The sequence below is a fragment of the Janthinobacterium silvisoli genome, from assembly GCF_014200725.1.
In the GTDB taxonomy this organism is placed as follows: domain Bacteria; phylum Pseudomonadota; class Gammaproteobacteria; order Burkholderiales; family Burkholderiaceae_D; genus Janthinobacterium.
Window position 1 is genome coordinate 1,144,336 of sequence record NZ_JACHCL010000001.1, and the last position, 57,671, is coordinate 1,202,006.

Sequence of the window (57,671 nt, forward strand, 5' to 3'; positions counted from 1 at the left end):
CCCCAAGGCCAACACGCATGTGCCAGCCGAACCGGACCTGGGAGCCGCATGAAAACCGTACTCTTTTTCTGCAGCTTGCTGATAGCGGGCGCCGCGTCTGCAGCATCGCAAGACCAGCCGCAAGACTACGGCTGGAGCATCGTGCTCACGCCGCAAGCTGGCGCCGGCTTGAGCCGCATGAGCTTGCCCACCGATGTGTATCTGCACGCGCGCTCAGCCAGCCTGGACGACGTGCGCCTGTTCGATAACAACGGCAAGCCCCTGGCTTTTGCCATTACCGCGCCGCCCGTGCAATCGCGCACGCAGCGCGACAGCATTCCGGTCAACATTTTTCCGGTGGTCGGGACGCAAGTCTCTCACAGCAATCTCGATGGCTTCGATATCCATACCGGCAATGATGGCCGATTGCTATCGGTCAGCTCGCGCGAAGGCACGGCGCCTGGCATGGCATCGCGCTTGCAGGCGCTGGTGCTCGATGCCGGCAAGCAAAGCAAAGATGGCCGCATCAACGCCCTGCGCTTTACCTTGCCGCATGACACCGACAACTACAACGCACAAGTACTGCTGGAAGTGAGCGATGACTTGAAACAGTGGGACGCGATTGCCACCACCACCCTGAACTGGCTGCGCAACAGCGACGCGCAAACCCTGGCGAACGACCGCATCGACTTTGCGCCGCGCAGCTTCCGCTATGCCCGCCTGAGCTGGCAGTATGGTGAGCCCATCGCCTTCGCCGCCATCGACGCACAGCAGCTGAGCCAGACGGCGATCGCCGCGCCGCGCGCCTCGATTGCGCTGCAGGGCACGGCCGGCAAGAGCGGCGGCGAACGCCTGTATGCCACACCGATTGCCATACCGGCCGATAGCATCAGCTTGCAGCTAGACGACAGCAACACCGTCATGCCCGTGACCCTGGGCGTCTATCACGCGGTAAATGCAGAGCCACGGCACAGGCTGCGGCTGAGGTCACGGACAACAACAGGCAGCTACTTCGAGCCACTGCTGAACACCACCTTTTATCGCATCAATGTCGATGGCAAGGAGAAAATCTCGGGTGAACTATCCATGCCGGTGGTGCAGACGGCGCAATGGGTATTGCGTCCGCAAATAGAAAGCGCCACGGTCATGAACCGCAAATCGATGTTGCATCTGGGCTGGACACCTGCCCAGCTGGTCTTCCTGGCCAGCGGCAAGCCGCCGTATCAGCTGGTCTTCGGCAAACAGGGCGCCAGTGCGGCGGCGCTGCCGCTGTCGCAGGTGGCGCCCGGTTTCAAGCCGGAAGAGTTGCTGGCCTTGCCGACGGTTACCCCAGGCCAGCTGGTAGCGCTGAACGGTACTGCGCCCGTGCAAAAAACGCCGGACGGCGCAGGCCTGCGCCTGGCCGCCCTGTGGGCCGCCTTGCTGCTGGGCGTGGCCGTGCTGGGATTTTTTGCCTGGCGTTTGCTGACGCAAATCCGGCAAGAGCCCAGGGTGTAAGGCCGCAAATTCAATGCCGCAAGAGCGCCTTGAAGGTTTGCGGCATCCACGGCCGCGCCGCCAGCATGAAGCTGATGGCCAGCCGTTCATTGCCGGGCAGGCGCGCGTCTTCCTGGTGCTGCTGGGAAAACTCTACCGCCACCTGCTTGAGCCTTTCCAGCAGGGCCGCCGTGGATTTCTTTGACAGCATCACATTGACCAGACGCAGCAACTCTGTCTCGCCATCGAATTGCGAATTGAGGTAGTCGTCATACGCTTCTTCTTTGAAATAGGTATGGATGGGGCCATTCGGTATCCACGCGAACGTGCGCGCCACCAGCAGTTTGACGCGGTTGTTTGGCAGCAGTTCCAGGAAGCCGATCTTGTCCAGGCGCAGCAAGTACTTGATGGCTTGCGCTTCGCTGATGTCATAGATGGCGACGATCTGTTCCAGCGGCAGCAGGTTGAGGGCGGAGACGGCCACCACGAACAGGCGTGGGTCATCGATGATTTCTTTCTCCTGATCATAAGTCAGCCCCGTGATCAGGGTCGGCACGGCCTGCGCCGCCTGCATCGCTTGCGTCAATTGCTGGAAGTCGCTGTCGATGGCCACCAGCATCTGCTCCAGGCGCTGCAAGGTAAATTGCTTGAGCGAAAACATGCGCTTGACGCTGGCTTCCGAGACATCGATGCGCCTGGCCAGTTCGGCATACGTCACGGAACGTGCTTTTAACAAACGCTTCAAGGCTTCGATCAAGGCATGGGTTTGCTGCATCTCATTCTTTCACGATAAACAAGTCAGTATGGTATCAAAAAATAATACCTTCAGTATGAGCACTCACTACGAGTAGCGCCACCATTGACCCGAAACAGGCGTTCGATAATCATGGCGCTGCCGATCTGGCACATATGAAGGAGATACCCATGAAACGCTTGCTGCCCCTCTGCCTGTCCTTGTCCATCGTGCTCGCCATGTCCGGCAACGCCCAGGCTGCGGCATCGGAAAACATGTCGAAAGGATCGCAAAATCTGAGCCAGGGTTCAGCCGTAGTGGTTGGCGGTTCGCTGTCGATGCTGGTGGCGTCTGGCCAGGTCGTCATCGCCAGCGTGGAAACCGTGGGCGAAGGCATCGTGATCGTACTGAAGGGCGCGTCCGATGCCGGCGGCGCCTCCATACAGATGAGCGCACAGGCAGCCAAGGGTCTGTCGCTGGCCGCCGGTACCGTGGTCAATGTTGTGGCGCTGTCCACCGGCCATATGCTGGTGATGTCGGGCAAGGCCATCGCCTTCATCCCGAACGAACTGGGCAAGGCCTTGCTGCACCACTCCAAAGTATAATGACAATATGAAAATAACCATGAAACATCTAGTCGCCAGCATCTTGCTAGGCGCCATCACCGTGGCGCCACTTTCCCAGGCAGCCAATTCCGACACCCACGCTTCCGACAATGCCAGCATGGCTTCGGCCATCGTACTGGTGGGCTCGATGTCCGTCCTGGCCGCTGCCGGCAACATCGTCATCGATCGTGTGGAAGAAGTCGCCGACGGCAGCATCCTGGTGCTGAAAAATGCGTCTGGCGCGACCACGGCCTCGATTAAATTAAGCAAGCAAGCCGTGCAGGGATTATCGCTGGCTGCCGGTACGGCGGTCGATGTGATGACCGTCTCGACTGGCCACACACTGGTGCTCTCCGGTAAGGTCATCGCCTATATACCAAACGCGGCCGGCAATGCCATGCTTCACCATTCGAAAGCCTGATGCCATGAAACGTCTGACTGTCATCGTCATCTGCCTGGCGCTGTCCGGCGCCGCCCATGCAGGCCGCTCGTGCGAAGAAAAGCCGACCGACGCCAATACGCTGGTCAAATCCATGGATCTGGCACAAAAGACCTTGCAGGCGCTCGATACCTCTGGCGCCCAGGTGGCGCTGGTGGCGCGGGCAGGGCAAGACCTGTCGAAATACAATGTGCGCTACTCGCACATGGCGCTGGCGTGGCGCGACCATCCGCAGGGGCGCTGGCTGGTGGTGCATGAATTGAATGAATGCGGCACGGCGCAATCGTCGCTGTACAACGAAGGACTGGGCAATTTCTTCATGGACGACGTGTTCATGTACGAAACCCTGATCATGATACCGAACCAGGAAACGCAGCAGCAACTGGCGCGCTTGCTGGCCAGCAACACACCCAAGCGCCTGCATGAAGCGCACTACAATATGCTGGCCTACCCGTATTCCACCAAGTACCAGAATTCGAATCAATGGGTACTGGAAACCTTCGCTGCCGCCAGCAATGCACCGGGCAAGATCGAGACGCGCGCCGAAGCGCAAAGCTGGCTGCGCAGCGTCGACTACACGCCGCAAACGCTGAACATTCCCGCCACGACGCGCCTGGGTGCGCGCATGTTCCGCGCCAATATCGCTTTCGACGACCACCCGTTCGACCGCCGCATGGCGGGCAAGATCGACGCCGTCACCGTCGACTCGGTGGCCCGCTTCGTACGCCAGCGCGAACCGGATGTACAGGAAATCGTCGTCAAATAAAGCACTGTAAAACTAGCTTCGACGCTGCAGAAAGCTGAACAGCGGCCCTATCGTCAACACCAGCACCACCATGCGCGCCACGTGAAAAGCAGTGACGATGGGTACGCCCAGGTGCAGGGTCTTGGCCGTGAGCGACATCTCGGCGATGCCGCCCGGCGAGGTGGCCAGGATGGCCGTACCGGCATGAATGTCCATGACCTGCGACAGGCCCAGGCCGAAAGCAGCCGCCGCCAGCAGCATCGCCACGGTACACACTGCCACGCTGATCAGGAAGCGCGGCGCGGCATATAAAAAGTCGGGAGTAAAACGCGTGCCCAGCGCGATGCCGATAAACAGCTGGCCCGCACGTATCATCCATTCGGGCAGGCGTGACAAATGGATGCCGAAGGCCGTCAGCAACAAGGCTGCCAGCAACGGCCCGATGACCCAGGCGTTGGGCAGCTTACCCCGCTTGAAAACGAGGGCAGTGGCCACGGTGATCAGCACCAGCAGTGCCAGACCGCCAGCATCGACCATGGCCGCGCCGGGCACGAAATTCTCATGCCCTTCTTTCAGGCCATGGCTGCCCCAGTAGCGCACGCCGAATGGGATGGTCGCCACCACCAGCATCATGCGCAGGCTGTGCGCAGCAGCGACCCGGCCCACATTGGCGCCATGGCGCTCGCTCTGCACCGCCATTTCGGAAGCACCGCCGACCGCCATCGCAAAGAAGGCGGTGGCGCGGTCCACACCCGCCAGTCGCTGCAGCGCCAGGCCACCGAGCCAGCCCAGGGCCAGCGCCACGACTACGCCAAAGATGATCCACGGCGTGTACGAGGCCAGCACGGCCAGCACCGGCGCCGTAAAATACAGGCCCAGCGCCGTGCCGATGGCCCACTGTCCTGCTTCGCGCACGCGCACCGGGCAAGCCAGTTCGCGCCCCGCCAGGCGCAGCGCAGCGGTGGCGAACAGGGGGCCTATCATCCACGGCAGCGGCGTATGCAGCCACAGGCACAGGGCCGCGCCCAGCAGGCCCGCCGCCAGCGCCGCACCAAAGGCGCGCCAGCGCGGCCACCACACCACGCTTAAAATACCCAGAGTTTATCGGCCGGCATATGCAGCCAGTATTTACCCGCGTCGAGCTTGTGGCGCGAGTACGCGCGCAGGCTGATATTGTCGCCGCCCTCGTGCTGGAACAGGCATTCCCAGCGGTCGCCCAGGTACATGCACGTCAACAGCGGCAGTTGCACGGCATTGTCCACCTGGGTGGCGCTGATCTTCACCTCTTCCACGCGTATCATGGTGGTCGCTTCCGTGCCCGTGTTGGCGCCGCGCGCCACGCCGTGCATGGTGGCGCCGTCGACCAGCAGGCGCACCTGCTGGCCGTCGCGCTGCAGCACCTTGCCGGGCAGGCGGTTGTTACTGCCCATGAATTCGGCCGTGAACAGGGTGTCGGGCGTTTCATACATGCTTTGCGGCGTGCCTTGCTGCTCGATCTTGCCGTTATTGAGCAGCAAAATACGGTCGGAAATGGCCATCGCTTCGGCCTGGTCATGCGTCACCATCAGGGCCGACAGGCCCAGGCGCACAATCAGTTCGCGCAAAAAGGCGCGCGCCTCTTCGCGCAGCTTGGCGTCCAGGTTCGACAGCGGTTCGTCGAGCAGGATCACGGGCGGGTTGTACACCAGTGCGCGGGCAATCGCCACGCGCTGCTGCTGGCCACCGGACAATTGATGCGGATAGCGCTCGCCCAGATGTCCCAGGCCCAGCTGCGTCAGCACTTCCTTGACCCGTGCGGCGGTTTCCGTGCCGCCCATCTTGCGCAGCTTGAGGCCGTAGGCGACGTTGTCGAATACGGTCTTGTGCGGCCATAGCGCGTAGGACTGGAACACCAGGCCCAGGTTGCGCTGCTCGGCCGGCATCTCGAAGTTTTTCGCGCCGTCGAACACATTGCGCTCGCCGATTTCTATCGTGCCGCCCTTCGGGCTTTCCAGCCCGGCGACGGCGCGCAGCAAGGTGGTCTTGCCACTGCCCGAAGGCCCCAGCAAGGCAACCACTTCGCCTTTCTTCAGGTGCATCGAGACCCCCTTCAGGATCTGGTTGGCGGAGGCGCCGGTGCCGTAATCGAGGTACAGCTCATTGACGGTCAATTCATTCATGGTCTTGTCTCTATCTTTAATTTGTTATGCAGCTCAGTTGTGTAACTTAGTTATGCAACTTCACGCCAAAGCGCAGCGCGATCCCCAGGCCGATGGCCACCAGGGTGATGTTGATGAAGGACAGCGCCGCCACCAGGTCGGTGGAGCCGCCCGCCCACAGCGATACCAGCATCGCACCGATCACTTCCGTGCCTGGCGACAGCAGGTAGACGCCGGTCGAATATTCGCGTTCGAAGATCAGGAACACCATCAGCCATGCGCCCAGCAAGCCATATTTGATCAATGGCAGGGTCACATCGCGCGTCACCTGGCCACGGCTGGCGCCAACGGCGCGCGCTGCTTCTTCCAGTTCCGGGCCCACTTGCAGCAGCGCGGTGGAAATCAGACGCATGCCATAAGCCATCCACACCACCGAATACGCCAGCCACAGGGCGAAAATGGTGGAACGCACTTCGCGCAGCGCCGGGATCAGATGGGCGCTCAGCCACATCGCCACGCCGTTGTCCATGCCCTTCAACATGCCGTCCAGCCAGGCCGGCACGAACAGGAACACCCACAGGAACGACAGGCCGGCCAGCAGGCCAGGCACGGCGCGCGGCACCAGCACGCTGTAGTCGAGCAGGCGCGTGATGCCATCCTGCTTGCGGTGCATGGCCAATGCGATAAAGCTGTAGCAAGCCACGGCCAGTGCACCGCCGACCACGCCGATCAAAATCGTGTTGACGATGCCGCGCACCAGCGAAGGCTGTTCGAAAATATCGCGGAAATGCTGCAGGGTCAGTACGTCGGCCAGGTGCACGCCCTCGCCCCAGTACTGCACGAAGGAGCGCAGCACGATGCCCGTCAGTGGCAAGATAATCGTAAACAGCAGCCAGCCGGCCAGCAAGGCAAACGCCAGCCACTTCCAGCGGCCCAGCGGCATGGCCTTGCTGCGCGCGCCCTTGCCCTTGATCGAGACATATTTATTGGCCGATTTCAGCAGCCAGCGCTGTATCATCACCAGCGGCATGGTGACCATCACCAGGCAGACGGCCACGGCGGCCATCAGGTGGTACGACGGCGTGCCCAGTTTATTGGTCAGCTTGTACAGATAGGTCGGCAGCACCAGATGGCCTTCCGGGTCGCCCAGCACCAGCACCAGGCCGAACACTTCAAAACCGAGGAAGAACACCAGCACGCCCGCATACGCCAGCGCCGGCATGATCATCGGCAGCGACACATTGAGCATCACCTGGATCGGCGAGGCGCCAGCCACGCGGGCCGCTTCTTCCACGTCCGAACCCAGGCTTTTCAGGGCCGACGAGGCGTACAGGTAGACGTGCGGCACGTGCGTCAGGCCGGCGATGATGACGATGCTGGTAAACGAATAGATATTCCAGGGCACAAAGCCGAGCAGCTCCTTGGCCCAGATCGAGTAAAAGCCCACGGGCCCCATCGAGACCACATAGCCAAAGCCCATCACCATCGGCGAGACGAAGATCGGCACCAGCAGCATCGGTGCGACCCAGCTGCGGCCCGGCAAATCGGTGCGCACCATGAGGAAGGCGAGCATGCCGCCCAGCGGCACGGCGATCACAGTCAGGCCGAAGGCCAGCATCAGGCCATTCTTGAAGGCCATCGAAAAATCGGGATCATCGAAGATGAAACGGTAGGAATCAAAGCCGAATTCGCGCACCGGCATGAAGAAGGGCGCAGACAAAAAGCTTTGATAAAAAATCAGGAACAGCGGCAGGAAAATGGCGATGCAGGTGATCGTCACGACCAGGCCGCGCGACCAGTTCAGGCGCGACAAGGGAGAGCGTGACCGTACAGGTAACGGCAAGATGGCAGTTTGCATGATGAATCCAATGAATGAAGGGTGCGGCATCCGCGCGCAGGTGGCAGGTCTCAGGTACTAGCTGCTGCCCGCGCTCGGCTAAGACGGCTTTACTTCTTACCAGCCGTTTCCTTCCACTGCTTCAGGAAAGCCATGCGCTTGGCTGGCCCCAGGAATTGCAGGATGATCGGGTGCACGGGCACCGGCTTGATATTGTCGGCACCAATGATCTTGATCAGGTCGGCCGAGGTGGTTTCACCCTTGACGTCGGCGCGAATGGCGAACAGTTTCGAATCGTTGGCGATCACGGTCTGGCCACGCTGCGACAGGATGTAGTCGAGCCACAGCTTGCCGGCGTTGACGTTTTTGGCGTTCTTGTTGATGAACTGCACGCGCGACAGGATCAGGGTGTAGTCCTTCGGCAGCACCACGCCGATCGACGGGTCGGTCTTGGCGCGCACCAGCGCGTAAGAACCCAGCACGTTGTAGCCAACCAGGTTTTCACCCGAGGAAATGCGCTCCATCATGGTGCCAGTCGACGATTGCACGCGCACCTTGGCCGTGCCGAAGGCATTGAGCAATCCCATGAATTGCGGGTTTTCCTTGGCGTCCTGCGCCATGAACATGAAACCCACACCCGACTTCTCAATGTCGTAGGTTGTAACCTTGTCCTTGAACTTCGGCGTGGTGATCAGCTTGGCGAAGTCGGCATGCGTCTGCGGCACTTCCTTGGCGTCGAGCAGGCGCTTGTTGTAGACGATGGCGGCCGGCTCGAAGGTGGTGCCGTAAGCCATGTCATCCCACAGCGCCCAGCCCGGAATCTTGGCCGCTTCCACCGATTTGTATTTCAGTGCATAGCCGTCCGAGGCCAGGCGCATCTGCAGGTCCATCGCCGACGACCACATCACGTCGGCCGTATTGCCGCCGGCCGCCACTTCGGAAATGAAGCGGTTATACACTTCGGTCGAATTCATGTCGTTGTATTCGACCGTGATGCCTGGGTAGAGGGCGTTGAAGTCCTTGATCAGCGGCGCCGTAGCCTTGCTGTCGGTGGCGCCATAGATGACGACCTTGCCTTCCTTCTTCGCCGCATCGATGATCTTCTGGTAGTCGGCTGGATAACCGGGAGGCACTTGCGCAAAAGCGGCGCCGGCCAGGCTGGCAAAGGCGGCGGCAAGCGCTGCCTGGAGAATGGTTTTGGTTTGCATGGTGAGGTCTCCGTCTGTAAAAGTTTTTATGACTGCTTGTTGCGATGCGCGTTCAGCGCACCAGGCCTAGTTCGCTGGCGCGTTTGGTGTAATCGTCGACCGCTTTTTTAACGTAGCTGGTCAGCTGCGGCCCTGTCAGGGCGAAGGGATACAAGCCTGCCTTGGCCCGCAGGCTGGCAAATTCCGGCGTGGCCATCATGCGGTCAAACGTGGCGACCCAGCGCTGGTAGTCGGCGTCAGGCACTTGCGGCCCCATCCACAGGCCACGGATGATGGGCCAGACCACGTCGACGCCCTGCTCGCGCGCCGTCGGCACGCCGGCCAGCACGCCAGGCAGGCGCTGGTCGGACAGCACGGCCAGCACGCGCGCATGGTTGGCGTCCGCGTTCAGAGTCGCTTCGGACGTATCGCCCGACACCACCTGCACGTGATTGGCCTGCATCGCCGTAAACACTTCGCCGCCGCCTTCGAGTGCGACGAAGCGCAGCACCTTGGGATCAATGCCGGCCTGGCGCGCCACCAGCGCCATCTTCAGCCAGTCCTGGCTGCCGATGGTGCCGGAGACGCCGATCAGCACCTTGTCAGGATGCTGGCGCAAGGCGTCGATCAGGTCCGCCAATGTCTTGTAGGGCGAATCGCTGCGCACGGCGATCATGCCGTAGTCCGCGCCCAGCGCCGCCACCCAGCGCACATCGCCAGCCCTGGCGTTGCCGAACTTGCCCTGTGCCAGATTGAGCAGCGAGCCGCCCGAAAATGCCACCAGGGTGTCCGCCTCGGCGCGGCGGCGCTGCGACGCCATCGAATGCCAGGCAACGGCGCCGATGCCACCGGGCAGATAGCTGAGGTGCATGGGCCGTGACTGGCCCTCCTGCAACGCCAGCCCTTTCTTGGCCAGCTTGCAGGTCAGGTCCATCGCGCCGCCCGGTTTGGACGGCACCACGCATTCGACTGGCGCCAAGGCAGCCGCGCTGTCCGCCGCCATGGCAAGCGGCGGCAAGAGCAACAGGACCAGGAAAAGAGTGCGCAACATGGCCATGGATCAGAAGCGGTGCTGGATGCCAGCCATCACACCACGCTGGGTGTTGCCGAAACCTGGATCGTCGCGCGACAGGCCGACCAGCTGGTTGTTCTTGGCCTTGGCGTAGGCGCCCACCACATACAGGTCGGTACGCTTGGACAGGGCATAACGCGCGCGCGCCACATACATGATCGGATCAGCGTCCGTGCCAGCCGGCACATTCTTCACGTCCTGGTAGTAGATCGCGCCGGTCAGGGTGAGTTCCGGCGTGGTCAGGTAGCTGACGCCGCCCCAGTAGATCGTGCCGCGCACGTCCGGCTTGCCGGTGGCCGCCGGATCAAGCTTGTAGTCACGCGCCACGGCTTGCACCTTCCACGCACCTTCGCTGTACATCGCACCAAGGTGATAGGCGGTGGTCTTGTCGCGCCCGCCGTTGGCGATCGTATTGCCGTTGACTTTTTCATAGGTCGCCAGCAGGCTGACCGGGCCAGCCTTGTAGGTCACGCCACCAGAAAACTTGGCGCTATCCTGTGCACCCGTCGACTGCTCGCCGAAACCATACGAGGCGCCGTACTTGAAGTCGCCGGCGCTGCCCGAGTACTTGACCATATTGTCAAAGGCCGTGGTCATGCCGTATTTGCTGGGACCGGTGGCGTTGCCCGAGGTCGCCCATGAGTAGTTGGGCGCATACGCCAGCGGGTCGAACGGCAGCACGAAGTCATACACGGTGGTAAACGAGCGGCCCAGCACCAGGCGGCCGTAGCTGCCTTCCAGTCCCACATAAGCCTGGCGCTTGAACAGCGCGCCGTCGGAAGCGCCCGTATCCATCAGGATGCCGCCTTCCAGGTTGAACACAGCTTTCAGGCCACCGCCCAGGTCTTCGCTGCCTCGAAAACCCCAGCGCGAGGTATTCATGCCACCCGAGGTGACGCGGCTCATCGAGCTTTTCGATGGCGAGGCATTGCTGATGTTATCGATGCCGACGTCGAGCAAACCATAGAAGCTGACGTTGGACTGGGCTTGCGCACCACCGGCAGCGGCAGCGAATACGGCCATGGCGGCCAGTGAGCATGCATTTTTTTTCATTGAGGGTCCCCTGTTTTTAGATATAGTTATGAGTGATATGCCTGATCACTTTTGTGAATCAGGAGCACACTATAAAAGAGACTTCCTTTCAATTGGCTTTCAGAGTGATAGCTGTCGTCAAGCAACCACAAGCAGCCCAGACTTATTCGGCAGTGGCGCTATCGGCAATCGCATCTGCAGGCTTACACTGCACCCTTTCAAACGAATGGCGGAGACCATGCGCATATTATTAGTGGAAGACCATCTGGAACTGTCGCACTGGCTGGCAAAGGCCTTGCGCGACGCACACCTGACGGTGGAGACAGCCCACACCGGCGCCGATGCCGACGCCCTGCTGCACACGCAGGAATACTCGCTGGTGCTGCTCGACCTGACCTTGCCCAAGATGGATGGCCTGGACGTGCTGCGCCGCCTGCGCGCACGCGGCGGCACGCGTGGCAAGACGCCTGTCATGATACTGACGGCGCGCGGCGGCCTCGATGAAAAAGTCCAGGGCCTGAACCTGGGCGCCGACGATTACATGGCCAAGCCGTTCGAACTGGCCGAACTGGAAGCGCGCGTAAAAGCGCTGCTGCGCCGCAGCCAGGGCAACGAGGCACTGGTACACCATTGCGGCGCACTCAGTTTCGACACCGTCACGCGCATGTTCAGCTATGCCGGCACGGCGCTGGCGCTGACGCCGCGCGAACACGCGGTGCTCGAAGCGCTGATCACGCGCTCGGGCCGCGCCGTGTCGAAAGAAAAACTGTTCGATGAAGTATTCGCGCTGGCCGACGACGCCAACCTGGACGCCATCGAACTGTATATCCACCGCGTGCGCAAGAAGCTGGAAAATGGCGTCGACAGCGGCGACGGCGCGGTGATCACCACCCTGCGCGGCATCGGCTACCTGCTGCAGCCACGCAGCGCCATGGCGGCCACGGCGTCGAAATGACCGCCCGCCGGCCCATGCTGGAACGCCTGCGGCTGCGCCTTGCCCAGGGCAGGCCGCTGGGCAGCCTGCGCAGCCAGCTGCTGCGCTGGCTGCTGATCCCGCTGGTGATGCTGGTGCTGCTCGACGCCGTCTTCGTCTACCGCAATGCGCTCGACGCGGCCGACATGGCCTACGACCGCTCGCTGCTCGCTTCCACGCGGGCGCTGGCCGAGCGCGTCTCCATCGTCGGCGGCAAGGTGGTTGCCGAAGTGCCGTACGTGGCGCTCGACAGCTTTGAAACCGATACCCTGGGCCGCATCTATTACAAGGTGACTGGCTTGAGTGGCGAACTGGTGTCCGGTTACGACGACTTGCCGCCGGTGCCGAAAAACGTGCCGCGCTCGGAGAATTATCCTGCCCTGGTGCGCTTTTACCACGCCGACTACCATGGAAAACCGATACGCATCGCCGCCCTGCTGCAGCCGGTCTACGACGACTCGATGCGCGGCATCGCCCTGATACAGGTGGCTGAAACGCTGGACGCCCGGCGCGGCCTGTCGAACCAGATCCTGCTCGACACATTGCTGTGGCAGGCGGCCATGGTGTTGCTGATGGGCGCCCTGGTGTGGTTTGCCGTGCGCCTGGTGCTGCAGCCGCTGATGCGATTGAAAACAGAAGTGGAAACACGCACCCTGTCGGACCTGTCCGACGTCGACCCCACCTTGGTGCACCGCGAAATGCGGCCGCTGGTCAGCGCCATGAACGGCGCCATGGGCCGCTTGCAGCAGTTGATCGCCAGCCAGCGCCGCTTCATCGCGGACGCCTCGCACCAGCTGCGCACGCCGCTGACGGTGCTGAAAACCCAGGCTGAACTGGCCTTGCGCGAATGCGACCGCCACCCGGACAATGCGCACAATATGGCGGCCCTGCGCGACATCGTGAAGTCCATCGCCAGCACCACCGATTCCACCGTGCTGCTGGCCAACCGCCTGCTGACCCTGGCCCGCATCGAACATGGCGGCGAAAACCTGCCGATGGAAACGGTGTCGCTACGCGCACTGGCGCAGCAGGTAGGCCTGGAAATGGCCATGAGCGCTGTCAGCCGCGATATCGACCTGTCGCTGGAAGCACTGGATGACGCGCCGGTGCAGGGGCAAGCCCTGCTGCTGCATGAATTGATCGCCAACCTGGTCGACAACGCGCTGCGCTACACGCCGCAAGGCGGCAACGTGGTCTTGCGCGTGCGGGCTGCGACGCCGGACGCCCTGCATGGCGCCGTGCTGGAAGTGGAAGACAGCGGCGCCGGCATTGCACCAGCCGAACGCGAGCGCGTTTTCACGCCGTTCTACCGGGTCGCCTCGGCGCTTGAGCGCAACCCCGGCGGCGCTGGCCTGGGCCTGGCTATCGTGCGCGACATCGCCGCCCTGCACGGCGCGAGGCTGGAACTGGCAACGGCAAGCAATGGCCATGGCTTGAAAGTCAGTGTGCATTTCAATGCGCCACCGACGTTGCTCAAAAACAACATATAGTTTATTGGCTATACTTATTTTCAATGATTATTAAATAATTGCCTTACGTAAATATATTTATCCCTATAGAATTCGGCCTCCATTAAGCGGCAAGATAATCTTTCCGCATTAATTACTTAGGAATAAAAATGAAAAAGCAATTGTTTGCAGTAGTTGTCGGCGCCGCTCTGGCATTCCCATTGTTCGCGCAAGCTGAAGGTGCGTATGTTGGCGGCAATATCGGCCGTTCGGAATTGAAGCTGAGTGGCGACGGTTCGGGCAAAGAAAACAAAACCAGTTTTAAAGCCTACGCTGGCTACGATTTCACCGCCAATTTCGGCGTAGAAGGTGGTTATGTTGATTTCGGCACACTGAAAGACAACGATAGCGGCGTATCTACCAACTGGGAAACCAACGCACTGTACGTAGCTGCTACCGGCACCCTGCCGCTGAACGAAGAATTCTCGCTGCTGGCTAAAATTGGTGTTACGCGTAACCACACCAAAGTCAGCGCAAGCGCTGGCGCCTTGAGCATTTCCGGCTCGCAAAACAAAACTGCCGCCCTGATCGGCGTAGGTGCTGCTTACAATATCAATAAAAACCTGTCGGCTATCGCTGAATACGAACACTTCGGCAAAACGCTGGACGACAGCGGCTTTAACGTCAAAGCATCGCAATTTTCGGTAGGCCTGCGCTACAAATTCTAATTCGCGATTTTTCGTGAATTAGAATCCAGCGATTAAGCTGGCTTTGAAGGCCCGGTCGAATTTTCGACCGGGCCTTTCTGTATTCAGGACATCGACCAGTCGCTTGCGCAAGCGCTGGCGTGGCAGTGACTCGAGGAGCGCAGCTTGCGCCATACATCGTTTTGTGAAGACGCCAGGCCCGAGTGAAGTTGCGCTGCAATGCGGACTACTCTCCGCCACTATCCACATAAAACGTTGCCATAAAACAACATGTGATTTATTTTTAATTGTTTTTGAATAATTTCTTTTCGGAAATAAAAGACAGAATATAAACTCTGTCCTCGATTAAGTAGCCCGCGTTCTCGCCATCTTAATTACTTACAGGAGAAGAAATGAAAAAACAATTATTTGCAGCCATCACTGTCACCGCACTGGCATTGCCTATGCTGGCCCAGGCACAAGCAGAAAACATTTATATCGGCGGCAACTTAGGCCGCAGCGAATTATCAGTGAGCGCCCCTGAATTCAAGAATGAACAAAACAAAACCAGCTACAAGATTTATGCCGGTTACGATTTCAACACCAACTTTGGCATGGAAGCCGGCTATGCCGATTTCGGTTCCATGCAAGTGAATGACTATAGCGAGAAGGCAAAAGTCGACAGCACCGCATTTTATGCAGCTGCAACCGCCAGCCTGCCGCTCAATACGCAGTTTTCCCTGTTCGGCAAGCTCGGTGCAAGCCGCAACCAGACTAAAATCAAAAGCAGTGATGTAGGCGGCTTTTCCGAAAAGCAGAACAAAACATCCGTGCTGATCGGTTTTGGCCTGAACTACGCCATCAACAAGAATCTGGCTGCCGTTGCTGAATATGAAAATTTTGGTAAAACATTCAAGATCGATGATGGCCCTGCAATCAAGGCTCACACGATGTCGGCGGGCCTGCGCTACAAATTCTAATTCCTGCATGGCAGGAATTGATTATTAAGTCATTTATCTGGCTTTGAAAAACCTGCTTACAAGCAGGTTTTTTTATGATGAGGACACGGCGGCGTGCCTGCTGATGCTGACGTGCTTTTGAAACTCGCCAGTCGATAATGCTACTATCCCGCCCTGAGATTTAAATGAGGGCGCAAGCCATGATGAGCAAAGAAGAAGTCGCTGAACTGTTTGACAATATCAAAGAAAATGCGCCCTGGGATTTGACCCAGCCGCTGCTGTGGGGCTATTACTTCACCAACCCTACGCCGGAATCGCTGGAACAGGCGGCCGCCTTGCTGGCCATGCAGGGCTACCGTCCGGTAGAGTTGTATCAGCCCGAGCTGGAAGATGCTGCCGCGCCGCCGGTGTGGGTGCTGCATGTGGAAAAAGAAGAAGTGCATGGCGTCGACAGCCTGCACGCGCGCAATGGCGAACTGATGCAATTTGCGCTGGAAAACCAGTTGGCCAGCTACGACGGCATGGATGTGGGCCCGGCAGGCCAGGAGCAGGACGTGCCGGAGTTCAAGTAACACCCCATTATTGCGGTGGATATCAAAACGGCGCCTGTGGCGCCGTTTTGCATGGGATAAAACAAAAATCAGCTGAGGTTTTCCAGGCGGATCTTGGTCACCGTGCCCACCACGCTGTTCAACGCTTCCATCTTGGCGATGGCCGCCGTAACGTGCTTTTCCTGCGTCTGGTGCGTCAGCATGATGATGTCCGTTTGCGTCTCATCCTCGGCCGGCTCTTTTTGCAGCATGGCGTCGATCGAGATGCCGCCATCGGCCAGGATGCGCGTCAGGTCGGCCAGCACGCCCGGCTGGTCGGCCACGTGCATGCGCAGGTAGTAGCTGGTGGTGATTTCAGACATCGGCAGAATCGCAATGTCGGTCATGGCGTTCGGCTGGAAGGCCAGGTGCGGCACGCGGTGTTCAGGGTCGGCGGTGGCCAGGCGGGTGATGTCGACCAGGTCGGCAATCACCGACGAGGCCGTCGGCTCGGCGCCCGCGCCACGGCCCGAATACAGGCTGGCGCCGACGGCGTCGCCATGCACCAGTACCGCATTCATGGCGCCTTCCACGTTGGCGATCAGGCGCTTGGCCGGGATCAGGGTCGGGTGCACACGCAGCTCAATGCCTTCCACGCCATTGACAGTGGCGCGCTTGGTAATGCCCAGCAGCTTGATGCGGTAGCCCAGCTGTTCGGCATAGCGGATATCGACTGCATTGAGGTTGCTGATGCCTTCCACATAGGCTTTGTCGAACTGCACCGGAATGCCGAAGGCGATGGCCGACATGATGGTGGCCTTGTGCGCGGCGTCCACGCCTTCAATGTCGAAAGTCGGATCGGCTTCCGCGTAGCCCAGCGCCTGCGCCTGTTTCAGCACGGTGGCGAAATCGAGGCCCTTGTCGCGCATCTCGGACAGGATGAAATTGGTGGTGCCGTTGATGATGCCGGCGATCCATTCGATGCGGTTGGCCGTCAAGCCTTCGCGCAGCGCCTTGATGATGGGGATGCCGCCTGCCACCGCCGCTTCGAACGCCACCATCACGCCCTTGTCCTGGGCGGCAGCGAAGATTTCGTTGCCATGCACGGCCAGCAAGGCCTTGTTGGCCGTGACCACGTGCTTGCCGTTGGCGATCGCCTGCAGCACCAGGGTGCGCGACAGGTCGTAGCCGCCGATCAGTTCAACCACGATATCGATTTCGGGATCATTGACGATCAGGGCTGGATCATTGACGACCTTGCAGGCGCCGGCGACCAGCGCCTCGGCTTTCGCCACGTCGCGCACGGCGACGGCGACCACTTCGATGCCGCGGCCGGCGCGGCGTTTGATTTCTTCCTGATTGCGGCGCAGGACGCTGAACGTGCCGTAACCGACATTCCCCAGGCCCAGCAGGCCGATTTTGATGGATTTCATAGTCTACTAAAAGCTCATAAGTGGCGCGTACCATCGGCACGCGCCAGGTTGATCGAGTGTGCTGCTGCCGGCTCAGCCCCGGCTGTGACGCTTGCGGTAGCCTTCGAGGAAGCGCGCGATGCGTCCCATGGCCTCGGTCAAGTCATCGGAATTGGGCAGGAAGACGATACGGAAATGGTCTTGCGCGATCCAGTTAAAACCCGTGCCTTGCACGATCAGCACCTTGGCCTCGGCCAGCAATTCATAGGCAAACTGCTGGTCATCGGCGATCGGATAGATCAGCGGATCCAGGCGCGGGAACATATACAGCGCCGCTTTCGGCTTGACGCAGGTCACGCCGGGAATCTCGGTCAGCAGCTTGTGGGCCAGGTCGCGCTGTTTCAGCAAGCGTCCGCCCGGCCCCACCAGGTCATTGATGCTCTGGTAGCCGCCCAGCGCGGTCTGGATCGCGAACTGGCCCGGCGCATTGGCGCACAGGCGCATCGAGGCCAGCATGTTCAAGCCTTCGATGTAATCCTTCGCGTGGCGCTTCTCGCCCGACACCACCATCCAGCCGGCACGGTAGCCACAGGAACGGTAATTCTTCGACAGGCCATTCAAGGTAATGAACAGCACATCGTCGGCCAGCGAGGCGATCGACACGTGCTCGGCTTCATCGTACAGCACCTTGTCGTAGATCTCGTCGGCGAAAATGATCAGCTGGTGCTGGCGCGCCAGTTCGACGATCTGCAGCAGCAGTTCCACCGGGTATAGCGCGCCGGTCGGATTGTTCGGGTTAATGACGACGATGGCGCGCGTCTGCGGCGTGATCTTGCGGCGCATATCGTCGATATCGGGATACCACTCGTTTTGCTCATCGCACACATAATGCACGGGATTGCCGCCGGACAGGCTGACGGCGGCCGTCCACAGCGGATAGTCGGGCGCAGGCACCAGTACTTCGTCGCCGCTATTGAGCAGCGCATTCATCGACATCACGATCAATTCCGAGGCGCCATTGCCCAGGTAAATATCGTCGATGGTGACGCCGGCGATATTCTTGCTCTGCGTGTAGTGCATGACGGCCTTGCGCGGCGCGAACATGCCCTTGGAATCGGTATAGCCTGCCGCGTTCTGCAGGTTCAGCATCATGTCGCGCACGATCTCGTCGGGCGGATCGAAGCCGAACACGGCCAGGTTGCCGATATTGAGCTTGGTGATCTTGTGGCCTTCTTCTTCCATTTGCCTGGATTTTTCCAGGACCGGGCCGCGGATGTCGTAGCAGACATCCGCCAATTTATTCGATTTCTGAATCGGTCGCAAAATAAATCCCTGTCGTGATACGGCGCGGCCCGCCTGCACTTGCGGCATGGCATCTGCACCAAAACTATGAAACCATGAGACTGCAATGGCAAAAACTACAACGCAAACAAGTATTCTCGCCGAAAGCAGGCCATTTTATCAAATTAAACATGGTGAACAGCGGCATTTGGCGCAAAATCTGCCAAAGCTGCCTGCCACACAGGCACTGCATGGCCAGCACCGTCTTCACCGTTTCTTCACTTTGTCCACATCTGTCCGCGCTACCATGGCGCTGCACGCGCTTGCATCTGCCCGATTTAGTTGCATTTAGAAAAGATTCCCCCTGCCATTCGCTCTTTTCAAGCATTTATGGCATGCTTACGCCCCTTCGCCGCAGTAGGGCAAGCGCCCCCGATTAACCGTCCAGAGCAGCCAAAACGCCATGAAACTTCATGCCAGCACCACCCAACAATACCAGACCGTCACCGGCTACGATGAAAACGGCGTCGAGATCAATGCCCAGCCCTATGACTATAGCCTGATCGTGATGCCGGAAACGCCGCCACGGGCGTGGGACGTAGGCAGTTTTGAAGCATTGACGGAAGCCCATTTTGCGCAAATCCTGGCCGACGAGCCCGACGTGGTGATTCTGGGCACCGGCGAGCGCCAGCGCTTTGTCCACCCGAAGCTGACGGCCGCGCTGACCATGCGCCGCATCGGCGTCGAATGCATGGATAGCCAGGCTGCCTGCCGCACCTATAATATCCTGATGGGCGAAGGCCGCAAGGTCACGCTGGCCCTGATCCTGTCGACTGGCAAGGCTGGCGCAGCATGAAGAAATTCAATATCAACGAATTGCACACCTCGCGCGTGCTGATGTGGTCCCTGCTGGGCATTTTCATCGTCGTCACCCTGTATGCGCTGGGCATCCGCACGCTGGTGCCGCCCGATGAAGGCCGCTACGCTGAAATGGCGCGTGAAATGCTGGCCAGCGGCGACTGGATCACCACCCGCCTGAACGGTATCAAGTACTTTGAAAAACCACCGCTGCAAACGTGGATGAATGCACTGACCTTCGCCACCTTCGGCCTGGGCGAGTGGCAAGCCCGTTTGTGGACGGGCTTGTGCGGCATCATCGGTGTCTGCATGACGGCGCTGGCTGGCAAAAAAGTGTTCGGTCCGCGCGTGGGCCTGTATGCCGGCCTGGTGCTGGCGTCGAGCCTGTTCTGGCTGGCGTCGGGCCAGATCAATTCGCTGGACATGAGCTTATCTGGCATGATGACCATCGTGCTGGCCAGCCTGCTGATCGCCCAGCGCGATGGCGCTACGGCAGCCGAGCAGCGCAACTGGATGCTGGTCTGCTGGGCCGGCATGGCCTTGGCCGTGCTGGCCAAGGGCTTGATCGGCATCGTGCTGCCCGGCGCCGTGCTGGTGCTGTACACCGCATTCTCGCGCGACTGGCGCATCTGGACCCGCTTGCACCTGGTCAAAGGCTTCATCGTGTTTTTCGCCATTGCCACGCCATGGTTCGTGCTGGTCGGCCTGCGCAATCCCGAACAACCGCATTTTTTCTTCATCCACGAGCACCTTGAACGCTTCCTGAAAAAAGGCCACCAGCGCGAAGGCGCCTGGTATTACTTCCTGGTGCTGCTGATACCTGGCATCCTGCCGTGGATAGGCGTGCTGCCGCAAAGTATCGCCGCCGCCTTCAAGCGCCAGGACGGCGCCTTCCAGCCCCGTTTGATGGTGCTGATCTGGGCCGTCTTCATTTTCTTCTTCTTCAGCTATTCGACCTCCAAGCTGCCAGGCTACATCGTCCCCGTCTTCCCTGCGCTGGCCCTGCTGATCGCGCTGTACCTGGAATCGGCCTCGCGCCGCCAGCGCATGCTGGCCGCCGGCCTGCTGACAGCGCTGGGCCTGGCCGTGCTGGTGATCGTGCCGTTCACCTTCCAGCACGCCAGCGCACGCGATCCGCTAGAACTGGCTGCGCTGAAGGGCTATCAACCGTGGGTGATGGCGGCTGGCTTCTTCGCCTTGGCCGGCGGCGCCCTGGCCCTGCTGCATGCGCGCCAGTTGCGCCGCGACATGACGGTGCTGACGATTGCCGGCGCAGGCTTCCTGGCCACCCATTGCATCCTGGCCGGTTCCGAGCTATATGGCCAGAACCGTGCCGGCACCGATTTGCTGCCGCAGATCCAGGCGGAACTGAGCGCCGACACCAAGATCTATTCCGTGGGCATCTATGAGCAGTCGCTGACGTATTACTTGCAGCGTCCCGTGATCCTGGTCGACTATTGGGATGAGTTCACCTTCGGCCTGGAACAGCAGCCCGAGCTGTCATTGCCGAAAGTCGAGCAATTTGTCGAGCAATGGACGCGCGATGCCGCCAATGGCGTGCGCGACGTGGCCATCATCAGCCATGAGCAATACAAGCATCTGCAACAGCAAGGCGTAGCGATGCGCGTGGTGGCGCAAGATGCGCGCCGCATGGTGATTGCCAACAATATCGTTGTTAGCAAATAGAAAAGCCTTCTGTCCGCGCAGACCGATCCGGGACGAACTCGTCCCGGATGTCTGGCTTTCACGCCCGGGCGCTGCCGAAACTGCCGCGCCACCACCCTGAATAAAGCTATAAAATAGCGTTGCCAGCCAGCGGACACGGATCGCGCCGGCAGCCACAACAATCAATACAATAATAATACGGCCCACACCATCAAACCCAAGAACAAGACGAGTGCCCCATGACCTCTGCCCTGCCCTTTTTGCCATTTTCCAAACCCACCATTGATGAAGCCACCATTGCCGCCGTCGGCGAGGTGCTGCGTTCCGGCTGGATCACCAGCGGGCCAAAAGTGCAAGCCTTCGAAGCGCAACTGTCCGAGTATTTTGGCGGCCGCCCCGTGCGCACCTTCAATTCCGGCACCTGCACGATGGAAATCGCGCTGCGCATCGCCGGCATAGGCCCTGGCGATGAAGTCATCACCACGCCGATTTCGTGGGTCGCCACCGCCAACGTCATCATCGAAGTGGGCGCCACGCCCGTATTTGCCGACATCGACCCGGTCACGCGCAATATCGACCTCGACAAGCTGGAAGCGGCCATTACACCACGCACAAAAGCCATCATTCCGGTCTACCTGTCCGGCTTGCCGGTCGACATGGACCGCCTGTACGCGATCGCTGAAAAATACAAGCTGCGCGTGGTGGAAGACGCCGCGCAAGCGTTTGGCTCCGAGTGGAAAGGCAAGCGCATCGGTTCGTTTGGCGACTTCGTGTCCTTCAGCTTCCAGGCCAATAAAAACATCACCACGGGCGAAGGCGGCGCGCTGGTGCTGAATAGCCTGGAAGAAGCCCGCCTGGCTGAAAAATACCGGCTGCAGGGCGTCACGCGCAGCGGCGTCGACGGCATCGATGTCGATGTGCTGGGCGGCAAATACAATATGAGCGACATCATGGCCGCCATCGGCCTGGGCCAGTTCGCCAATATCGAAGCGATCACCGCGCACCGCCGCAGCCTGGCGCGCCATTACTTTGAACAGTTCGGCAGCGATTTCGAGGCACAGAGCGGTGCGCAATTGCCGGTGGCCGACTTCGAAAACAGCAACTGGCATTTGTTCCAGATCATCCTGCCTGACAACGGCCCCGGCACGCGCGCCACCTTCATGCAGAAAATGGCGGAACAGAATGTGGGCACGGGCTACCATTATTCGCCTATCCATCTGTTTACCATGTACCGCGAGCGCGGCTTTACGGAAGGCATGTTCCCCGTCTCCGAAAAACTCGGCTACCTGACCGTGACCTTGCCGATGTTCTACGCCATGACGAAGCAGGACGTGGAACGCGCCGTCGCCACCGTCAAATCCATCCTCATCAAGTGAGCAGCGTGCCGATGAAACCAGAACTGTCTATTATCATTCCAATCTACAACGAACAGGATGGCCTGGCCGCCCTGTTCGCGCGCCTGTATCCGGCCCTCGACGCCCTGCAAACCAGCTACGAAATCATCTTCGTCAATGACGGCAGCCGCGACAATTCGGTTTCCATCCTGGCCGAACAGTTCCGCCAGCGCCCCGATGTGACGCGCGTGGTGCTGTTCAACGGCAATTACGGCCAGCACATGGCCATCCTGGCCGGCTTTGAAGCCTCGCGCGGCCAGATCATGATCACGCTCGACGCCGACCTGCAAAACCCGCCCGAGGAAATTGGCAACCTGGTGGCGAAGATGCGCGAAGGCTACGATTATGTCGGCTCGATCCGCCGCAAGCGCCAGGATTCGGCCTGGCGCACGCTGGCCTCGAAAATGATGAACCGCCTGCGCGAAAAGATCACCAACATCAAGATCACCGACCAGGGCAATATGCTGCGCGCGTATGGCCGCAATGTGATCGACCTGGTCAACCAGTGCGCCGAAGTCAATACCTTCGTGCCCGCGCTGGCTTACACCTTTGCCCGCAAGCCGACCGAGATCACGGTCGAACACGAGGAACGTTCGGCCGGCGAATCGAAATATTCGCTGTATAGCCTGATCCGCCTCAATTTCGACCTGGTGACGGGCTTTTCGCTGGTGCCGCTGCAAATCTTTTCCATGCTGGGCATGGCGCTGTCGCTGGGCTCGGCCATGCTGGTGGTATTCCTGCTGATACGCCGCTTCTTGCTGGGTGCGGAAGCCGAAGGCGTGTTCACCCTGTTTGCCATCGCCTTCTTCTTCATGGGCGTGATTCTGTTCGGCATCGGCCTGGTGGGCGAATACGTGGGCCGCATCTTCCAGCAAGTGCGCGCGCGCCCCCGCTACGTGGTGCAAACCATCTTGCAGGACGGCATGGTCCAGGCAGAATCCGAAGCGCAATCGTATGTGCGCCTGGAAAAACGCCAGGTGAGCCGCTGATGCGCGCCGTCGTTTTTGGCTACCACAACGTGGGCGTGCGCTGCATCAAGGTGCTGCTGGCTGGCGGCGTCGATATCGCCCTGGTCGTCACGCATGAAGACAGCCCCACGGAAAACCTGTGGTTCGAATCGGTCGTCAGCCTGTGCCAGGCCGAAGGCATCCCTTACATCACGCCGGCCGACGCCCGCTCGCCGGAATTGCTGGCGCAGGTACAGCAAGCGCAGCCAGACCTGATGTTCAGTTTTTACTACCGCAACATGTTGCCGGCTAGCATACTGGAAGTCGCTCCCGCCTATAATATGCACGGTTCGCTGCTGCCGCAATTCCGTGGCCGCGCGCCCGTCAACTGGGCGGTACTGCATGGCGCCACGGAAACCGGCGCCACCTTGCATGAAATGACGGTCAAGCCGGACGCGGGCGCCATCGTGGCGCAAACGGCGGTGCCGATCTTGCCCGACGACACGGCGTTTGAAGTGTTTGGCAAGGTCACCGTGGCCGCCGAGCAAACCCTGTGGGGCGTGTTGCCCGCCTTGCTGGACGGCACGGCGCCGCGACAATTGAACGATTTGCGCCAGGGCGGCTACTTCGGCGGACGCAAGCCGGAAGATGGTCGCATCGACTGGAACTTGCCTGCTCAACAAGTGTATAACCTGCATCGCGCCGTGGCGCCCCCCTATCCGGGTGCCTTTACTGAAGTAAATCATGTCGTTTACATCATCGAAAAGGCCCGTTTAAGCAAGCGTCCTGCTGGAAGTTTGCCACCGGGCTTGGCAGTAGTGGATAATTGCATCTTTGGCGTTTGCGGAGACGGCCACATGCTTGCCATTTCCGCATTGACGGCTGGCGACGCACCGATTACCGCTGCACAGCTGCAAAGCCGCCTGGCCGCTCCCGTCAGCGCACACTGAACATTACCGAGAGAATCTCATATGAAAAAAGTCCTCATCTTAGGCGTCAACGGCTTTATCGGCCACCACCTGTCGAAACGCATCCTGGAAACCACGGACTGGCATGTCTATGGCATGGACATGAGCACCGACCGCATCACCGAATTGCTGGAAAACGAAGCATACAAATCGCGCATGCACTTCTTTGAAGGCGACATCACGATCAACAAGGAATGGGTCGAGTACCACGTCAAGAAGTGCGACGTGATCCTGCCACTGGTGGCCATCGCTACCCCATCGACCTACGTCAAGCAACCGCTGCGCGTATTCGAACTGGACTTCGAAGCGAACCTGCCTATCGTGCGTTCGGCTGCCAAGTACGGCAAGCACCTGGTATTCCCATCGACCTCGGAAGTGTATGGCATGTGCCACGACGAAGAATTCGATCCGGAAAACTCGGAACTGATCTGCGGCCCGATCAACAAACCGCGCTGGATCTACTCGAACGCCAAGCAGCTGATGGACCGCGTGATCTGGGGCTACGGCATGGAAGGCTTGAACTTCACCCTGTTCCGTCCATTCAACTGGATCGGCGCTGGCCTGGACTCGATCCACACGCCGAAAGAAGGTTCGTCGCGCGTCGTGACGCAATTCTTTGGCCATATCGTGCGCGGTGAAAACATCTCGCTGGTCGACGGCGGCGCGCAAAAACGTGCGTTCACCTATATCGACGACGGTATCGATGCGCTGATCCGCATTATCGCCAACAAAAATGGCGTAGCGAGCGGCAAGATCTACAACATCGGCAACCCGACCAATAACTACTCGATCCGCGACCTGGCCGGCATGATGCTGACCCTGGCGGCCGAATATCCGGAATACGCCGAAGGCGCGAAACACGTGAAAATCGTGGAAACGACCTCGGGCGCCTACTATGGCGCCGGCTACCAGGACGTGCAAAACCGCGTGCCGAAAATCACCAATACCTGCGAAGAACTGGGCTGGGCGCCAACCACGACCATGGCCGATTCGCTGCGTAACATTTTCGACGCCTACCGCAGCCAGGTAGCCCAAGCCAAAGCCCTGATGGATTAATGTTGAGCAAGCCGTTACTGACCCTGAAAATCGACGTCGATACCTACCGCGGCACGCGTGAAGGTATGGGCAACCTGGTGCGCATGCTGGCCGCACACCAGGCCCGCGCCACCTTTTTGTTTTCGCTGGGCCCCGACCATACGGGGTGGGCCTTGCGGCGTGCGCTGAAACCTGGCTTTTTCAGCAAGGTGTCGCGCACTTCGGTGGTCGAACACTATGGCTTGAAAACATTGATGTACGGCACATTGCTTCCCGGCCCCGATATCGGCAAGCAATGTGTGCAAGAACTGCGCGCCGTGCGCGATGCCGGCTTCGAATGCGGCATCCACACCTGGGATCACACCTTGTGGCAAGACAACGTTGCCAAGCGTAACGCTGCCTGGACCGTGGGCATGATGCGCAAGGCCGCCAACCGCTACGAACAAGTATTTAGCACCAAGCCGCATACGCATGGCGCCGCCGGCTGGCAAATGAATGTCAGCGCCTTTGTCGAACACGACGCGGCAGGCTACCACTATGCCTCCGATGGCCGCGCCATCCTCGATGAGCGCGGCGCGATGGTGTATCCGGGCAATGGCCCGCACCGCCTGCGCAACGGCAATACCTTGCTCAAATGCGTGCAATTGCCGACCACCCTGCCCACTCTGGATGAGCTGCTGGGCTGTGAAATCGATGGCAAGCTGCTCACCACCGGCAATATCGCCGAACATATCCTGTCGCTGACGGCGGAAAATCGCCGCGACCATGTCTATACCTTGCATGCGGAACTTGAAGGACAGAAACTCGCCCCCATTTTCGATCAATTGCTGACGGGCTGGAAAGCCCAGGGCTATGAACTGGCATCCATGGGCGACTATTATGAAAAAGTAAAAGACACGGACTTACCCGTTTGCCCAGTCACCTGGGGTGAACTGCCAGGCCGCTCGGGACGCCTGATTGTGCAAGGCAAAGCGGCCTGAATGTTGTATTGTTCCACCTGGATGCGTTGCCAGGATAAAAACAGCGCTGATGATCACCGTTCAGGAGAGAACCTGTGGCTGATAGCCAATCCCTCGTAAGCCTACCCGACTTTAGCGCCGCCATGACCAGCGGCAAAACCTTTCAGTTGCTGGGCCGTCCAGCCAAGACCACGGTGCTGTTTTTCTATCCAAAAGACAACACTCCAGGTTGCACGACTGAAAACATGGCATTCCGCGACGCCTATCCGCAATTTCTCGCCGCCGGTGCCGAAATCTACGGCATCAGCCGCGATTCCCTGCGCTCGCACGAGAATTTCAAGGCCAAGCTGGAACTGCCGTTCGAACTGATTTCCGATCCGGACGAAGCCGTCTGCCTGCTGTTCAACGTCATGAAGATGAAACAGATGTATGGCAAGACAGTACGCGGTGTCGAGCGCAGTACGTTTATTATTGACGCTGAGGGCCGATTGGTGAAAGAATGGAGAGGCGTGAAGGTTGCCACTCACGTAGAAGAAGTGCTGGAATTCGTAGCGCATCTGAACTGATCAAGAATGAGCAATACTGATCGTATGCGTTGCAGGCTCTCAGCAAAAACGTAGCTCAACCCGTCGTCCAGTTCACTGTACAGATCGCAATCTTGAGTCAGCGCAACGCCTCTTCCCACTCCGCCAGACGGGCTTCCAGCCCGCCACTGGCACTCCTTCCCGGCCACCTGGCCGGCCTGTCGGCAGTCATATCGTCCCGTAACATTCGTCCAGTATCCATTGTTGTTCCCCGCATCGACCCCATGAGAATCGCCGCCAGAAGCTGGCTGCCCATGGGCGATTCATTCCAGAAATTTTTTGATTGAGATCCTGATGCCACTGCCAAAAATACCTAGCAAGCCAGCCACCATCCTGGCAACCCAAGATTACCCAACCGCAGGCGCTACGCGCCCGGCCGGCAAGAGCCCGGCTGCCAAAAAAGTTGCAGCACCCGTCATAGAAGCGGCGCTGGCCGAAGTGGCCAAACCGGTACGCAATGCCGCCACCAAGATCAAGCAAGTAGCGGCCCTGATGGTCGCCAAGCCGGCGCCCGTCGCAGAAGCAGCACCAGCACCAGCACCAGCTGTCATTGCACCTGCAACTGTGCAAAAAAACAAGGCCAAGGCGCCTACCGCCAAGGTCACGCCGATCAAGTCCGCGAAGCAGGCAGAGCAGCCGCATCCGGCCAAGCACAAGGCGGTCGAAGTGCAGCTGAAATCGTCGGCCAGCCGCGCCGCCGACCAGCGCGGCGTCAGCAAGCTGTTCGTGCTCGACACCAACGTGCTGATGCACGATCCATCGTCGCTGTTCCGCTTCGAAGAGCACGATGTCTACCTGCCGATGATGACGCTGGAAGAGCTGGACAACCACAAGAAGGGCATGACGGAAGTCGCGCGCAACGCCCGCCAGGTGTCGCGCACGCTGGACGCACTGGTCAGCAATACGGACGATGACGCCATCGAGCAAGGCATCTTGCTGTCCAAGCTGGGCAACAAGGACGCCAAGGGCCGCTTGTTCTTCCAGACGCGCCTGCAAAGCGCCGACCTGCCTGTGGGTTTGCCAGTAGGCAAAGCCGACAACCAGATTCTGGCCGTCGTGCGGTCGCTGGAAGCGGAACAGGAAGGCCGTCCGGTGGTGCTGGTGTCGAAAGACATCAATATGCGCATCAAGGCGCGCGCGCTGGGCTTGCCGGCCGAAGATTACTTCAACGACCATGTGCTGGAAGACACGGACTTGCTGTATTCGGGCATCGTGCAATTGCCGGACGACTTCTGGAACAAGCACGGCAAGGACATGGAATCCTGGCAAGAAAGCAAGAACGGCTACAGCTCCACGTTCTACCGCGTGACGGGCCCGTTCGTGCCTTCGATGCTGGTCAACCAGTTTATTTACCTGGAACCGAAAAACGGCGAAGCGCCGTTCTATGGCCAGGTGAAGCAGATCAACGGCAAGACGGCCGTACTGCAAACCCTGCGCGACTTCAGCCACACGAAAAACAATGTGTGGGGCGTGACGGCGCGCAACCGCGAGCAGAACTTCGCCCTGAACCTGCTGATGAATCCGGAATGCGACTTCGTCACTTTGCTGGGCCAGGCCGGTACCGGCAAGACCCTGCTGGCCCTGGCCGCCGGCCTGGCGCAAGTGCTGGAAACCAAGCTCTACAACGAAATCATCGTCACCCGCGTGACGGTGCCCGTCGGCGAAGACATCGGTTTCCTGCCAGGCACGGAAGAAGAAAAGATGTCGCCATGGATGGGCGCGTTCGACGACAACCTGGAAGTGCTGAACAAGTCAGACTCCGATGGCGGCGAATGGGGCCGGGCGGCAACGCAAGACCTGATCCGCTCGCGCATCAAGATCAAATCGCTCAACTTCATGCGCGGCCGCACGTTTGTGAACAAGTTCCTGATCATTGATGAAGCGCAAAACCTGACGCCGAAACAGGTCAAGACACTGGTCACACGCGCCGGTCCCGGCACGAAGATCCTGTGCCTGGGCAACATCGCCCAGATCGACACGCCGTACCTGACGGAAGGTTCGAGCGGCCTGACCTATGTGGTCGACCGCTTCAAGGGCTGGTCGCACAGCGGTCACGTGACCCTGGCACGCGGCGAGCGTTCGCGCCTGGCCGATCACGCCAGCGAAGTGCTGTAAGCATTTCACGGCGGCGCAAGCCGCAGCTGGAAAACAAAAGCCCCGCTGGCAGCGATGTCAGCGGGGCTTTTTTTATCGTCACCGAGGAATCAATGCTACATTTAATACTCATATCAATGAATTAGAGTAGTATCATGATCAATCTTATCCATCCATTGAGCGCAACGCGCCAGGCTATCGGACTGAGCCAGGAAGCACTGGCGACGCATGCTGGACTGAGCCGCATGACGGTGCAGCGCACCGAATCGGGCAATATTGATCCGCGGCTTTCTTCTCTCATCGTGATGGCCCGCGCCATGGACATGGAACTGATGCTGGTGCCGTCCGCCATCCTGCCCGACCTGGCAGAATTCGTTCGCTCTGGCGGCAAGTTTCTGGGCCAGCCGGAAGGCGTGGGGGCCCCGCCATCAATCGTCGATACCCTGCTGGCAGCGCCACGCAGCAGCAAGGCCAGTAAAGCTGAATCATGAGCATCGCCATCCGCTACCTGCGCTGTATCTGCACACGCCCACCCAAGGCCGACGGCCGATAGGCTATCTGTCGCAATACGGCGATATCTTGCGGCTTTCGTTCGATGCGGCATACATAGCGGATACGAACCGGCCTACCTTGTCGCTGGGCTACCAGGGCGGCAATGACGCAACCTGCCGTTTGACCATATTCTGGCGGTGGAACGCTTCGACCGCAGCCTGGACGGTGACCGTATCCATACGGAAGAGTTTGCACAGGTATTGCGCTACGAGCCCAGGCACAAATATGGCAAGGGCATCGCGCAAGATTATGCGGCCATGCTGCGCATCCTCGATCAACTATCAAACAAGCCAGCACAGGACGCGCAGGAATTCGTCCAGAGTTTTGTGGCCTTCATTCTGATGGGCAATACCGACGCCCACCTGAAAAACTGGGCTTTGCGCTACCCCGACGGGCGCCGTCCCGAACTGGCGCCGCTATACGATCCAGTGTGTATCACGGCCCTGTTCGACGACGTGCCGCTGGCCGACTACGGCATCAACCGCGCCATCGATGGTCAATTGCGCGCATTCAATTGGCATGATCTTGATACACTATTGCAACAAGCCCAACTTCCGCGCCGCGCCCGCTTGCTGCAACTGGCCAAACAAGTGGTCAAACAAGCACAGGCGGACTGGCCAGCCTTGCTCAAGGAGGCTCCCGATAATGTACGGTCCTCGATTAGCGCCAGGCTGAATGGCGGGCTCAGTCTCACGCAATAGCCACCCACATTCTCTTTTCTCCAGCCCCCAACCATGCATCCGGCCTTACAAATACTCGTTTTCACCGCACTCTTTGCCATCCTTCATCTTGCCATCATGGTGTTCTGCGCCCGCTGCCTGGGCCTCGTCATCCGCAGTATCACCTTCGGCATCGGCCCTACCCTCTATGCGCAAGGCAAGCTGAGTATCAAGGCGTTGCCCTTTTCGGGCAGCCTGACATTGAAAGACTCGCGGGAGGAAACGCTGGAAACGAATGAGTGCCTGGATGCATTTAATTTCCAGCCATTATGGAAGCAAGTACTGCTGCCATTGAGCGCACCCCTCTGTTTGCTGCTGCTGTCCTTCGGTTTGCTGGGCATGCAGGGATGGACCAGTTTTCTATCGGCATTTGTCCAGATCATCGATGGCGCGCTGGCGCCTTTGTCCACGGCGCAGGATTATTTGCATGCCTGGGATACTTACGCCACCACGCACACCCTGCCTCTGGCGTTTGCACTGCTCACCACCAAGCTGTGTGCGTTTAATTTGTTACCCTTCGCTGGCTTGAACGGTGGACAAGCCTTGCTCAATCTTTTGCGCTGGGGCAAGCCTGATGCACCATGGCAAGCATCTGCCATGATCTGGATGCTCATTCCCGGCCTTGCTATCCTGGCCTCCTGGGTTGCGGCACTCGCTTATCACTTCTTGCAAACAATCATATAGCGAGTGGCCGCAACGTCTGGATAAACTACCCGACCAATACCAGTTTCCGGTTCACGAATTCCATGATGCCCAGGTCGGACAATTCACGGCCGTAACCGGAATTCTTGACGCCACCAAACGGCAATTCCGGCGCCGTCACGGCTGGCGAATTGATGAATACCATGCCTGTATCGATCTGGCTGGCGATGCGTTTTCCGCGCGCAATGTCTTTCGTGATGACCGTGCCGCCCAAGCCGAAGGGCGAATCATTGGCCAGGGTGATCGCCTCTTGCTCATTCTTGACGCGGAAAACCATCGCCACCGGCGCAAAGAATTCCTGGTAATACACAGGGTTTGATGGCGCCACATCGGTCAGGATGGTCGGCTCCATGAAGTAGCCGTTACGGGCGATGCGCTTGCCACCCAGAACCACCTTGGCGCCGCCCTCGAGCGCCTGGCCTACTTGTTTCAAGGCCAGTTCCAGCGCCGCCTGGCTCGACATGGGCGCCAGGGTGGTCGAGGCTTCCATCGGGTCGCCGGGCAACAGTTTTTCCAGTTCGGCCTGGAAACGTTCCAGGAATTGGCCGGCAATCTTTTCGTCGAGGATGAAACGCTTGGAGCCGGTGCACACCTGGCCGGAGTTTTGCATACGGCCGATCACGGCCAGCTTGACGGCCGTATCGAGGTCGGCGTCGTCGAGCACGATAAAGACATCGCTGCCGCCCAGTTCCATGGTGCTTTTCTTTAATGCTTTGCCGGCCGTGGCCGCCACGGAGGCGCCAGCCCGTTCGCTGCCGGTCAGCGCTACGCCCTTCACGCGCGGGTCTGCAATCGCAGTCGCCACCTGTTCGCTGCTGATGAATACATTCGTGTAGGCGCCGACCGGCGCGCCAGCATCGATGAACAATTGTTCAAACGCCAGTGCGCATTGCGGCACATTGGACGCGTGTTTGACCAGCAAGGTGTTGCCAGCCATCAGGTTCGGAGCGGCCACGCGCGCCAGCTGATAATACGGAAAATTCCAGGGTTCGACGCAAAAGATGACGCCCAGCGGGCTGATTTCAACGTGGGCTTCACCGCGTTTGACGGCTATCGATTTTGGCGCCAGGAAGGTTTCCGCATTATCCGCATAATAGTCGAGGATCTTGACGCACAGCGACACTTCCTGCTGCGCTTCCTTGAACAGCTTGCCCATTTCCAGGGTAATCAATTTGGCGAATTCATCGCGCCGTTCCTTCAGCAAGGCGGCAGCCTGCTTGACGATGGTCTTGCGCTCGGCATAGCTGCGCTGGCGCCAGTCCGTTTCATACAGATCCGCTGCCACGGCCAGCATATTGTCCAGCTGTGCATCGCTGTGGCTGGTGAAAGTTTCAACGACTTGTTCGGTGTAGGGATTGGTAGTCTGATAAGTCATGGTCTATCCTGTGGTGTGCAGTGCGAAGACAATCAGTATCCCGCCCACCAGGGATCAGGACGGTGCGCAGACGTACATAGCGCACACATCCTTGATGCTCTGCCCTACCAGCCGCCACCCAGCGCGCGGAACACCGCCACCGCCGCGCGTGCCTGGTCGGCATTGATGCGCACCAGCTGATCGCGGGCAGCCAGCAATTGCCGGTCTTCCTGGAGCACTTCATACAAGCTGCTGGCGCCGCCCAGGTAGCTTGCCTGCGCGGCGTCGCGGGCGCGCTGTTCGGCCGCCACTTGCCGCGCCACTTCCAGCTGTTCCACTTCCAGCCCGCTCAAGCTGACGATGGCGTTTTCCACGTCTTCGGTGGCGCGCAACATGGCCTTGCGATACACGGCCAGCGCTTCGGCGTGCGCGCCCTGGGCCCGCGCCACTTCAGCGTCGACCTTGCCAAAGTCAAACAAGCGCCAGCGCAAGCCCGCTACCGCTTGCGGTTGAAATGAGGCCGCCGATACCAGCCCGCTGCTGCCCAGGCTGGACAATCCCAGCAAGGCCGACAGCGACAGCGATGGGTAATACTCCGCGTTGGCCACGCCGATCAGCGCATTGGAGGCAGCCAGGCGGCGCTCGGCGGCGATCACGTCGGGGCGGCGGCGCAACAAATCGGCCGGACCTTGCGAACTGGCAATGGCTGGCGTGGCAATGTCCGGCGCGGCGCCGCTTAGTTCCCCGGCATAGGTGCCGGGCTGGGCGCCCATCAGCACGTCCAGCCGGTTCAGCTGGATATCGCGTTCCGTCATCAACGATGGAATGATCGCCTTTGCCTGCGCCAGCACGGCTTCGGCCTGGGCTGTTTCGCGCTCGGCCGACAAGCCATCGGCCTGGCGCAAGCGCACCAGTTCCAGTAATTGTTGATTGGCATCGACTTGCTGCTGCGCCGTGACGATACGGCGTTGCGCACCGCGCACGCGGAAATAGGCGTCAGCCGCTTCGGCGGCCACGGAAATACGCACGCCCAGTTGATCGGCTTCGGCCGCCTGCGCTTCAGCCATGGCGTTTTCCGTGCCGCGTTTCAAGCCGCCGGCCAGGTCCAGTTCCCAGCTGGCGCCTACACCGGCGTCGTAGATCGATTGATAACGGGCATAGCCTGGCAAATTGCTGGCGATCAGCCCCAGCGGACTTTGCAAGGACTGGTGCTGGCGGACCACGCTGGTATTCAAGTCGCCCGATGGCAATTGCCGGGCGCCCACCTGCTTCGCCACCGCACGCGCCTGGGCTACCCGCGCCATGGCCGCATCCAGATCCAGATTCTGCGCCAGCACGCGGTTGATGATGCGTGTCAATGCGGGATCATTAAAACCATTCCACCAGGTATCAAGCGCGGGCGCCGGCAAGCTTGCGCTGCGTGCATTGTGTCCATCCAGTTTCGCCTGTGCATGATAACTGGCCGGCATCGCTGTCTCCGGCGCACGGTAATCCGGTCCCGCCACGCAGCCGGCCAGCAACAGCGCCAGCAGGCTTGCCCCCATGCGCAAGCTGAACGGTTGCGCGCCATCGATACGATTATTCATTTGTCCACTCCCTGTGATGCGGCTTGTTGCCGCAAAGATTCAGTCAGCTAGGTATTTCAATATACTTGCAAACTGCAATTGACAAGTATATAGTTACTTGCAGATTGAAAGCAATATCAAATAAAGGAAACCCTGATATGAGCAGTAATACCGAGGCTGCAGCCACCAACGTCCCTCCTCCCAGCAACAAGAAACGCCACGTAATGCTGCCGCTGGCCATCGTTATCGCCATCGGCGCCATCTGGTATGGCGCACACTGGTGGCAGGAAGGGCGTTTCCTGGAAGAAACCGATGACGCCTATGTAGGCGGCGATATCACCGTCATCACGGCCAAGGTGCCTGGCTATATCGAGCAAGTGCTGGTCAGCGATAACCAGGTGGTGCACGCCGGCGATGTGCTCGCCAGGCTGGACGACCGCGATTACCGCGCAGCACTAGCTAATGCCGAAGGCGCGGTGGCCGCGGCGCAAGCGGCGCTGGCCAACCTGGAAGCAACGCGTGCGCTGCAGCAAGCGGTGATTGCCCAGGCGCACGCCGGGCTGTCCGCCAGCAGCGCCGAAACCACGCGCGCGCGTGAAGATCAATTGCGCTACCAAAACCTGGCCGCCAAGGCGGCTGTCTCCCAGCAGAGCGCGCAAAAAGCCAATGCCGACTATCAGCAGGCATTGGCGAGCGACAAGAAAAACCAGGCGCAAGTATTGGCGGCAGAGCGCGAGCTGGACGTGATCGGCACCCGCAAGCAGCAAGCCGAAGCAGCGCTGGCGCAAGCCCAGGCCGTGCGCGAAACGGCCCGTTTGAATCTCGGCTACACGGTATTGCGCGCGCCGATCGATGGCAGCATCGGCAACCGCCGCGCGCGCAATGGCGCTTACGCGGCGGCCGGCAGCCAGTTGCTGTCCCTGGTGCCGGCCCACGGTTTGTGGATCGACGCCAACTTCAAGGAAAGCCAGCTGGCCGGCATGCAGGCCGGGCAACGCGTGCGCATCGCCGCCGACGTGCTACCGGGCCATGTCTTCCACGGCACCCTGGCCAGCCTGGCGCCAGCCACCGGCGCCCAGTTCAGCGTGTTGCCTGCTGAAAATGCGACCGGCAACTTCACCAAGATCGTCCAGCGCGTGCCGGTACGCATCGCGCTCGACGCCAAGGACGCCACCCTTGGCACCTTGCGTCCGGGCCTGTCGGTCAGCGCGGAAGTCGACGTGCGCCCAATCACGGCTGCGGTGACAAAATGAGTGGCGCCAACGCTGCCCCCTGGCAACCGCAGGCGTTGACGCAAAGCCAGAAAATCCTGGCTTTCACCACCATGTGCGCGGGCATGTTCATCGCCCTGCTGGACATCCAGATCGTTTCGGCCTCGCTGCGCGATATCGGCGGCGGCTTGTCGGCCGGCGCCGATGAAACCGTGTGGGTGCAAACCAGTTACCTGATCGCTGAAATCATCGTCATCCCCATGTCGGGCTGGCTGTCGCGCGTGATGTCCACGCGCTGGCTGTTTGCCGCCTCGGCCGCCGGTTTTACAGTGGCCAGCATGCTGTGCGGCCTGGCCTGGAATATCCAGAGCATGATCGCCTTCCGCGCACTGCAGGGTTTCCTGGGCGGCTCGATGATCCCGCTGGTGTTCAGCACGGCTTTCTTTTTTTTCCAGGGCAAGCAAAGGGTGATCGCCGCCGCCACCGTGGGCGGCATCGCCTCGCTGGCGCCGACCCTGGGACCAACCGTGGGCGGCTTTATCACCGACCACACGTCCTGGCACTGGCTGTTTTTCGTCAACCTGGTGCCCGGCATATTTGTTGCCATAGTCGTACCGATGCTGGTACGCATCGACCGGGGCGACCGCTCGCTGCTGCGCAATGCCGATTACCTGGGCATGCTGCTGATGGCGCTGTTTCTGGGCTGCCTGGAATATACGCTGGAAGAAGGCCCACGGCTGGGCTGGCTGGGCGATTCGGTGATACTCACCACGGCCTGGGTTTCAGGTCTGTGCGGCATCGGCTTTATCTGGCGCAGCCTGGTCTACGCACATCCGATCGTCGACTTGCGCGCACTGAAAGACCGCAACTTCGCACTCGGCTGTTTCTTTTCCTTTGTGACCGGCGTGGGCATCTTCGCCACCATTTACCTGACGCCGCTATTTTTGGGCCGGGTACGCGGTTTCAGCGCGCTCGATATCGGGCTGGCCGTATTTTCCACGGGCGTGTTCCAGATCATGTCGATCCCGCTGTACACCATCCTGGGCAACCGGGTCGACCTGCGCTGGCTGATGATGTTCGGTCTCGGCTGCTTTGCCTTGTCGATGTACAACTTTGCGCCGATCACCCACGACTGGGGCGCCGCCCAGTTGATGCTGCCACAAGCCTTGCGTGGCATCGGCCAGCAATTTGCCGTGGCGCCCACCGTCACCCTGACCCTGGGCGCCTTGAGTCCGGTACGCTTGAAACTGGCTTCGGGCCTGTTCAATACCATGCGCAACCTGGGCGGCGCGATCGGCATCGCCCTGTGTGCCACGATTTTGAACGACCGCACCAACCTGCATTTCCTGCGGCTGGCCGAACATTTAAATGGCGGCAATGAAGCAATGAATGGTTTATTAAGCAATACGGCCGGCAACATGGTGGCCTTGGGCAACGACGACTGGACGGCGCACACAGGCGCCTTGCACCAGTTATGGGCGCTGACTTACCGCGAGGCACAAACCCAGAGTTTTGGCGATGTGTACCTGTTCATCATGGTCGCGTTCGTCATCGCCATCTTGCTCGGTCCGCTGATGCGCAAGGTGACGCCGCCAAAAGCGCCGTCAGCCGATGGACATTAAACGCCGTGAAAGTGGCGTCTGCACAGGCAAGCCGTTACAATCGGCCGCTTGTGCAGCACCACCCCACATAGCCAGTAAGCATTCAAAAGGAGCCCATCATGAAACCCACGCAATTTTCCGACATGCCGTGCCCGATTGCGCGCAGCATGGGTCGCGTCGGCGACAGCTGGAGCATGCTGATCCTGCGCGACGCCTTCCAGGGCATGACGCGTTTCGACGAATTTGTCAAAAGCACGGGTATCGCGCCCAACATCCTGACGCGCCGGCTGAACGACCTGGTCGACAACGGCATGCTGGAACGCCGTCTTTACAGCGAAAAACCGCCGCGCCATGAATACTTGCTGACGGAAATGGGCCGCTCCTTCCGGCCCATCATGTTTGCGCTCATTAACTGGGGCAATAAACACTTTTCACCGGACGGCGTCCGCATGCAGCTGGTCAACCGCGAAACGGGGGCACTGGCCGTGCCCGTACTGTTCGATGCCGAAGCGCAACAGCCCTTGACCGAAGATCATTACATGGTGGCGCCCGGCCCCGCCGCCAGCGACACCATGCGCGAGCGCCTGGCCAACGCCGAACGGCGCCGGCGCGAACGGCTGGGCCTCATAGAAAACAGCGCTTAAAAATTGACCTTCAAACTGAGCAGCGCTTCACGCTCCGCGCCACGGAAGATACCGCCAAAGTATTTTTTGTCGAACACATTGCCGATGTTCAAGGCCAGGCGGTAGCGGACTGTCTAGTACGCCACGGCAATATCAGTCAATGTGTACGGGTCGTTCATATAGATCGTGTTGGCCGTGCCGTTATAGGGCGAGGCGCCACGGTAGCGCAGGCCGCCAGCCAGCATCAGGCCGGGCACGGCCAGCGGCCGATAATCGAGCCAGACGCTGGCCGCATGCCGCGTGGTCTGCAGGGTCTGGCGGCCGATTTCGTAGGCGCGGTTGCTTTGGGTGGTGCGCGGGTCCAGATAGGTATAACCGGTCAATACGCTCAGTTCGCTGAATGGCTTGAAGCTGCCTTCCAGCTCCAGCCCCGTGGAGCGCACTTCACCGGTCTGGACGGAAGAACGCGGGTGATCCGGATCGGGCGTCGTGACATTCGTTTGTCTCAAGTCAAACAACGACGCCGTCAGCATGGTCGCGCTGCCTGCCGGCTGGTATTTCAGCCCCAGCTCCACCTGCTTGCCCTTGCGCGGATCGAACGCCTTGCCGTTGAAGTCGCGGCCCGTGGCGGGGTCAAATGAAGTAGCGTAGCTGGCATACGGCGCCAGACCATTGTCAAACAGATACAGCAAACCGGCGCTGCCGGTGGTGGCGCTGTCATCCATGCGCGTGGCCGTAGAACCTGTTTGCGTGGTGCGCGCGCGGTCGTGGCGCAGGCTGACATTGGCCACCCATTGCCGCAATTTGAACTGGTTCAGGGTATAAATACCCGTCTGCTTCAGATGCGTGTCGGTGTAGTCCAGCTCAGGCGCATCGATGGCCAGTCCATACACGGGGGCATAGATATCGAGATTGGGCACATCCCAGCCAAAACCGAGGCCGTCGTTTTCCTGGTATTTCAGGTAATCTACGCCAACGATAAAGCGGTGCTCGATGTCGCCCCAGCGAAAATCCTGCTGCGCGCGGCTATCGACGGCCAGCGTCTTGCCATCGACCTTTTCGGCCAGGCTGCCGCGCGTGGCCGTGCGGCCGTCGGCCAGCAAATCCATGGCATAGATATGCTGGTAGCCCACCTTGATGGTCGAATAACGCAGGTTTTGCGTCAGCTTCCAGCCACTTTGCGTGCTGTGTTCAAACTGATAACCGAGGGCGCGTGTGTCGCGGTCGAAATAATCGAACGATGGGTCACCCGCCGTGCGGCTGACCGGTAAATTCTTGATTTGCGGATACACGAACAGGCTAGGCCACCATGGTTTCGGCGTGCCCTGCTCTTGCGAATAGGTGCCCAAGACCGTCAGGCTGGTGTGGTCCGAAATGGCCCAGCGCAAGGACGGCGAAATCGAAACGCGGTTGTTCTTTGAATCGAGCGGGCGGTCATCGGCGTCGCGGCCCGTCATGGTGACGCGGTATAGCAGATCATCCTTGCCGCCAATCGCACCGCCCAGGTCGGCATTCAACTGGTAGCGGTTGTAGCGGCCGACCGAAAAACCCACGCTGTTGACGTGGCCGCCTTCAGGCAGCTTGGAAGTGACATTGATCATGCCGCCGGGACGGCCCTGGCCATAAAACACGGAGGCCGGTCCCTTGATCACTTCCACGCTGTCGATATCTTCCATGTCGCTATTCCAGGAGCCATAGCTACCGGCCGACAGGAATTTCAAGCCATCCTGGTAATACGAGCTGCCATCGCTGAAGCCGCGGATGGTGGCGCCCGACATGCGCACATCGGCGCCGGTCACATCCGTCAGCACGCCCGCGGTGTAGGCCAACGACTGTTCGATGCTTTTCGGCGCCTGCGTCTTGAGCTGCTCGCGCGTGACGACGGCAATCGCGCGCGGCGTCTCGATCAAGGGCGTGCCCATCTTGGTGGCAGCGGCGCTGACGGGCACATAGCCGCGCGAGACGGTCGCCGTACCCGCATCCTGGGTGGCGCTGACGGAAATCAAAGGCATCACCTTTTCGGGCGCGGTGGCGGCAGATTGCGGCGCGGCGCGCAGCACATAGCTGCCCGCTTCCAGTTCCACCGCCTGCAAACCCGTGCCTGCCAGCAAGGCGGCCAGGGCCGACTGCGGCGTATGCGATCCCTGCAGGCCAGCCGTGTTCTTGCCGCTGGCTTGCTCGGGCGTGTAGGTCAGCAAGACATTGGCGCTACTTGCCAGGCTGCGCAACGCCGGCGCCAAGGGGCCGGCAGGGATGTTGTAGGCCAGGCGCGCACCTTGCGCCTGCTGCCCCACGCTCGCTTGCGCCTGCGCCACGGCAGGTATGCTGGCAGACAGGGCCAGGCTGCAGACAGCCAGCGCGACGGCGCGGGAGATGGGAGTGAATTTTAAGGAATGATGGTGTTGCTTGCTGCGAACTGACATGTAGTGCCTCTCAAAGTAGCTACTGAAATGTTTCCCTACTTAGCAGGTGCCTTGAGAATGCGTATCGGTCAGGATCGGGGTAAAAAAAACCTGCCGGCAGCGTGGGCTGGCCGGCAGGCATGCGGAGCAACTACGATCAGTTGACGCGCTTGGCCGGCATGTCCTGCCCTTCCTGGCGCAGCACCAGTTGTTCTATCTTGCCATTGGCATCCTTGCTGAAACGCACTTCCGCATCGACTTCATTCGAGAAGAAAGCCGTATCGCTCATCGGCAACATCGTCAGCTTGCGGAAACCCGTCACCTGGGCAAAGAACTTGTCGCCTTCACGCGTCACTTCCAGGTAGACCTCGGGCGCCAGCGCATATTTGCCCACATAGGCGTCGAACTGCGCATTCGTCATGGCGACCACGGTGCGGGCCGGCTTGGCAACGCTGGCGCGCTCGAAGACCGACTTCGATTCGCCGCCGTCATTGAGGATCAGTTGCGCTTCGCCCTTCCGTCCCCGCTCAAACTCGGCCGTGGTCAAGGTGTTTTCAATCAGGAAGCCATTCGGCGAATAAGCCAGCAGACGCTGCGCGGGACGGCCCGTACGTTGCAGCAACAGATTGCCTTCGAAATTGCGGATCGTGTAGCCAGCGTTGTCATTGATTTTATACACGCCCGCATACGCGTCGAGGATGGCAGGCTTGAGCGTGATGACCTTGATCTCGGGATACGGCCGGCCGACGGCGACAGCGGCCGCCTTGCGCGCCACCACATCAGGGTCGACCAGGCCCGTGTCGGAGTTTTCCAGCACGGCCACATACACTTTTTCCTTCGGCAAGCGCATCGCATAGGTGGCAAAACCGTTGATGCCACCGCCGTGATGGATCACCGGCGTGTTTTGCCACGTGCCCAGCATCCAGCCGTAGCCATAGCGGGTAGCCTTGCCGTCGTTCAGCTTGGCCGGCGTAAATGCCTGTTGCCAGGTGGCAGCCTTGAGCAGCTTGCCTTCCGAGATGGCGGCGTCCCAGCGGGCCAGGTCATCCACGGTCGATACCAATGCGCCGGCCGCATAAGGCTGGCTCAGGCTCAGGGGCAGGTTCGGCACATACGCGTCACCCGAACGGATATGGCCGGCCGCGCGCTTGACGGGAGCGCGTTCATGGCCTTCATAGGCGGTGTCGTTCATGCCCAGCGGTACGAAAATCTGCTGCTCGACGAATGTGGCGTAGGGCTGGCCCGACGCTTTTTCAATGATGGCGCCCAGCAAGAAATAACCGGAACTGCTGTAGCGCCACTGTGAACCCGGTTCAAAGTCGAGCGGATCGTTCTTGAAGAAATCGATCATCTGCGCCACGCTCAAATCCTTGGTACTGTTGGGCACGAATTCGGGCTTGATGGTGTAGTCGTGGATGCCGGACGTGTGCGTCAGCAACTGCTCTATCGTGATCTTCTTGCCGTGGGTCGGATAGTCGGGCAGGAAGCGGGTGATGTCATCGCTCAGCGCCAGCTTGCCCTGGTCGGCCAGGATCAGGATGGCGACGGCCGTGAATTGCTTGGAGATCGAGCCCAAGCGCAGCGACATGTCGGGTGTCAAGGGCTGTCCCTCCTTGACGCTGGCCAAACCATACGCCTTGCGCAGCAGCGGCTGGCCATCCTTGACGACGATCACCACGGCGCCAGGTTCGGTGGAATTGAAATACGGAGCGATGCTGGCGTCGATCTGCGTAGCCAGCGCTTGCTGGCGCTGACTCAAGGGAGCGGGCTGGTCTGCCCAAGTGGAAGGTGTTTGCAACAGGATCAGGGTGGCGAGACAAATGCTGGAAATTTTAAACATGTAGACCACTTTCCAAAGAGGATAAACAAGCATGGCCGTGCCCTGACGGCGGCAATCGGTCTGACGTTGCGCCTTAGAAAATATTTCCAAAACGAAAAATCAGAGTAACAGACGCGCCTCTTGCAATTCTATCCATTTATCACATTGGAAATTATTCGCAAGTTATCATCTGGCGATTTTATGGCGCATGCCGTATGCTCGACCGCACCCGGCCTGGCCGCAAACAAATAGAGGACCTTATTTTCACGCTATCTGCATACAGCCAGCACCTGGCGCTGTGGGCGATACGCGCCTACCAGCGCTACCTGTCACCCTACAAGGGATTTTCCTGCGCTTACCGCGTGCGGACCGGACGCGACAGTTGTTCCGGCTATGGCTACCGCGTGATCGCACGCCACGGACTCATACCAGGATGGGCACTGCTGCGGCGCCGCCTGCATGCCTGTGGCGCGCACCATCGTGCTCATCTGGCCCAGCATCCGCCAACATTGCGCACGGCGCGGCATCGGGCCCAGGCCGGCCATTGCGACGTCCCCACTCTGGACTGCGGCGATTGCTCTTGCAGCCTGGACGATTTATTCAACGCGATCACCCCGATGAACTGCGACTGGTCACCGGGCAAAAAACGTCCCCCATTCCGTAACAGTTACACTACGAGCCAACATTTGAAACAGCAGCAAGTGGAGCATCGCCAGAAAATCGCGCGCATGCAAGAGCCTGAAAATTAAGGCAGATGAGACTTACCTACACATTGAGATTCATTCGGAAAATGAATAACACCTATCGCAACTATGAATTTGCCGACTGCAAGGCAGCGGCCTATACTGCTGCCGTCTCCCCTACACTGCCTCCCATGCACACCCATTCCAGCCCGCGCACACAGCGGGTTTTTTGTAGCCGGCACTTGCCATTCAGCAACTTCACCTTTTCGGGAGCGCAGCATGATCGTGCGTGACCGCCCCTCGGCGTTAAAACTGTTCCTGGTCGTGCGTGGTTCCGTCCTGCCCCGCATCCGCACCACCCTGATCGTCAATACGCTGTTCGCCGCCTTCATTACCTGGTGCCATGGCACCTTGTTTGATCACAAGGTGATACTGACCACCATCCCATTTACGCTGATCGGCTTGCCGCTGGCCATCTTCCTGGGTTTCCGCAACACGGCCGCCTATGACCGTTACTGGGAAGGGCGCAAGCTGTGGGGTGAGCTGGTGCTGCGCTGCCGTAACTTTTCGCGCCAGTGCCAAAGCATGATACGCAGCGACACACCGGCCCACGCCAAACTGGGCCTGGACGATGTGCGCGTACGCATGATTTACCGCACCATTGCCTTTTGCCATGCGCTGCGCCATCAGTTGCGCGACACGCGCGACCCTGCCGAGCTGCAGCCGCTGCTGCGCCCGGCCGAGTGGGAGGCGGCCAACAAGGCATCGAACCCATCCGATTACCTGATGCTGCAAATGGGCCATGACCTCGCCGATTGCGTGCAGCAAGGCCGCATCGACAGCATCCTTGCCGCGCAAATCGATGGCACGATCAGCGCCATGGTCGGCGCGGGCGCTTCCTGCGAACGTATCCGCAGCACGCCGATTCCGTTTTCGTATTCGCTGCTGCTGCACCGCACGGCCTATCTGTACTGCTTTCTGCTGCCTTTCGGCCTGGTCGATTCGCTCGGGTTCATGACGCCCTTCGTGGTCGCCATCGTCGCCTACACCTTCTTTGGCCTCGATGCGCTCGGTGATGAAATTGAAGAGCCATTCGGCACCGATGCGAATGACCTGCCCTTGACGGCCATGTGCCGCGCGATTGAAATCAACCTGCGCGAGTCCTTGCAGGACGACAATTTGCCGCCGCCCATGAAAGCCGTCGATTTCACCTTGAATTGAAGCAGACCACAGCTTTCGCTTGACCTTGCCATCGGGGGAAGGCTTACAGTGAAAACACTTAACCATTACAGGAGTGCTTGTCATGTATCAATTGCAAGTAGAAAACATGAGCTGCGGCCATTGCGTCGGTTCCGTCACCAAGGCCGTGCAAGGCATCGATCCGGCCGCCCAGGTGCAGATCGACCTGGCAAGCAAGAGCGTGAAAGTGGAATCGTCTGGCGCGCTCGACAGCATCAAGGCTGCCATCGTGGATGCGGGCTACCCCGTTACCAGCGCACAGTAATCGCAACAGCATCATCCAGACAGCCGGCCTTTGTGCCGGCTGTTTTTATTTAGCCGTCCAGTTCAGGATAATGGCGGAAGATGCCATCCTGGTTGAAATCTATCCTGCGCTTCGATTTCAGGTAGCGGGCGATATTGGGCCGTGCCGCCACCGTATCGTGCAAGTCGAACAGGGCTGGATATTGCGGCGCCAGGCGCGCCATGGCTTGCGGAAACGCATAATGCAGCCCCGCCAGCATCTGGAATAGCGACAGGTCGCCATACGTCAGTTTTGCTCCCACCAGCCAGCCGCCACGGCGCGGATTGTTGGCCAGCACTTGCGTAAAGTAGGCAAGGAATTTGGGCAGACGAGTTTCGCGAAAATCCTGCGCGCGCTGGGCGGCGGCCTGCTTTTGTTCTTCATAATACTGATTCATCGACAGCGGATGGTGCGTATCGTGCACTTCCGTCAGCCAGTCGGCCATGGTCAGTTGCAGCTGGTTCAGCCACAGCCTGCCCTCTTCCGCGCGCGGCGCCAGGCCCAGGCGCCGCCCCAGGTACAACAGGATATTCGGCGTCTGGCCGATCAGCAACTCGCCATCACGCAGCACGGGCGGGGCATAGGCTGGATGGAGCGTGCTGCCGCCATCGAGGCAGGCCAGCACGGCCGGTACGCCCATGCCGCTTTTTTCAGGTTTACGCGCAATATCGACATACTCGGCACCCGCCTCTTCCAGCGCCAGCCGGATGAATTCACCACGCCCTTGTATCGTAGGCCAGTAATACAATTCGTAGCGCATGCGGACTCCTTTGAGTTACTTCAATGGCAGCAAGCCTTAGCCTCTTCTTTGCCAGCTAATCCCAGGCTTTGCAAAATCGGGCAATCAGGCCGGTCGTCGCCGTGGCACGATTGCGCCAGATGGGCCAGGGTATCACGCATTTCCGTCAATTCGGTGATGCGCTGGTTCAAGTCAGCCACGTGGGACAGGGCGATGTTTTTCACATCGGCGCTGGCGCGCTGGTTGTTTTGCCATAACGATAACAATTCGCGGATTTGCTCCAGCGAAAAACCCAGTCCCCGCGCCCGCTTGATGAAGCGCAGCGCATGCAAATCATTCGGCGTGTAGACGCGGTAACCGGCATCGGTACGCGCACTGGGTTTTAATAAGGTGATGCTTTCATAATAACGTATCATCTTTGCCGATACGCCAGTTTCACTTGCTGCCTGACCGATGTTCATCCTGATCACTCCTTGGTATGTGCGCTGCGCGCTGTCCAGCGGCGCAGCAACAGGGCATTGCTGATCACGCTTACCGAGCTGAACGCCATCGCCGCGCCCGCCACCATGGGGTTGAGCAAGCCGAAGGCGGCCAGGGGAATGCCGATCAGGTTATAAATGAATGCCCAAAACAGATTCTGCCGTATCTTGCTATAAGTGCGGCGCGAGATATCGATGGCGTCCGCCACCAGCGCCGGATCGCCGCGCATCAGGGTAATCCCCGCTGCATGCATGGCGACATCGGTACCGGTCGACATGGCAATACCGACGTCAGCGGCCGCCAGCGCCGGTGCATCATTGATGCCGTCGCCCACCATGGCCACCTTCGCGCCCTCGCCTTTTAGCATTTCAATTTTAGCGGTTTTATCGGCTGGCAACATTTTCGCGGCCACCACGTCGATGCCCAGCAACTTGCCGACGGCGTCGGCGCTGCCTTGATTGTCACCGGTCAACATCACCGTCTGTATGCCCAAACTATGCAAGTGGGCAATTGCCGCCTGCGCATTCGGCTTGACCTGGTCGCTGAAGGCAAACAGGCCCAGCAATTGCGATCCCGAGGACAGCCAGGAAATCGTGTTGCCCGTGTTTTCCAGGGTTTGCGCCTGGGCTGCCAGCGGCGCCATATCCACACTCAATTCCTGCATCAGCCGCGTGCTGCCCAGCTTCAAGTCCTGGCCATCGACCTGCGCCGCCAGTCCCCGTCCCGGCAAGGCTGACAAACCAGTCGCGATCAATGGCGCAATGTTACGCGCAGCAACTGCATCGAGCACGGCGGTGGCCAGGCTGTGTTCGCTACCACGCTGGATACTGGCTGCCAGTTGCAGCAAGCGCGCCTCGTCAATGCCATGCGCATGCAAGGCCGCCAGCGCAGGTTTGCCCACCGTCAAGGTGCCCGTCTTGTCGAACACCACGGTGGTGACGGCGTGCGCCACTTCCAGCGCTTCCGCATCCTTGATCAGGATGCCGTAGCGGGCCGCCACGCCCGTACCGGCCATGATGGCGGTCGGCGTGGCCAGACCCAGCGCGCACGGGCAGGCGATCACCAGCACGGCGACGGCATTGATGATGGCTGTTTCCAGCTGCCCCGTGGTCAGCCACCAGCCCAGCAGGGTCAGCAGCGCCAGCACCAGCACCACGGGAACAAAGATGGCGCTGACCTTGTCCACCAGATGCTGGATCGGCGCCTTGGCTGCCTGCGCGTCTTCCACCAGGCGGATGATGCGCGACAAGGTCGTCTCGCCGCCCACCGCCTGGGTGCGCACCAGCAGCAAACCATCGGCATTGATGGAGCCGCCCGTGACCTTGTCGCCCACATGCTTATCAACCGGCAAGCTTTCACCTGTGATCAAGGACTCATTGATCTGGCTGGCGCCTTCCACCACCACGCCATCGACGGCGACCCGCTCACCGGGGCGTATCACCACCAGCTCGCCCACCTTCACCTGCTCGACGGGTACATCCAGTTCGACATCATCGCGGCGCACGCGGGCCGATTCCGGACGCAATACTTGCAGGGCGCGGATGGCTGACGCCGTTTGCCGCTTGGCGCGCGATTCCAGCCATTTCCCCAGCAATACGAGGGTAATCACCACGGCCGCGGCCTCAAAATACAGGTGCGGCAGCATGCCTTCTGCTGTCAACCACTGGTAGACCGACAAGCCATACGCAGCGCTGGTGCCCAGGGCTACCAGCAAATCCATATTGCCGCTGCCGGCCCGAGCCGCCTTCCAGCCTGCCTTGTAGAAACGGGCGCCAAAATAAAACTGCACCGGGGTAGCCAGGACAAATTGCACGGCGCCGGGCAGCATCCAGTGGATACCTGCCCATTCCAGAAACATTGGCAACATCAGGGGAAATGCCAGGATCGCCGCCAACACGACCTTGAGGCCGTCGCGCGACGGCGTATGGGCGGGCGCATTCGATGACTTGGCCACCGGCACAGATGCCTCGTAGCCAGCCTTGGCGATGGCGGCGATCAGGGCTGCCGCATCGGCATCGCAAGTGACCTTCACACGCGCGCTTTCGGTGGCCAGGTTGACGCTGGCGCCCGCCACGCCGGGCACTTTCAACAGGGCTTTTTCCACCCGGCCCACGCAAGAGGCGCAAGTCATGCCGGCCACGTTCAAGTCTATGTCGCGCTGGGCCACCGTGTAGCCAGCCTTTTCCACAGCCGCCTGCAAGGTGGCAAACGGGATGACGGTGTCAGATATGACCTTGGCCGTTTCCGTGGCCAGGTTGACACTGGCGCCGGTCACGCCGTCGACCTTCAACAGGGCTTTTTCCACCCGGCCCACGCACGACGCGCAGGTCATGCCCTCGATGGCCAGCGCCTGCGCATGGGCAGGGGAAGAAGATAGGGACGATGCGGTCTGGTTCATGGCAGATCCTGTACGATAGATTAACTAATGTGTTCAGGATCTGCTATCCAATGATGGGAAGGTCAAGCCTTATTTAATTGCTACAAAAACATCAACGGACCACGCAATCGATCGCCGCCGCATTTTTTCCTGCCCCACCCGCAGCTGGTGCACCGCTGGGCGCGGAAAACGCGGGCGGCGGCGTGAACTGGATGTCAGGATGCGAGGGAATGATGACGGGCGGCTGCAGGATGTCCGGTGTAAAGCCGAATTGCCCTGCCGCAAAGTTTTGCGCCCCGCCCGTATTACTCACATGAATCATCCCCTCGATCACTTGCACATACAAGCCAGGCGCCAGGCTGCTCGTCGCTGCCGGTGACGGCAACACTGACGCAGGTATTCCACCGACCAGCGTCGCCGTAAAGGTGGTGCCCCGTATACCGATGGTCGCCGATGGCGTCTTCATCTCGAAACGCTCCTTGTTGCGCTTGCCCAGCAAGCCCGTCACCGAACGCAAGCCGCCCTTGAGCAGGCTGAAGATGGCATGGTCGCCATCGGGTTGCTGCGCCTCATAGCTGAACTGCTCGATGACGAAGCTGGTATTGGGCTTCAGGGTGATTTCGCTATTGTCGATCAGTTTGATAAGCGCATAGGTATCCTTTTCCGTCAGCAAGGTATCTCCCGACTCGACTTCGGACTTGATGGCCAGGATCTTGACCTTGCCATCGGCTTTCTTGGCGAACAAGGGGCCATTCAATTGCATCACCGTGCCTGCCACCTGCCCGGCCCAGGCCTGCATGCTGGCGCACAGCAGGACCAGCCACAGCAAAGCCTTAATTGCAGTACATTTTTTTAGTGCCGTCATTGAATTTGTTTCCTGTTGATTGATCCGACGTGGCCACTTCCTTGACGTCATCCTTTTTCTTGTCCGGCGCCGCCGTGCTCGTCACCGTAGGCAGCAGGGGGGTGTTAGCGTGATCACCCTGTTTGATGATGTTCAGCGCGTCATTGATGGCTGTGTTCACGCTTGGGGGAATAACGGGAGGCACGGTCACCGGCGGCACAGTACTGGGCAGGAAGATGGCGTCAGGCATGGACACCGTGCCGCCAGGCGCCAGCAGGCTGACGTCGCTGCGCTGGCGGTTGATACGTACACCGGAGGTGCCCGTGATGTTGCCAGCCTTGGCCAGCACGCTCATGCTGGACGCGCCGGGCACCGTAAAGCTGGCGTTGCCGGCGAAGCGCACGCTGGCGCCAGCGCTGGCGGCAAAGCTGCCGCCACTGGCTACGGTGGCGGCGCCGTCGAAGCTGATGTCGCGCCCGGCAGTCAGGCTGACATTGTGCGCTGCGTTCAAACGGGCGCCGTCCGCCAGGGCAACATCGGTATCGGCCGTGATGCTGATATCGTTGCCGTTCACCACGCCATTGAGCGTGACCGGGCTATGCGACGTCAGTGCAACATTGCCGCCATTGCCGTTGATATTGCCTGCCGAAATACCGCCCGTATTCTCGATGGCAATATTGCCAGCGCCACTGCTGATGGCGCCCAGGGTCAAGGTGCCGGGCGCCGACGTGTTATTGAGCACGATACCGCCATCGCCACTATTGCTGGCAGTAAAGTTACTGACCTGATTGCCGGCATTGTCCAGCACGGTGCCATTCGACGATTGCGTGCTCAGGCTCGCTGCCACGATGGCGCCAGTCTGGCGTATGGCACCATTGAGCGCACTCAAGCGCACATCGCTCGCCGCCAGGCTGGCAAAGCGCAGGTCGCCGCTAGCCTGGTTAATCACCAGCTGACCGCCCAAGTTGATTGCGCCGGCCGTCTGGCTGAAGCTATTGCCAATCGCCAGATTGCCGCTACCTCCCAGCAAGCCGCCACTTTGTCCGTAGCGGTCGGCCGACAAGCTGCCGTTCAACTGTAAGTTGCCGCCGCTGATATTCAAGCCATCACTGCCGCCGATCACGGAGCGGTCCTGTGCGCCCTCGCCCAGACTCAAGCTGCCGCCCGTCAATACCAGGCCAGTCGCAAGATTCAGGTTCTTCAAGGTCGTGCTGCCGGCCGCCGCGTTATAGGTGACGATGCCATTGCTATGCGAGAAATCGACGGCCAGCACGTTCGCGCCTTCCGGCACCACACCGCCATCCCAGTTCGCCGCATCGCTCCACAAGCCATTGCCGCTGCCTATCCAGGTAGACAACAGTTTTTGCGAAATCGTCGCGTGGGTGATACCGCCTGTTGTGCTCAACACATAATTACCCGCATCGGCGCCTGCCAGGCGGAAACCAGTGGCCGTGACCAGCTTGTCCGCACCCGCATTCTTGTCCGCGAAACTGCCGCTACCGCCCGCCACGCTGACCAGATCCTGGCCCAGCACGCCAGATAGCGAAGCGCTGACAGCTGCATTAGTAGTGCCGTCATAGACCTTGTTGCCGGCAATCAGGCCCGTCAGGTTCAAGGCAGCGGGCGTGATGCTGGCCAACAAACCGGTCGGCAAGACCACAAGGTAATTGCCTGCATCCTGGCCAGACAAAGCCACGCCGGTAAGACTCACGGCCTTGTTGGCGCCCACGTTTTTATCGGCAAAACTGGCGCCAGCTGTGACGCCCAGCACATCGCCGGCAATCCGGTCATCGCCCAGCACCACACTTGCCGCCGTGCCGCCGTCATACACTTTACTAACGCCAGTTGCCGACAGATTCAAGGCGCGCACGGCAATATCGGCGGTGGTGCTGCCGCCATGCGTATTTAATACATAGTTGCCGGCATCGGCGCCGGCAACACCAACATTCGTCACGCTGACGGTTTTGCCCGTACCGGCATTCTTGTCGCCAAATGCGGCATTGCCAGACAGGTTCAAGGCATCTCCCGCTACCCTGTCATCGCCGATATTGACGCCAGCGCTGGTATTGCCATCATAGGTTTTGTTGATGCCGCTGAAACTCACATTCAGGGTACGCGCAGCGATATCGGCCGTGGTGCTGCCGCTATGGCCGCTCAATACATAGTTGCCCGCATCGGCTCCGGTCACGCCGACATTTGTCACGCTGACGGTTTTTCCCGTACCGGCATTCTTGTCGCCAAATGCAGCATTACCGGACAGGGTCAAGACATCGCCAGCGACACGGTCATCGCCGATATTCACGCCAGCCGACGCCGTACCATCGTAAGTCTTGTTGATGCCGCTGAAACTCACATTCAGGGTACGCGCAGCGATATCGGCCGTGGTGCTGCCACTATGGCTGCTCAATACATAGTTGCCCGCATCGGCTCCGGTCACGCCGATATTCGTCACGCCGACGGTTTTGCCCGTACCGGCATTCTTGTCGGCAAAGCTGGCATTACCGGACAGGGTCAAGGCATCGCCAGCGACGCGGTCATCGCCGATGTTCACGCCAGCCGACGCCGTACCATCGTAAGTCTTGTTGATGCCGCTGAAACTCACGTTCAGGGTGCGTGCGGCGATATCGGCGGTAGTACTACCGCCATGGCTGCTCAATACATAGTTGCCCGCGTCGGCGCCAGTTACCCCAACATTCGTCACGCCGACGGTTTTGCCCGTACCGGCATTCTTGTCGCCAAATGCAGCATTACCAGCCAGGGTCAAGACATCGCCAGTGACACGGTCATCGCCGATGTTCACGCCAGCCGACGCCGTGCCATCGTAAGTCTTGTTGATGCCGCTAAAACTCACATTCAAGGTACGTGCCGCGATATCGGCCGTGGTGCTGCCGCTGTGGCTGCTCAATACATAGTTGCCCGCATCGGCGCCCATCACGCCGATATTCGTCACGCCGACGGTTTTGCCCGTACCGGCATTCTTGTCGGCAAAGCTGGCATTGCCAGACAGGGTCAAGGCATCGCCAGTGACACGGTCATCGCCGATATTCACGCCAGCGCTGGTATTGCCATCATAGGTTTTGTTGATGCCGCTGAAACTCACATTCAGGGTACGCGCAGCGATATCGGCGGTAGTCATACCGCCATGGCTGCTCAATACATAGTTGCCCGAATCGGCACCGGTCACGCCGATATTCGTCACGCTGACGGTTTTTCCCGTACCGGCATTCTTGTCGCCAAATGCGGCATTGCCAGACAGGTTCAAGGAATCGCCCGCTACCCTGTCATCGCTGATCTGGACGCCAGCGCTGGTATTGCCATCATAAGTCTTGTTAATGCCGCTAAAACTCACGTTCAGGGTGCGTGCGGCGATATCGGCGGTAGTCATACCGCCATGGCTGCTCAACACATAGTTGCCAGCGTCTGCGCCCGTCACACCTACATCGCTCACGCTGACGGTTTTATTAGTGCCAGCGTTCTTGTCGCCAAATGCGGCATTACAAGACAGGTTCAAGGCATCGCCCGCTACCCTGTCATCGCCGATCTGGACGCCAGCGCTGGTATTGCCATCATAAGTCTTGTTGATGCCGCTAAAACTCACGTTCAGGGTGCGCGCAGCGATATCGGCCGTGGTGCTGCCGCCATGGCTGCTCAACACATAGTTACCCGCATCGGCACCACTCACGCCAACATTGCTCACGCTGACGGTTTTGCCCGTACCCGCATTCTTGTCAGCAAAGCTCGCATTACCGGACAGGTTCAAGGCATCGCCCGCTACCCTGTCATCGCCGATCTGGACGCCAGCGCTGGTGTTGCCATCATAGGTTTTGTTGATGCCGCTGAAGCTCAGGTTCAAGGTACGTGCCGCGATATCGGCCGTGGTGCTGCCACTATGGGTATTCAACACATAGTTGCCCGCGTCAGCGCCGACAACTTCGACACCGCTCACACTGACGACCTTGTTGGTACCCGCATTCTTGTCAGCAAAGCTGGCATTGCCAGCTAGATTCAAGACATCGCCAGCGATACGATCATCGCCGATATTAACGCCGGCGCTGGTATTGCCATCATAGGTTTTGTTGATGCCGCTGAAGCTCAGGTTCAAGGTGCGTGCCGCGATATCGGCCGTGGTGCTGCCACTATGGGTATTCAACACATAGTTGCCCGCGTCAGCGCCGGCAACTTCGACACCGCTCACACTGACGGTCTTGTTGGTACCCGCATTCTTGTCAGCAAAGCTCGCATTACCGGATAGGTTCAAGGCATCGCCCGCTACCCTGTCATCGCCGATATTGACGCCAGCGCTAGTATTGCCATCATAGGTTTTGTTGATGCCGCTGAAGCTCACGTTCAGGGTACGCGCGGCGATATCGGCCGTGGTGCTGCCACTATGGGTATTCAACACATAGTTGCCCGCATCGGCGCCACTCACGCCAACATTGCTCACGCTGACGGTTTTGCCCGTACCCGCATTCTTGTCAGCAAAGCTGGCATTGCCAGATAGGTTCAAGGCATCGCCCGCTACCCTGTCATCGCCGATATTGACGCCAGCGCTGGTATTGCCATCATAGGTCTTGTTGATGCCGCTAAAACTCACATTCAAGGTGCGCGCCACGATATCGGCCGTGGTGCTGCCACTATGGCTGCTCAACACATAGTTACACGCATCGGTACCACTCACGCCAACATTGCTCACGCTGACAGTTTTGCCCGTACCCGCATTCTTTTCAGCAAAGCTCGCATTACCGGACAAGTTCAAGGCATCGCCCGCCACCCTGTCATCGCCGATATTGACGCCAGCGCTGGTATTGCCATCATAAGTCTTGTTGATGCCGCTGAAACTCACATTCAAGGTGCGTGCCGCGATATCGGCCGTGGTGCTGCCACTATGGCTGCTCAACACATAGTTACCCGCATCGGTACCACTCACGCCAACATTGCTCACGCTGACAGTTTTGCCCGTACCCGCATTCTTTTCAGCAAAGCTCGCATTACCGGACAGGTTCAAGACATCGCCCGCCACCCTGTCATCGCCGATATTGACGCCAGCCGACGCCGTACCATCGTAAGTCTTGTTAATGCCGCTAAAACTCACATTCAAGGCGCGCGCAGCGATATCGGCCGTGGTGCTGCCACTGTAGGCAGCCAGCACATAATTGCCGCCATCAGTGCCGGACAGCGCGCCGCTGCCGCTGTAATTAATCGTCTTGCCATGGCCGGCGTTCTTGTCGCCGAAGCTGGCCTGTACATTCGCCAGGCTGACCTGGTCGTTGCCCAGCACGCCCGCAAGCGCGGCGTTGATGCCGGCACTATTGCTGCCGTCATACACCTTGTTGATGCCGCTGACAGTGCCCAGGTTCAAAGTCGCGCGGCTGATATCGGCACTCCCGCTGGCCGTGTCGGAGGCCAGCATGTAGTTGCCGGACGCATCACCAGACAAGCCGAGACCGCTGGCGTTGACGGTCTTGCCGCTGCCGGCATTCTTGTCGAGGAATTGCGCATTGCCGCTGGCATGAATGTCGTCGCCAGCGACCACATTACTCAGTACATACGTGGCGCCGCCAAAAGCGCTAGTGCCGTCATAGACCTTGCTGCCGCCGACGGTCACACCGAGCATGCGCGGCGTGATCGACAAGGAATTGGCGCCAATCAGACTGATGTCGTACTTGGTCGACCACAAGCCATCGAGCGCGTAGCTGCCGACATTGCGCGCCGATTGATAGCCCAGCGTGCCGTTGGCGCCGGTATCGCCGTCGAGCAGGCCGGTGTACACCAGCGTACCGTTAAAGATGGCGAACTGGCCATCATAGACTTTGCTGGTGGCGGCGCCCGACACATTCACTTCCAGCGGTTTCAGGAACGCTTTGAGCATCGGCGTCGTATGGCCGCTATAGATGCGCCACACGGCGGAATTACTGAAATTAAAACCATTGAAACTCGATTGCTGCTGCATATGTTCGGCGCTCAAACCGCTGGCGCCACCATTGTCAGTTTGCTGGCCGGAACTGTCGGTATTCCAGTAAGCGCCGCTGAGCGTGCCGCCCACATTGCTGCCGACCACGCCGCCTATCGCCGCCGTAAAGCCGCTGCCATTGACCGCGCCGCTGCTAAATACATTGCTGATGGTGCCGCTATTGCTACCGGCCAAGCCGCCCAGGTTTTCATGCACCAGTGTCATGTCTGCACCACTCGCCATGCCGACCGCGCCGGTGGCATAGGCATCGCTGATGCTGCCACTATTGCCACCGACCAGGCCACCCACGCTGCGCGAACCACTGACATTGCCGGTCGCATACGATTGCGTGATCGTTGCCTGGTTGCTGCCGACCAGGCCGCCGACCAACTCACGTGCGCCATTGACGGCGCCGCTGGCGGTCGAGACGGTGATCAGGCCGCTGCCGGAATTGGTGCCGGCCAGTCCGCCGACCGCAGCGCCGCCGTCCGAGTTGACACCAGTGACACCGCCGCTGGCGCCGGAATTCTTGATCACACCGCTGTTGGCGCCCACCAGGCCGCCGACGGCATTGCTGCCAGTGACACTCGCACTGCTGAACACATTATCAAGCGTGCCACCATCGTTCAAGCCAACCACGGCCCCCACATTGTAGCGGCCCGTGATACTGCCGCCTTGCAAGCTCAGGTTGCTGACATTGCCGTTCTTCAAGCGGGCAAACAGGCCTACGCCCGAGGTACCGGGCAGATTGGCGGTATTGACCATCAAGCCGCTGATCACATGGCCAGCGCCGTCAAACATGCCGGCATAGCCTGGCACGTCACCATTGGCGATGGAGGTAAAGCCGGCCCCCTGATTCCAGTTGGTGGTGCCGCTGGCATCGATATTGGCGGCCAGCACATAGTTGTTTGACATGTCCAGGGTATTGATGCCCTGCAAGCCGTAGATATCGGCGATACGGTAAGGTGCCGCGCTACTGCCGTCGCCACCCTGGACGCGCAGGAAACTGCCGTTCTGCAAGTTAAAATCATGCGCATAAAACGCCGGCAGGCTGGCGCTGTTTTGTTGCCACGCGCCGCCATCGAGTGTAAATTGGCGGCCCACGTTGACGGTGCCATTCGCACTGATGTTACCAGCAACCATCAAATCCTTGGCCACGGTCAAGGGACCGCCTAGATTCATTGCGCCGCTGGTACGCAGTTCCAGCAAATTCAAGCTGCTCAAGCCGCTCAAATCCAGGCTACCCAGCAAATTCAAGGGACCGTTAAAGGTATGGCCGCCGACCGTGATATGGCCGGCGGCGATGGTTTTCAATTCGGTGTCGGTCAAGCCCAGGCTAGTCGAACTGTCGGCTGCGCCGCTGCCGATATCGATTTCGCCATCGGTACGGCGCTCCAGCGTGACTTGCCCGCCAGACAGCGAAGCTGTGCTGCCACCCAGGCTCATCTTGTCGGCTTGCAGCATCAGATTATTCGCCTGCAGGCTGCCGCCACTATCAACGGTCAATGTGCCGCCCACGCCCGTTTTCAGTTGCAGATAACTGTCAGGCTGCAGCATCGTCAACTGGTTCGACACGGTGATATTGCCACCGCTTTCCAGGTTCAGATTCTTGATACCGGTACCAGTCGTGATTTGCGCCAGATTGATTGCCTGAGGCACAGAAATATTGCCGCTATTGCTGTTACCTATATTCAATGTACCGGCAGAAATCCGGTTCAATTGATCATTCTGCAAATACAAGGCATTGGCCGCAATGGCGCCGAGAGTAATCGGTCGAGCGTTACTCCAGGGAGCCAGGCGAACGCTGGCATGGCTACCCGCACCGCCAAAATTGATGTTGCCGGAAAAACTGATGTTATCGGCTTGCAAAGTCACTGTCTGGTTCGCCACGCCGCTGCCGATCAGTTGATCGCCAGCGCCAGTGAGCACGATGCCACCTCCCGCCGTGTTGGAGCTTAGCGACAGATTGCCACTTCCGACATTGATGCTGCCAATGCCGTTACTAGCCACATTGGCGCCGGAAATTGTTACTGCGCCACCATTGGTAGTAATCGCAGCATTAAAAGTCACATTCGAACTATTCCCTGGGAGAGTACCGGACGCAGCATCATTGGCCGACAGCGTCACCGCACCGCCATTGGTCGTAATGGCCGCATTGACATTGATCGCCTCGCCCGCCTGCGCCGTCAAGCCGACGTTCGCCTGCGCGATATTGATGGCGCTGCTGAAGGTGATGCGGTGCAGCGCCTGCAAGGTGACATTACTGGTCGCATTGGAAATCAGGTCGGCGCCGATGGAAGTCGTGCCAGTGACCGGGGCGTCGCCAAACTGATCAACGTTGCCGAGCGCGCCGCCGCCACCGGCCACCACATCGATATCGTAAGGATCGAGCAGCCAGTTGCCCTGTTTGCCGCGGCTGGAACGGGTATCGACGCGGATGCCGTCGACCGCCAGGTAATGGCCCGAGGTTTCCACAAAACCGCCATCGCCGGACGCGGCCCCGCCGCGCGCCGAAATACTGCCGAATACACGCGCGGTCTGGTCGCCCCAGACGATCACCTTGCCGCCATTGCCGCTGTCGACCGCATCGGCGGCCACCGTGGCATCGCTGCCAACGAACACCTGGCGCACATTGGGAATCGCGGCATTCTTACCCTGGTAATCGCCGCCCAGCAACACCGTGCCGCCGCCCTTGGCGCCGCTGGCGTCAACGCGCGCATTGCCGGTCAAGCCGACCTGGTCGCCCAGCACCGTGACCTGGCCGCCCGTGCCGGCGCTATTGCTGGCACTGGTCACGCTGCCCGCTTCCAGCAAGGCCTTGCCGCTCGCTTGCAGGACGATCTTGCCGTTTTCACCGACCACCGCGCTGTTCGCGTTCAGGCTGCCGCGCTGGTTGATCAGCGCGCCATACATGCCGATCTTGCCGCCCTGCGCAATCACCTGGCCCACGTTGAGCGCCTGGTCCGACGGCGCCGACACGACTACTTGCAAACCGGGGTTGGCGGCATCGGCCAGTTGCACGCTATGGCCAGCGGCCAGCACCACTTCGCCATTGGGTGCGGTAATGATGCCGCTATTGCTGACGTTCGGCGCGATCAGCAATACCTTGCCGCCGCTGTCCGCATTGATACTGCCCTGGTTGCTGACGGCGCCGGCGCTGCTGGCGCCGTTAAAATTCATTTTGCCGGCCAGGAAGTCCTGGTTCGACAATCCGAGGCTGGAGGCCACCAGGCCATTGACGTCGACCCGTGCATCGCGGCCAAACAGCACGCCGTTCGGATTGATCAGGAATACCTTGCCATTCGATTGCAGCGCACCGAGGATCTGGCTCGGGTCTTGCCCCGTGATGCGATTAAGCACGGCGCTATTCGCGTTTTGCTGGATAAAGCGCGTCAATTCTCCAGGGTTGATCGAAAAACTCTGCCAGTTGATGATGGTGTTGGGCGTGTTCGTAATCGAAAACACATTGCCTTGCTGATTGAACGTCGCTTG

The 57,671-nt window shown here is 59.8% G+C and carries 47 protein-coding genes (2 of these 47 only partly in view); 29 read left to right on the top strand and 18 right to left on the bottom strand.

What is annotated here, in order from left to right; genetic code table 11:
* Together HDE75_RS05170 and HDE75_RS05175 are read left to right on the top strand one after the other, a co-directional pair.
* A protein-coding gene (locus tag HDE75_RS05170; protein ID WP_260173689.1) for a DUF2339 domain-containing protein crosses the window boundary here: on the top strand, positions 1–52 show its final stretch. It extends 3,053 nt beyond the left edge of the window; 52 of the gene's 3,105 nt are visible here — the last part of the coding sequence; the start codon falls outside the window, past its left edge; the stop codon is at positions 50–52.
* Positions 49–1,476, top strand: a complete 1,428-nt coding sequence (locus HDE75_RS05175) for a DUF3999 family protein (RefSeq protein WP_183675919.1) — start codon at positions 49–51, stop codon at positions 1,474–1,476. Before HDE75_RS05170 ends, HDE75_RS05175 begins: the two co-directional genes overlap by 4 nt.
* Before the next feature lie 10 nt (positions 1,477–1,486).
* Here the strand turns inward: HDE75_RS05175 and HDE75_RS05180 are convergent, their stop codons facing one another.
* A complete protein-coding gene (locus tag HDE75_RS05180) occupies positions 1,487–2,230 on the bottom strand; it encodes a helix-turn-helix domain-containing protein (protein WP_183675918.1) in 744 nt (247 codons plus the stop codon).
* A gap of 149 nt (positions 2,231–2,379) precedes the next feature.
* Between HDE75_RS05180 and HDE75_RS05185 the strand changes: the two genes are divergently transcribed.
* From HDE75_RS05185 to HDE75_RS05195, 3 genes are read left to right on the top strand one after another with little or no spacing between them, the layout of a single operon-like run.
* Positions 2,380–2,793, top strand: a complete 414-nt coding sequence (locus HDE75_RS05185) for a hypothetical protein (RefSeq protein WP_183675917.1) — start codon at positions 2,380–2,382, stop codon at positions 2,791–2,793.
* A 19-nt stretch (positions 2,794–2,812) separates the two neighbouring features.
* On the top strand, positions 2,813–3,214 hold the full coding sequence (locus HDE75_RS05190) for a hypothetical protein (protein ID WP_183675916.1): 402 nt from the start codon (positions 2,813–2,815) through the stop codon (positions 3,212–3,214).
* A gap of 4 nt (positions 3,215–3,218) precedes the next feature.
* Positions 3,219–3,998, top strand: coding sequence for a DUF2145 domain-containing protein (locus tag HDE75_RS05195; protein WP_183675915.1), 780 nt, complete (start codon positions 3,219–3,221; stop codon positions 3,996–3,998).
* Positions 3,999–4,010: 12 nt separating this feature from the next.
* Here HDE75_RS05195 and HDE75_RS05200 read toward each other — a convergent pair whose 3' ends face one another.
* From HDE75_RS05200 to HDE75_RS05225, 6 genes are all read right to left on the bottom strand, one after another.
* Positions 4,011–5,060, bottom strand: a complete 1,050-nt coding sequence (locus tag HDE75_RS05200) for an AbrB family transcriptional regulator (protein ID WP_311735068.1) — start codon at positions 5,058–5,060, stop codon at positions 4,011–4,013.
* 2 nt (positions 5,061–5,062) lie between these two features.
* Positions 5,063–6,136 (bottom strand): ABC transporter ATP-binding protein, encoded by a 1,074-nt coding sequence (locus HDE75_RS05205; protein WP_183675914.1) that lies wholly within the window; start codon positions 6,134–6,136, stop codon positions 5,063–5,065.
* 46 nt (positions 6,137–6,182) lie between these two features.
* A complete protein-coding gene (locus tag HDE75_RS05210; protein ID WP_183675913.1) occupies positions 6,183–7,973 on the bottom strand; it encodes an ABC transporter permease in 1,791 nt (596 codons plus the stop codon).
* 89 nt (positions 7,974–8,062) lie between these two features.
* Complete coding sequence (locus tag HDE75_RS05215; protein WP_183675912.1) at positions 8,063–9,160, bottom strand: ABC transporter substrate-binding protein; 1,098 nt, start codon at positions 9,158–9,160, stop codon at positions 8,063–8,065.
* Positions 9,161–9,212: 52 nt separating this feature from the next.
* Positions 9,213–10,196 carry a Bug family tripartite tricarboxylate transporter substrate binding protein gene (locus tag HDE75_RS05220; RefSeq protein ID WP_183675911.1) on the bottom strand — a complete coding sequence of 328 codons (984 nt, stop codon included), beginning with the start codon at positions 10,194–10,196 and terminating at the stop codon, positions 9,213–9,215.
* A 3-nt stretch (positions 10,197–10,199) separates the two neighbouring features.
* On the bottom strand, positions 10,200–11,264 hold the full coding sequence (locus HDE75_RS05225; protein WP_183675910.1) for a porin: 1,065 nt from the start codon (positions 11,262–11,264) through the stop codon (positions 10,200–10,202).
* 217 nt (positions 11,265–11,481) lie between these two features.
* Between HDE75_RS05225 and HDE75_RS05230 the strand changes: the two genes are divergently transcribed.
* The 5 genes from HDE75_RS05230 (at position 11,482) to HDE75_RS05250 (ending at position 15,881) form a co-directional block, all read left to right on the top strand.
* Positions 11,482–12,198, top strand: a complete 717-nt coding sequence (locus tag HDE75_RS05230) for a response regulator (RefSeq protein ID WP_183675909.1) — start codon at positions 11,482–11,484, stop codon at positions 12,196–12,198.
* On the top strand, positions 12,195–13,706 hold the full coding sequence (locus HDE75_RS05235) for a sensor histidine kinase (RefSeq protein ID WP_183675908.1): 1,512 nt from the start codon (positions 12,195–12,197) through the stop codon (positions 13,704–13,706). The genes HDE75_RS05230 and HDE75_RS05235 overlap by 4 nt, the downstream gene beginning before the upstream one ends.
* Positions 13,707–13,834: 128 nt before the next feature.
* Positions 13,835–14,392, top strand: coding sequence for a porin family protein (locus HDE75_RS05240; RefSeq protein WP_183675907.1), 558 nt, complete (start codon positions 13,835–13,837; stop codon positions 14,390–14,392).
* A 371-nt stretch (positions 14,393–14,763) separates the two neighbouring features.
* Entirely contained in the window at positions 14,764–15,330 is a 567-nt protein-coding gene (locus HDE75_RS05245) for an outer membrane beta-barrel protein (RefSeq protein WP_183675906.1), read from the top strand.
* 179 nt (positions 15,331–15,509) lie between these two features.
* Positions 15,510–15,881, top strand: coding sequence for a ribonuclease E inhibitor RraB (locus HDE75_RS05250; RefSeq protein WP_183675905.1), 372 nt, complete (start codon positions 15,510–15,512; stop codon positions 15,879–15,881).
* 68 nt (positions 15,882–15,949) lie between these two features.
* On the opposite strand, the gene HDE75_RS05255 is transcribed toward HDE75_RS05250, so the two are convergent.
* On the bottom strand, positions 15,950–17,272 hold the full coding sequence (locus tag HDE75_RS05255; RefSeq protein WP_183675904.1) for a homoserine dehydrogenase: 1,323 nt from the start codon (positions 17,270–17,272) through the stop codon (positions 15,950–15,952).
* A 72-nt stretch (positions 17,273–17,344) separates the two neighbouring features.
* Positions 17,345–18,574, bottom strand: a complete 1,230-nt coding sequence (locus tag HDE75_RS05260; protein WP_183675903.1) for a pyridoxal phosphate-dependent aminotransferase — start codon at positions 18,572–18,574, stop codon at positions 17,345–17,347.
* 85 nt (positions 18,575–18,659) lie between these two features.
* On the opposite strand from HDE75_RS05260, the gene HDE75_RS05265 reads away from it, so the two are divergent.
* The 13 genes from HDE75_RS05265 to HDE75_RS05325 all read left to right on the top strand — a co-directional run bounded on the left by HDE75_RS05265 (position 18,660) and on the right by HDE75_RS05325 (position 30,991).
* Entirely contained in the window at positions 18,660–18,884 is a 225-nt protein-coding gene (locus HDE75_RS05265) for a hypothetical protein (protein ID WP_183675902.1), read from the top strand.
* Positions 18,885–18,995: 111 nt separating this feature from the next.
* Positions 18,996–19,388, top strand: a complete 393-nt coding sequence (locus HDE75_RS05270) for an Mth938-like domain-containing protein (protein WP_183675901.1) — start codon at positions 18,996–18,998, stop codon at positions 19,386–19,388.
* Positions 19,385–21,076, top strand: coding sequence for a glycosyltransferase family 39 protein (locus tag HDE75_RS05275; RefSeq protein ID WP_221291755.1), 1,692 nt, complete (start codon positions 19,385–19,387; stop codon positions 21,074–21,076). The genes HDE75_RS05270 and HDE75_RS05275 overlap by 4 nt, the downstream gene beginning before the upstream one ends.
* Before the next feature lie 218 nt (positions 21,077–21,294).
* Complete coding sequence (locus tag HDE75_RS05280; protein ID WP_183675900.1) at positions 21,295–22,431, top strand: DegT/DnrJ/EryC1/StrS family aminotransferase; 1,137 nt, start codon at positions 21,295–21,297, stop codon at positions 22,429–22,431.
* Between the two features lie 11 nt (positions 22,432–22,442).
* Positions 22,443–23,438: a glycosyltransferase gene (locus HDE75_RS05285; protein WP_221291756.1), complete on the top strand. Its 996-nt coding sequence runs from the start codon at positions 22,443–22,445 to the stop codon at positions 23,436–23,438.
* Positions 23,438–24,346 (top strand): formyltransferase, encoded by a 909-nt coding sequence (locus HDE75_RS05290; protein ID WP_183675898.1) that lies wholly within the window; start codon positions 23,438–23,440, stop codon positions 24,344–24,346. Before HDE75_RS05285 ends, HDE75_RS05290 begins: the two co-directional genes overlap by 1 nt.
* A 21-nt stretch (positions 24,347–24,367) precedes the next feature.
* Positions 24,368–25,420 carry a bifunctional UDP-4-keto-pentose/UDP-xylose synthase gene (locus tag HDE75_RS05295; RefSeq protein WP_183675897.1) on the top strand — a complete coding sequence of 351 codons (1,053 nt, stop codon included), beginning with the start codon at positions 24,368–24,370 and terminating at the stop codon, positions 25,418–25,420.
* Positions 25,420–26,379: a polysaccharide deacetylase family protein gene (locus HDE75_RS05300; RefSeq protein ID WP_183675896.1), complete on the top strand. Its 960-nt coding sequence runs from the start codon at positions 25,420–25,422 to the stop codon at positions 26,377–26,379. The genes HDE75_RS05295 and HDE75_RS05300 overlap by 1 nt, the downstream gene beginning before the upstream one ends.
* 74 nt (positions 26,380–26,453) lie before the next feature.
* Positions 26,454–26,924, top strand: a complete 471-nt coding sequence (locus HDE75_RS05305; protein ID WP_183675895.1) for a peroxiredoxin — start codon at positions 26,454–26,456, stop codon at positions 26,922–26,924.
* 312 nt (positions 26,925–27,236) lie between these two features.
* Positions 27,237–29,057 carry a PhoH family protein gene (locus tag HDE75_RS05310; protein ID WP_183675894.1) on the top strand — a complete coding sequence of 607 codons (1,821 nt, stop codon included), beginning with the start codon at positions 27,237–27,239 and terminating at the stop codon, positions 29,055–29,057.
* Between the two features lie 134 nt (positions 29,058–29,191).
* Positions 29,192–29,527, top strand: coding sequence for a helix-turn-helix domain-containing protein (locus tag HDE75_RS05315; protein WP_183675893.1), 336 nt, complete (start codon positions 29,192–29,194; stop codon positions 29,525–29,527).
* 198 nt (positions 29,528–29,725) lie between these two features.
* Positions 29,726–30,289 (top strand): type II toxin-antitoxin system HipA family toxin, encoded by a 564-nt coding sequence (locus tag HDE75_RS05320; protein ID WP_311735069.1) that lies wholly within the window; start codon positions 29,726–29,728, stop codon positions 30,287–30,289.
* 33 nt (positions 30,290–30,322) lie between these two features.
* Entirely contained in the window at positions 30,323–30,991 is a 669-nt protein-coding gene (locus HDE75_RS05325; protein ID WP_183675892.1) for a site-2 protease family protein, read from the top strand.
* A 25-nt stretch (positions 30,992–31,016) separates the two neighbouring features.
* On the opposite strand, the gene HDE75_RS05330 is transcribed toward HDE75_RS05325, so the two are convergent.
* Both HDE75_RS05330 and HDE75_RS05335 read right to left on the bottom strand, forming a co-directional pair.
* A complete protein-coding gene (locus tag HDE75_RS05330; RefSeq protein ID WP_183675891.1) occupies positions 31,017–32,384 on the bottom strand; it encodes an NAD-dependent succinate-semialdehyde dehydrogenase in 1,368 nt (455 codons plus the stop codon).
* Between the two features lie 104 nt (positions 32,385–32,488).
* Complete coding sequence (locus HDE75_RS05335) at positions 32,489–33,949, bottom strand: efflux transporter outer membrane subunit (RefSeq protein ID WP_221291757.1); 1,461 nt, start codon at positions 33,947–33,949, stop codon at positions 32,489–32,491.
* 137 nt (positions 33,950–34,086) lie between these two features.
* On the opposite strand from HDE75_RS05335, the gene HDE75_RS05340 reads away from it, so the two are divergent.
* From HDE75_RS05340 to HDE75_RS05350, 3 genes are all read left to right on the top strand, one after another.
* Positions 34,087–35,181, top strand: a complete 1,095-nt coding sequence (locus tag HDE75_RS05340) for an HlyD family secretion protein (RefSeq protein WP_183675890.1) — start codon at positions 34,087–34,089, stop codon at positions 35,179–35,181.
* Positions 35,178–36,761 carry a DHA2 family efflux MFS transporter permease subunit gene (locus tag HDE75_RS05345; RefSeq protein WP_183675889.1) on the top strand — a complete coding sequence of 528 codons (1,584 nt, stop codon included), beginning with the start codon at positions 35,178–35,180 and terminating at the stop codon, positions 36,759–36,761. Before HDE75_RS05340 ends, HDE75_RS05345 begins: the two co-directional genes overlap by 4 nt.
* A gap of 98 nt (positions 36,762–36,859) precedes the next feature.
* Positions 36,860–37,384: a winged helix-turn-helix transcriptional regulator gene (locus tag HDE75_RS05350; protein WP_183675888.1), complete on the top strand. Its 525-nt coding sequence runs from the start codon at positions 36,860–36,862 to the stop codon at positions 37,382–37,384.
* A gap of 113 nt (positions 37,385–37,497) precedes the next feature.
* On the opposite strand, the gene HDE75_RS05355 is transcribed toward HDE75_RS05350, so the two are convergent.
* A complete protein-coding gene (locus tag HDE75_RS05355; RefSeq protein WP_260173690.1) occupies positions 37,498–39,786 on the bottom strand; it encodes a TonB-dependent siderophore receptor in 2,289 nt (762 codons plus the stop codon).
* Positions 39,787–39,922: 136 nt separating this feature from the next.
* Positions 39,923–41,605, bottom strand: a complete 1,683-nt coding sequence (locus tag HDE75_RS05360; RefSeq protein ID WP_183675887.1) for a serine hydrolase — start codon at positions 41,603–41,605, stop codon at positions 39,923–39,925.
* 194 nt (positions 41,606–41,799) lie between these two features.
* Between HDE75_RS05360 and yidD the strand changes: the two genes are divergently transcribed.
* The 3 genes from yidD to HDE75_RS05375 all read left to right on the top strand — a co-directional run bounded on the left by yidD (position 41,800) and on the right by HDE75_RS05375 (position 43,771).
* Positions 41,800–42,333 carry a membrane protein insertion efficiency factor YidD gene (gene yidD, locus HDE75_RS05365; protein ID WP_183675886.1) on the top strand — a complete coding sequence of 178 codons (534 nt, stop codon included), beginning with the start codon at positions 41,800–41,802 and terminating at the stop codon, positions 42,331–42,333.
* A 213-nt stretch (positions 42,334–42,546) separates the two neighbouring features.
* On the top strand, positions 42,547–43,488 hold the full coding sequence (locus HDE75_RS05370; protein ID WP_183675885.1) for a bestrophin family protein: 942 nt from the start codon (positions 42,547–42,549) through the stop codon (positions 43,486–43,488).
* Positions 43,489–43,570: 82 nt separating this feature from the next.
* Positions 43,571–43,771, top strand: a complete 201-nt coding sequence (locus HDE75_RS05375) for a heavy-metal-associated domain-containing protein (protein WP_183675884.1) — start codon at positions 43,571–43,573, stop codon at positions 43,769–43,771.
* 49 nt (positions 43,772–43,820) lie between these two features.
* Here the strand turns inward: HDE75_RS05375 and HDE75_RS05380 are convergent, their stop codons facing one another.
* From HDE75_RS05380 to HDE75_RS05400, 5 genes are all read right to left on the bottom strand, one after another.
* Positions 43,821–44,549 (bottom strand): glutathione S-transferase, encoded by a 729-nt coding sequence (locus HDE75_RS05380; RefSeq protein WP_183675883.1) that lies wholly within the window; start codon positions 44,547–44,549, stop codon positions 43,821–43,823.
* A 20-nt stretch (positions 44,550–44,569) separates the two neighbouring features.
* Positions 44,570–44,989, bottom strand: coding sequence for a Cu(I)-responsive transcriptional regulator (cueR, locus tag HDE75_RS05385; RefSeq protein WP_183675882.1), 420 nt, complete (start codon positions 44,987–44,989; stop codon positions 44,570–44,572).
* 5 nt (positions 44,990–44,994) lie between these two features.
* Positions 44,995–47,406, bottom strand: a complete 2,412-nt coding sequence (locus HDE75_RS05390; RefSeq protein WP_183675881.1) for a heavy metal translocating P-type ATPase — start codon at positions 47,404–47,406, stop codon at positions 44,995–44,997.
* A 91-nt stretch (positions 47,407–47,497) separates the two neighbouring features.
* Positions 47,498–48,214, bottom strand: coding sequence for a FecR family protein (locus tag HDE75_RS05395; RefSeq protein WP_311735070.1), 717 nt, complete (start codon positions 48,212–48,214; stop codon positions 47,498–47,500).
* A gap of 4 nt (positions 48,215–48,218) precedes the next feature.
* Positions 48,219–57,671, bottom strand: partial view of a YDG domain-containing protein gene (locus tag HDE75_RS05400; RefSeq protein ID WP_183675880.1) — the 3' portion only. 141 nt of this gene lie beyond the right edge of the window; the window shows 9,453 of its 9,594 coding nt (coding positions 142–9,594); its start codon lies off the right edge, out of view — the gene reads right to left on this strand; the stop codon is at positions 48,219–48,221.

Bases quoted from the DNA above. Each gene is read 5' to 3' on its own strand.
- HDE75_RS05370 (WP_183675885.1), top strand. From the start codon at position 42,547: ATGATCGTGCGTGACCGCCCCTCGGCGTTAAAACTGTTCCTGGTCGTG.
- HDE75_RS05230 (WP_183675909.1), top strand. From the start codon at position 11,482: ATGCGCATATTATTAGTGGAAGACCATCTGGAACTGTCGCACTGGCTG.
- HDE75_RS05330 (WP_183675891.1), bottom strand. From the start codon at position 32,384: ATGACTTATCAGACTACCAATCCCTACACCGAACAAGTCGTTGAAACT.
- HDE75_RS05350 (WP_183675888.1), top strand. From the start codon at position 36,860: ATGAAACCCACGCAATTTTCCGACATGCCGTGCCCGATTGCGCGCAGC.
- HDE75_RS05255 (WP_183675904.1), bottom strand. From the start codon at position 17,272: ATGAAATCCATCAAAATCGGCCTGCTGGGCCTGGGGAATGTCGGTTAC.
- HDE75_RS05315 (WP_183675893.1), top strand. From the start codon at position 29,192: ATGATCAATCTTATCCATCCATTGAGCGCAACGCGCCAGGCTATCGGA.
- HDE75_RS05225 (WP_183675910.1), bottom strand. From the start codon at position 11,264: ATGAAAAAAAATGCATGCTCACTGGCCGCCATGGCCGTATTCGCTGCC.
- HDE75_RS05180 (WP_183675918.1), bottom strand. From the start codon at position 2,230: ATGCAGCAAACCCATGCCTTGATCGAAGCCTTGAAGCGTTTGTTAAAA.
- HDE75_RS05280 (WP_183675900.1), top strand. From the start codon at position 21,295: ATGACCTCTGCCCTGCCCTTTTTGCCATTTTCCAAACCCACCATTGAT.
- HDE75_RS05190 (WP_183675916.1), top strand. From the start codon at position 2,813: ATGAAACATCTAGTCGCCAGCATCTTGCTAGGCGCCATCACCGTGGCG.
- HDE75_RS05245 (WP_183675906.1), top strand. From the start codon at position 14,764: ATGAAAAAACAATTATTTGCAGCCATCACTGTCACCGCACTGGCATTG.
- HDE75_RS05295 (WP_183675897.1), top strand. From the start codon at position 24,368: ATGAAAAAAGTCCTCATCTTAGGCGTCAACGGCTTTATCGGCCACCAC.
- HDE75_RS05300 (WP_183675896.1), top strand. From the start codon at position 25,420: ATGTTGAGCAAGCCGTTACTGACCCTGAAAATCGACGTCGATACCTAC.
- HDE75_RS05390 (WP_183675881.1), bottom strand. From the start codon at position 47,406: ATGAACCAGACCGCATCGTCCCTATCTTCTTCCCCTGCCCATGCGCAG.
- HDE75_RS05375 (WP_183675884.1), top strand. From the start codon at position 43,571: ATGTATCAATTGCAAGTAGAAAACATGAGCTGCGGCCATTGCGTCGGT.
- HDE75_RS05355 (WP_260173690.1), bottom strand. From the start codon at position 39,786: ATGTCAGTTCGCAGCAAGCAACACCATCATTCCTTAAAATTCACTCCC.
- HDE75_RS05325 (WP_183675892.1), top strand. From the start codon at position 30,323: ATGCATCCGGCCTTACAAATACTCGTTTTCACCGCACTCTTTGCCATC.
- HDE75_RS05335 (WP_221291757.1), bottom strand. From the start codon at position 33,949: ATGAATAATCGTATCGATGGCGCGCAACCGTTCAGCTTGCGCATGGGG.
- yidD (WP_183675886.1), top strand. From the start codon at position 41,800: ATGCTCGACCGCACCCGGCCTGGCCGCAAACAAATAGAGGACCTTATT.
- HDE75_RS05195 (WP_183675915.1), top strand. From the start codon at position 3,219: ATGAAACGTCTGACTGTCATCGTCATCTGCCTGGCGCTGTCCGGCGCC.
- HDE75_RS05340 (WP_183675890.1), top strand. From the start codon at position 34,087: ATGAGCAGTAATACCGAGGCTGCAGCCACCAACGTCCCTCCTCCCAGC.
- HDE75_RS05220 (WP_183675911.1), bottom strand. From the start codon at position 10,196: ATGGCCATGTTGCGCACTCTTTTCCTGGTCCTGTTGCTCTTGCCGCCG.
- HDE75_RS05360 (WP_183675887.1), bottom strand. From the start codon at position 41,605: ATGTTTAAAATTTCCAGCATTTGTCTCGCCACCCTGATCCTGTTGCAA.
- HDE75_RS05265 (WP_183675902.1), top strand. From the start codon at position 18,660: ATGGCAAAAACTACAACGCAAACAAGTATTCTCGCCGAAAGCAGGCCA.
- HDE75_RS05175 (WP_183675919.1), top strand. From the start codon at position 49: ATGAAAACCGTACTCTTTTTCTGCAGCTTGCTGATAGCGGGCGCCGCG.
- HDE75_RS05270 (WP_183675901.1), top strand. From the start codon at position 18,996: ATGAAACTTCATGCCAGCACCACCCAACAATACCAGACCGTCACCGGC.
- HDE75_RS05345 (WP_183675889.1), top strand. From the start codon at position 35,178: ATGAGTGGCGCCAACGCTGCCCCCTGGCAACCGCAGGCGTTGACGCAA.
- HDE75_RS05215 (WP_183675912.1), bottom strand. From the start codon at position 9,160: ATGCAAACCAAAACCATTCTCCAGGCAGCGCTTGCCGCCGCCTTTGCC.
- HDE75_RS05275 (WP_221291755.1), top strand. From the start codon at position 19,385: ATGAAGAAATTCAATATCAACGAATTGCACACCTCGCGCGTGCTGATG.
- HDE75_RS05250 (WP_183675905.1), top strand. From the start codon at position 15,510: ATGATGAGCAAAGAAGAAGTCGCTGAACTGTTTGACAATATCAAAGAA.
- HDE75_RS05185 (WP_183675917.1), top strand. From the start codon at position 2,380: ATGAAACGCTTGCTGCCCCTCTGCCTGTCCTTGTCCATCGTGCTCGCC.
- HDE75_RS05205 (WP_183675914.1), bottom strand. From the start codon at position 6,136: ATGAATGAATTGACCGTCAATGAGCTGTACCTCGATTACGGCACCGGC.
- cueR (WP_183675882.1), bottom strand. From the start codon at position 44,989: ATGAACATCGGTCAGGCAGCAAGTGAAACTGGCGTATCGGCAAAGATG.
- HDE75_RS05235 (WP_183675908.1), top strand. From the start codon at position 12,195: ATGACCGCCCGCCGGCCCATGCTGGAACGCCTGCGGCTGCGCCTTGCC.
- HDE75_RS05285 (WP_221291756.1), top strand. From the start codon at position 22,443: ATGAAACCAGAACTGTCTATTATCATTCCAATCTACAACGAACAGGAT.
- HDE75_RS05210 (WP_183675913.1), bottom strand. From the start codon at position 7,973: ATGCAAACTGCCATCTTGCCGTTACCTGTACGGTCACGCTCTCCCTTG.
- HDE75_RS05290 (WP_183675898.1), top strand. From the start codon at position 23,438: ATGCGCGCCGTCGTTTTTGGCTACCACAACGTGGGCGTGCGCTGCATC.
- HDE75_RS05240 (WP_183675907.1), top strand. From the start codon at position 13,835: ATGAAAAAGCAATTGTTTGCAGTAGTTGTCGGCGCCGCTCTGGCATTC.
- HDE75_RS05380 (WP_183675883.1), bottom strand. From the start codon at position 44,549: ATGCGCTACGAATTGTATTACTGGCCTACGATACAAGGGCGTGGTGAA.
- HDE75_RS05310 (WP_183675894.1), top strand. From the start codon at position 27,237: ATGCCACTGCCAAAAATACCTAGCAAGCCAGCCACCATCCTGGCAACC.